Here is a 56,009-nt window from a genome sequence, read left to right as displayed (position 1 = left end):
TTGCCGGTGACGAAATTGAAAGCGACTTCTCCTCGGATTCGCGCGCTGATCCTCCGCCCGGACGCCCTTCTGCTGCGAAGGTCTCACGAATCCCATCCGGCGGTTGCGGTTTGTCCTGAGACACACCTTTGCCCCGCTCGGCGATGCTGCCGGAATCCGTCCGGGCGGCCGGGTCGAGCGTTGCCGGCCCGGATCTGGTGCGGCTCCGGCGGCGGTGGAACCATCTTGGCGGTCTGCGGCTTGCTGGGCTGGGTCCGGGAAGGATTTGCTCCTCTCACGGCTCCGAGGAAAACAACCGCCCTCGACGGCGGCATGAGAGGAAACATCCTTTGCGCACCACGCTCATCACCGCGGCCCTGCTCGCCGCCTTCGGCGCCGCCGTCGCGTCGCCCGCTTCCGCTGCCCCGCTCGCCCCCGCCGCCGTGGCCGCCCCGGCCGACATCGTCTCGACCGTCCAGATGGACCGCATGGAGCGCCGGATGGAGCGTCGCCACATGGAGCGCCGGATGATGCGGCGTCACATGGAGCGGCGCATGATGCACCGTGAGATGCGCCATCGCATGATGCGCCGCGAGATGATGCACCGCATGTGATCGGGTGGCTGCCTGGGCCTCGTCCCGGGCAGCGTCGTTTTCGGCCCGGCCGCGGATGACACCGCCGCCGGGCTTTTTGATGCGCGGCGGCTCATCGAACCATCTGGGCCGCAACGCGTTTCAAGCCTCCGATAGGAGACAGGTACGATGAAAGCGTTTTTGGCAGCGATCGCCGTCGGTTTCGGCGTGATGTCCGCCCTCGGGCCGGCTGTGGCGCAGCGCGGCCCCGATTACGGCTACGGCGATCGGGATTACGGTGGTCGGGATCGCGACGACGATTACCGGGGCCGCGACCGCGGCTATCGGGACCGCGGCTACGGCGAGCGCGCCTATGGCGGGTTCGACGAGCGCGAGTATCTGCGCTGCAACCCGGATGTCCGCCGTGCGATCGCGAACGGCCAGATGGAATCCGGTGCGGCCCATTACCGGACCTTCGGCCGCCGCGAGGGTCGTCGCCTGAGCTGCTGAGGCGCTTGGAGCCGTTCCCGATCGCATTGCAATCGGGAACGGCTCCAAATCCTTGATTGAACGCGCTCGCTTACGCCGAACCGGTATCCACTTCGGCGGCGAGCGCTTTAGCGCGACCGGGCGCGGTCGCGCAGCAGGTTGAGGATCAGCGCGGTCCAGCCGGTCTGATGCGAGGCGCCGAGGCCCCGGCCGGTATCGCCGTCGAAGAACTCGTGGAACAGCAGAGCCTCCTCGGCGCCGGGCGCCGGGGGGATCGGCGGCCGTGCTCCGAAGGCCGGCCGGCGCCCGTCCGCATCCTTGGCGAACAGGGCGATCAGCCGGTCCTCCAGGGCGTCGGCGATCGCGCGCAGCGTGCACATCGCGCCCGATCCCGTCGGGTATTCCACCAGGAATTCGTCGCCGTAATAGGTGTGGAACCGCCGCAAAGCCTCGACGATCAGGTAGTTCATCGGCATCCACACCGGCCCGCGCCAGTTCGAGTTGCCGCCGAACATGTTCGAGGTCGAGTCGGCCGGGTCGTACCGGACCGTGAACGAGGCCCCCAGCTCGTTGAGCACGTAGGGCGCGTCCCGGTGGACCTTCGACAGGGAGCGCACGCCGTAGGGCGAGAGGAACTCGGCCTCGTCGAGCATGCGCCGCAGCAGCGCCTTCATCCGGTGGCCGCGCAGCAGCGACAGCAGCTTGCGGTCCTTCACGCCGCCCTCGTTCCAGCGGGAGACCAAGCGGGCGAGGTTCGGCCGGTTCTCCAGCGCCCAGTTCAGGCGCCGGGCGAAGTCCGGCAGCCGCTGGAGCACGGAGGGCTCGATCACCTCCACGGCGAAGAGCGGCACCAGCCCGACCATCGAGCGGACCCGCAACGGGAGCATCCCGCCGCCGGGAATGTCGACCTCGTCGTAGTAGAATTCATCGACCTCGTCCCACAGGCCGAACCCTTCCCCGCCGCCTTGGCCGCCCCCCTGCCCGCCCATCTCGGTCATCGCCTCGGCGATGAGCAGAAAGTGCTCGAAGAACTTCGAGGCGGTGCTCTCGTAGACGTCGTTGTGGCGCGCCAGCTCGAGGGCGATGCGCATCATGTTGAGGGCGTACATCGCCATCCAGGCGGTGCCGTCGGCCTGGTGGACCACCCCGAAGCCCGGGGGCGGCCGGGACCGGTCGAACACCCCGACATTGTCGAGCCCCAGGAAGCCGCCCTGGAAGACGTTGCGTCCCTGCGCGTCCTTGCGGTTCACCCACCAGGTGAAGTTGATCAGCAGCTTGTGGAACACGCCCTCCAGGAAGGCGATGTCGCCGCGCCCGCCTCGGCGGTCCCGGTCGATCTCGAACACCCGGTAGGCCGCCCAGGCATGGACCGGCGGATTGGCGTCGCCGAACTCCCACTCGTAGGCCGGGAGTTGCCCGTTCGGGTGCATGTACCATTCGCGGGTGAGCAGCAGGAGCTGCTTCTTGGCGAAGTCCGGGTCGAGCAGGGCCAGGGGTAGGCAGTGGAAGGCGAGGTCCCAGGCGGCGAACCACGGGTATTCCCAGGTGTCGGGCATCGACAGCACGTCGGCCGCCGCGAAATGGCGCCACTGGCTGTTGCGGCCGCCCTCGCGCTCCCGGGGCGGCACCGGCTGGAGCGGATCGCCCTCGAGCCAGCGCCGCACGTCGTAGCAGTAGAGCTGCTTCGACCAGATCAGGCCGGCGGCGGCCTGCCGGAAGATCGTGCGGGCATCCGGGTCCGGGATGCCGTCCTGAAGCCCCTCGTAGAACGCGTCCGCCTCGGACACTCGGCGCCGGACGACGGCGCCCTCGGCGTCGACCGGGCGCACCCTTGAGCCGGCCGACAGGCGCAGCCGGATCCGGGCGGTGGCGCCCGGCTCCAGCCGCAGGGCGTAGTGCAGGCCGAGCTTCGTGCCCGCATCCCGGCGGATGGCGGCCGCATCGCCCCCGACGATCGCCGCGTGCAGGCCGTCCTTGAACGGGCCGGGCGCGTCCGGCTGCCCGCCGTGGAGCCGCAGGTTGGTGTCGTTCTCGCAGAACAGCAACTCCGGCGCGCCGTCATAGGCGAGGCGATAGGGGCCGAGCCGCGGATGCGTGCAGGTCGCGCCGCCCTCGGGATCGGCGGCGATCCGCGGTCGGTCCTGCCCGGCCTGCCAGGACCAGGTGTTGCGGAACCAGAGCTGCGGGATCAGGTGGAGCTCGGCGGTCTCCGGGCCGCGGTTGAGCGCGGTGACGACGGCGTGGATGTCGTCGGCATCCGCCTTGGCGTATTCCACGGTGATGTCGAAGAACCGGCTGTCGTCAAAGATCCCCGTCTCCTCGATCTCGTATTCCGGCTGGTCGCGCCCGCGCGCCAGGTTCTCGCGCACCAGCGCCTCGTAGGGGAACGCCGCCTGCGGGTAGCGGTAGAGCAGCTTGAGGTAGGCGTGGCTCGGGACCGCATCGAGGTAGTGGTAGACCTCCTTGACGTCCTCGCCGTGGTTGCCCTCCTGGTTGGTCAGGCCGAACAGGCGCTCCTTGAGGATGCGGTCGCGGCCGTTCCACAGGGCCAGCGCCAGGCAGAGGCCGCCGCGCTCGTCGCAGATCCCGGCCAGGCCGTCCTCGCCCCAGCGATAGGCGCGCGAGCGGGCCTCCTCGTGCGGCAGCGCGCGCCAGGCATTGCCGTCGGGGCTGTAATCCTCCCGCACCGTCCCCCATTGCCGCTCGCTGAGATACGGCCCCCATTGGGACCAGGCCCGGTCGCCCCTTCCCTGCTCGGCGATCCGGCGGCGCTCCGCCCAGTCGGCAGATTCGTCCCCGAGCGGACTCATCAGCCGCGCCCCGGATGCGGGGTGGCGGGTGGGCTATGGAGCGGCAGAGGGACGGTCATCGATCTCGATGGGCTGCGACGGGCGTCGCCTTCGGATGCATCATCGAAGCCACGCCACCTGAGGTCGGCGAAAGCCGCGACCCGTCCGGCCGGATCGGGATGGGGGCAGATCAATCCGGCGCCCATCATCCCTATGCTTGCGGCCTTGACTGCGTGGCGCGTTGAACTGAGGTTCAAGACCGCGTCGCGGCAGACCGATGCACGGCCGATGAGCCTGGCCGAAATGTTGCATGCGGGTTCAGGGGCGCATTAATCTTCGAACGCGGGGGCGGGCATGAAAAAAATACTGTCGATGGCCATTGCTGGTCTTCTGACGATCGGCGCTGTACAGGCCCAGGACAAGGGCGGCCCGGTGAAGATCGGTATCTCCGCCGGCGTGACCGGGCCGTATGCGGCTTTCGGCGTGCAGGTCAAGAACGGCGCCAGCCAGGCGATCGAGGACATCAACAAGGCCGGCGGGATCAAGGGCCGGCTGTTCGAGCCCGTCTACGGCGACGACGCGTCCGATCCGAAGCAGGGCGTCTCGGTGTCGAACAAGCTCGCGGCGGACGGCGTGACGATGGTGGTGGGCGCCTTCGCCTCCAGCGTCTCGATCCCGGCCTCCGACGTCTATTTCGATGCCGGCATCATCCAGGTCACCCCGTCGTCGACCAACGTGAAGTTCACCGAGCGCGGGCTCTGGAACACCTTCCGGACCTGTGGCCGCGACGACCAGCAGGGCGTGGTCGCCGGCGCCTATCTGGCCGATCACTTCAAGGGCAAGCGCATCGCCTTCGTCCATGACAAGTCGGCCTACGGCAAGGGCCTGGCCCAGGAGACGCAGCTGACGCTCAAGGCCAAGGGCGGCAAGGAGGTGCTGTTCGAGGGCGTCAACCCGGGCGAGAAGGACTACTCGGCCCTCGTCTCCAAGCTGAAATCGGCCAACGTCGATGTGGTCTATTACGGCGGCTTCCACACCGAGGCCGGGCTGATCCTGCGCCAGATGCGCGACCAGGGCCTGAAGGCGACCCTCGTCGGCGGCGACGGCCTCGCCCCGAAGGAGTTCGTGCAGATCGCCGGCGACGGCGCCGAGGGCACGCTGATGACCTTCTCGCCGGATGCCCGCAAGAACCCGAACGCCCAGGCGGTGGTCGCGGCGTTCAAGGCCAAGAACATCGATCCCGACGCCTACACGCTCTACGCCTACGCGGCCGTGCAGGTTCTGGCCAAGGCCGCAGCCGAGACCGGCTCCAGCGAGGGCAAGGTGCTGGCCGACTGGCTGCACCAGGGCAAGACGATCGACACCGTGGTCGGCCCGATCGCCTACGACAAGAAGGGCGACCTCACCCGGCCCGACTACGTCATCTACGCCTGGAAGAAGGGCGCCGACGGCCGGATCGACTACGCCGGCAACGAGCTGGTGCCGTAAGGGCGGCTCCGGGCCCTCGACGTGACCCGCGCGCCGCCGGCTCGGTGGCGCGCGCTCCGGGCGGAAGCCCCCGCACAGGCTTCGAGGCACCGTTTTCGATATGGGAGCGTATCGTGAGAGCAACTCTGGCGTTTTGTCTTCTCGGGCTCCTGACGGCGGGCGCCGCTCAGGCGCAGGACACGGGCGGGCCGGTGAAGATCGGCGTCGCCGCGCCCCTGACCGGACCCTACGCGGCCTTCGGCGCGCAGATCCGCAACGGCGCCAGCCAGGCGATCGAGGACCTCAACAAGGCCGGCGGCATCAAGGGCCGGCTCTTCGAGACCGTGGTCGGCGACGACGCCTCCGACCCGAAGCAGGGTGTCTCGCTGGCCAACAAGTTCGCCGGCACCGGCGTCAAGATGGTGGTCGGGACCTTCAATTCCGGCGTCTCGATCCCGGCCTCCGACGTCTACCTCGACGCCGGCATCATCCAGATCTCGCCGGCCTCCACCAACGTGAAGTTCACCGAGCGCGGGATGTGGAACACGTTCCGCACCTGCGGCCGGGACGACCAGCAGGGGGCCGTGGCGGGCGCGTATCTCGCCGCGCATTTCAAGGACAAGAAGATCGCTTTCGTCCATGACAAGACGACCTACGGCAAGGGCTTGGCCGAGGAGACCTTGACGGTGTTCAAGGCCAAGGGCGGCAAGGCAGCGCTGATCGAGGGCATCAACCCGGGCGAGAAGGACTATTCGGCGCTGGTCTCGAAGCTGAAATCGGCCACCATCGATGTCGTCTATTATGGCGGCTACCACACCGAAGCCGGGCTGATCCTGCGCCAGATGCGCGACCAGGGCCTTCAGGCCATCGTGGCGGGCGGCGACGGCATCACCGACAAGGAATTCGTGCAGATCGCCGGGCCGGCCGCCGAGGGCACGCTGATGACCTTCCCGCCCGACCCGCGCAAGAACCCGAACGCCCAGGCGGTGGTCGCCGCGTTCAAGGCCAAGGGCATCGATCCCGAGGCGTTCACCCTGTACGCCTACGCGGCCGTGCAGGTGCTGGCCAAGGCGGCGGCCGAGACCGGCTCCAGCGACGGCAAGGCGCTCGCGGACTGGCTGCACCAGGGCAAGCCGGTGGAGACCGTGCTGGGCCCGATCGCCTACGACAAGAAGGGCGACATCACCCGGCTCGACTACGTCATGCACGTCTGGACGAAAGGCCCCGACGGCAAGATCGACTATGCCGGCCACGAGCTGACGCCGTAAGGGCGCTGCCCTGCGAACTTCGGGGCTGCGCGCCCCGAACCCCGCCAAAGGGCCCGCGGCCCTTTGGGATCCCTGTTTCGCCTGTGTCAGCTCAAGGGCCTGATGGCGCGTCATACGGATCCGATGGCGGGCCCGTCATCCTCGTGAGGTTGAAGCACGCGATCGATCAGGCCCCAGTCCAGGGCTTCCTCGGCGGTCATGAAGTAGTCGCGGTCCATCGCACGCTCGAAATCCTCGTACGGACGGCCGCAATGCTCGGCATAGAGCCGGGTCATGCGGTGCTTCGTTTTGCGGGTTTCCTCGGCATGGATGAGGATGTCCGAGGCTTGCCCCTGGAACCCGCCCAAGGGCTGATGGATGTGGATGCTCGCGTTGGGGAGGGCCGCACGTCCGCCGGGCGCGCCGGCCATCAACAGGAACGAGCCCATGGAGCGGGCCGTGCCCATGCAGAGGGTGTGAACCGGTGCCCGGATGTGGCGCATGGTATCGTACATCGCCAATCCGCTGGTCACGACCCCGCCCGGGGAATTGATGTAGAGGTGGATCGGCTTCTTCGGGTTCTCGGCCTCCAGGAACAGGAGCTGCGCGCAGATCAGTGCAGCGACCGTGTCGTTGACCTCGCCGTTGAGGAAGATGATCCGCTCGCGCAGAAGGCGCGAATAGATGTCGAAGGACCGTTCGCCTCGGTTGGATTGTTCCACGACGATCGGGACAAGTTGCATCGCTTCGCGCATCGGCGACCCCTCAAGGCTTCGGACAACGACAGATCGATGCGCCGCGTCAGGCGGCGCGCATGAGCGGCTGCGTGTTGGTGTTCGAGGCGGCCCGTGTCATCCGGTCGAACCGTGGGTCGGTCAGCGCGTGGATCACCCGGAGACGCGTTCCGCCGGTTCGGTTCGGAGCGATCCGGAACGTCACGGTGCTTTCGAGAAACGGGGGCGCATCGTCCCGCATCCGAAACCGAAGCTCTTTCCCGGGGATGACGGTGATCGCGTCCGGCTCGGCCAAGGCGCTCCCCGGCAACCAGATCTCGCGAAGCTCGGGCGTATGGAGGGCGCGCCAGACCTTGTGCGGCGGCGCATCGAGCTCGTAATCGCCTGCGATGCCGGTCTCGGCCGCGTCGGGCTCCGCGTCGCTCATTGGTCCATATCCTTCAGCAGCGCCTTGAGAGCTTCGATGCGGGCGGGCCAGTAGGCGCGATACTTCGCCAGCCACTGGGCAATGTGCGTCAGCCCGTCCGGGTCGACCTCATAGTTCACGAAACGGCCCTGCCGTTCTTCCCGCACCAGTCCGGCGCTCCGAAGAACCGAGAGGTGCTGGGACATCGCCGGCTGGCTGATCCCCATCCCCTCCCGCAGGACGCTGGCGTTCATGCTGCCCGCAGCGAGCTTCTCGAAGATCGCGCGCCGGGTCGGATCGGCCAACGCCCGGAAGAGATCATCTTCGTTCATGTCGATACATAAGCAGTTACTTATGTGATTCGCAAGGCCCGACAATCCAACGGAAGCGGGCGCCCCCCTAAGCCGAACGGCCAAGGGTGACTGCCGCGACAGGGCGGCCGCCAAGGCTTTATGCTCCCCCATCGCGTCGCGGCGCCAGGGGAGGAGCGATGTTCGATTTCAGTCAGCTCCGGTGCTTCGCCGCCGTGGCGGAGGAGCTGCATTTCGGGCGCGCGGCCGCCCGGCTGAACATGACCCAGCCGCCCCTGTCGCGGCAGATCCAGGTGCTGGAGCGGATCCTCGATGTGCAGCTCCTGGAGCGCACCAGCCGCTCCGTCCGGCTGACCGCGGCCGGGCGCAGCTTCCTGCCGGAGGCGCAGCGCATCCTGCGGCTGGCCGAGACCGCGACCCACGTCACCCGCCAAGTGGCGGCCGGGCGCGCGGGGGTGCTGAAGCTCGGCTTCACGGCGGCCTCGGCCTACGACTTCCTGCCCCGCCTCGTCACGGAGCTTCGGCGGGCGCTGCCCGACATCACCCTCGCCTTGCGCGAGATGGTCAGCCGGGATCAGGTCGAGGAACTGCTCGCCGGCCGCATCGACGCCGCCCTGGTCCGCCCGCCGGTCACCCATCCGGACTTGATCGCCGTCCGGGCCCTGGCGGAGCCCCTCGTGGCGGCGCTTCCGGCCGGGAATGTTTTGGCTGTTCGGGAGCACCTCAAGCCGGGCGATCTCGCCGGAGAGCCGCTCATCGCCTACGCGCCGAACGAGGCCCGCTACTTCCACGACCTGGTTCAGGGCCTGCTCGCCGAGGCCGCGGTGGAGCCCCGGATCGTGCAGCGGCTGACCCAGATCCACTCGATCCTGGCCCTGGTCCGGGCCGCCCTCGGGATCGCCTTGGTGCCGGCGGCGGCCGAGCGCCTGCGCTTCGAAGGCGTGGTGTTCCGGCCGCTGGTGCTGCCGGCCCCGCGGCCCGCCGAGCTGGTCCTGGCCTGGCGGCGCGATGCGGACGAGCCGCTGATCGCCCGGCTGGTCGCGATCCTGGCGGAGCTGCCGCCCGCCTGATCCATGCGCGCGCCGCATCGATCGATCCAGCCTTTGGCTTTGACCTTCGACGGAAAGGCTGCGCCTGATAACCTGACGGCACGCAGATGCCGAGACGGCCCGGAGGAATCGCCATGGACAGCCTGACCAATCGCTTCAAGGCCGCCCTCGGCGAGGGGCGCCAGCAGATCGGCCTGTGGTGCAGCCTCGCCAGCCCGATCTCCACGGAGATCGTCGCCGGCGCCGGGTTCGACTGGTTGCTCCTCGACATGGAGCACTCGGCCAACGACCTGCGGGATATCTACTTCCAACTCCAGGCCATGATGGAGAACGCCACCAACCCGGTGGTGCGGGTGCCGAGCGACGATGCCATCACCATCAAGCGCATCCTCGATGCCGGCGCGCAATCGCTGATGATCCCCAATATCGACGATGCCGAGCAGGCCAGGCGGGTGGTCGCGGCGACGCGCTACGCGCCCCGCGGCGTGCGCGGCTTCTCGCAGGCGCCCCGGGCCGCCCGGTTCGGCCGGATCCCCGATTATCACACGCGCTGCGAGGCCGAGATCTATGTGATCGTGCAGGTCGAGTCGCGCCGCGCCCTGGACAATCTCGACGCGATCGCCGCCGTCGAGGGCGTGGACGGTGTCTTCATCGGGCCCGGCGACCTCTCCACCAGCCTCGGCTATGTCGGCCAGCAGGGCCATCCGGAGGTGGTCCGCACCATCGAGGACGCGGTCGGCCGGATCGTGAAGGCCGGCAAGCATGCCGGCATCCTCACGCCGAGCGAGGAGCTGGCCAAGCGCTACATCGCGGCCGGCACCCGGTTCACCGCGGTCGGCTCGGATCTGGGGCTTCTGGCCCGCAACGCCGAGGCGCTGGCCGGGCGATTCCGCACCGAAGGCTGAGCGAGGAGCATCCGATGCAGGCCGAGATGGACAGCGCCACCCAGGATCGCCCGACGCAGGTCCGCCCGAACCTCGAGCGGCCGGCCGGGGACGTGCCGCGCACGATCCGGCTGAGCGCGCACGACAACGTCGCGATCGTGGTCAACGCCTTCGGGCTGCCCGCCGGCACGACCTTCCCGGACGGGCTGCGGCTCACCGAGTTCGTGCCGCAGGGTCACAAGGTGGCGCTCAGTGACATCCCGGAGGGCGGGGCGGTGCGCCGCTACGGCGAGGTGGTCGGCATCGCCACCCAGGATATCCCGCGGGGCGCCTGGGTCGAGGAATCCCGGGTCGCGACCCCCACCGCCCCCGCCCTCGACGCGCTGGAGCTGGCCACCCGGGTGCCGGCCCCCTTAGCGCCGCTCGAAGGCTACACCTTCGAGGGCTACCGCAACCCGGACGGGTCGGTGGGCACCAAGAACATCCTGGCGATCTCGATCAGCGTGCAATGCGTCGCCGGCACCCTCGACGTGGCGATCCGTCGGATCAAGCAGGAGCTGCTGCCGCGCTTCCCCAACGTCGACGACGTGGTCGGCCTCACCCACGCTTACGGCTGCGGCGTCGCCATCAACGCCCCCGAGGCGGTGGTGCCGATCCGGACCCTCCAGAGCCTGGCCCAGAACCCCAATTTCGGCGGCGAGGTCATGGTCGTGGGGCTGGGCTGCGAGAAGCTCGTCTCGGAGCGGCTGCTGCCCGATGGCGGCGCGGCCGGGGACGGGGTCGTCCGCCTCCAGGACGAGCGCCACCAGGGCTTTTCCGCGATGCTCGACAGCATCCTGGCGATGGCGGAAGCCCGCCTTGAGGTGCTGAACCGGCGCACCCGCGAGACCTGCCCGGCCTCCGAGCTCGTGGTCGGCCTGCAATGCGGCGGCAGCGACGCCTTCTCGGGGGTCACCGCCAACCCGGCGCTCGGCTACTGCGCCGACCTGATCGTAGCCTGCGGCGGCACCGTCCTGTTCTCCGAAGTCACGGAGGTGCGCGACGCGATCCACCTCCTGACCCCCCGTGCCAAGACTCCGGAAATCGCCCAGGCCCTGATCCGCGAGATGGCCTGGTACGACGCCTATCTCGCCAAGGGCGAGGCCGACCGCCGGGCCAACCCGTCGCCCGGCAACAAGAAGGGCGGCCTCAACAACATCGTCGAGAAGTCCCTGGGCTCGGTCGCCAAGTCCGGCACCGGCGCCATTGCCGGGGTGCTGGCGCCGGGCGAGCGCGTGCGCGAGAAGGGCCTGATCTTCGCCGCGACCCCGGCCAGCGACTTCGTCTGCGGCACGCTTCAGCTCGCCTCGGGGATCACCCTGCAGGTGTTCTCCACCGGCCGCGGCACGCCCTACGGCCTCGCGCAGGCTCCGGTGATCAAGGTCGCGACCCGGACGGAGCTGGCCGAGCGCTGGTCCGACCTGATCGACCTCGATGCCGGCCGGATCGCCACCGGCGAGGCCACGATCGAGCAGGTCGGCTGGGAGCTGTTCCACCTGATCCTCGACGTGGCGAGCGGGCGCAAGCGGCCCTGGTCCGACCGCTGGGGCCTGTTCAACGACCTGACCCTGTTCAACCCGGCGCCGATCACCTGAATCCCGGGCATGCGCGGCGCGGCGTCGCGTGCGGGGCCGGACTCTGCTAGGCAGCCGGCATCGTGATGCCGCTGCCGATTCCCTCACCCCGGACCGTGCTCTTCCGCCTGCACTGGGCGCTTGGCCTCACCGCTGGTTTCGTGCTGGCCTTGATGGGCCTCACCGGGGCGCTGATGAGCTACGAGGAAGCGATCACCGCCTTCGCCAACCGCGACCGGACACGGGTCGAGGCGGGGGACCGGGTGCCGCTCGCGCCATCGGCCCTCGCCGCCCGGATCGACGGCCAGGCCGGCGGGCGCCGGGCGAATGTCCTCACCCTGTCGGACGACCCGCAGGCGAGCGTGTTCGTGCGCTTCGCCCGCGATCCCGAGACCCGGGAGCGGCCGCCCTCGGTTTATGCCGACCCCTATGACGGCGCGGTGCTCGGCCCGGTGCGGCTGGAGGCGGCGTTCACGACGGTGCGGGACCTGCACCGCTGGCTGCTGATCCCCGGCGGCTCCAAGGGCTGGGGCCGGACCATCACGGGCGCCTGCACCCTGGCGCTGGTCGCGTTCCTGGCCACCGGCCTCTACCTGCGCTGGCCCAAGATCCATCGCTGGCGGATCTGGCTGAAGCCGAGCCTGTCGCGGCCCGGCCGGCCGCGCTGGTGGTCGCTCCACGCCGTGGCCGGGACCTGGCTGACGCCGATCTACCTGGTCATCGCGCTCACCGGCCTGACCTGGTCCTACCCGTCGTTCAAGGACGGGGCCACCTGGCTGCTCGCCGGGACGCCGGAGCGGGCGAAGCCCGCGCGCCCAGCCGGTCGCCGGGAGCCTTCCCCACCGCCGGAGGCCGGGGCCGAACCCGCCCTCGATCGCGCCTGGGCGGCGTTCCGGGCCGGCGAGGGGCACGAGGCCGGCCTCGTGATCCTGACCCTGCCGGGGGCCGATACGAAGGCGATCCGCATCCGCTGGCTGCCCCGGGGCATCGACGCCCTGAGCGCCCGCAACGAGGCCCGCTACGACGCCGCCACGGGCGCCTTGCTCGCCACCGAGCACGCGGCCGACACGCCGCTCGGGCGGCGCATCGTCGAGAACATTTTGGAGGTGCATCGCGGCCGGTTCTTCGGCGACCTGTTCGCCCTGCTGTTCTGCCTGGCGGCGCTCTCCATGCCGGGCTTCGCCGCCACCGGCCTGACCCTCTACATCCTGCGCCGCCGGGCGGGCGCGCGGCGCAAGGGGACCGAGCGGAAGGCGGAGGCGGTCGCGACCGGAAAGAAGCCCCAGCGCGCGCTGACCTGATGCCGGCAGCCGCTCACTCGGCCGGGCGCGGTGTCCCGGCGGTCCAGTCGACGGCGGCGTCGAACAGGGCGAGCCCGGCGCCCGTCAGGCTGCCGAAGGTCTCGTTGTCGAGCAGAAACATCGTCCGCCGTGCCGGGGCGATCGACTCGTAGTCCATCGTCGCCCCCGCCTCGTAGCCGAAGACGACGGCGTGGTCGGGTTCGCCCGGCACCGTGGCGATGATCGCGGCGCCGAGGCCGGGCTTGCCCCAGTTCATCGGCGCGTCCTTGGCGTAGACCGCGTTGACCCCCGCGCGCAGGCCGGCCGCCAGGGCATGGGGGGCGTTGACCAGCCAGACGAAATGCTCGGCCGACGCCTTGCCGAAGTCGCGGTCGTGCTTCTTGCCGGTCATGCCCAGGTCGTCGAGCAGGTCGCTCTCCCAAGTCAGCACTGGCACCGGGACATCGCGATAGGCGCCGAGCAGGTCGCGGCTGCGGATGTTCGAGGACAGGATGACGAGGTCGTAGCCCCGCGCCACCGGCTCGTACTGGCTGCCCAGCGTGACCCGGTATCCGCGTCCCTCGAGATGGGCCGCGATCGCCTTGTCGGCGGCGATCCGCGGATTGTCCGGCTTGACCACGATCAGCACCGTGCGGGGCCGCTCGGCCGCCGACGCGGTCAGCGGCAGCGCCGCGAGGGCCGCGCCTAGAAGGACGCGGATCGATGCGGAGATCGGGATCCTCCTGCGAGCATGGGTCGGCGACACCGCCCGGCTCACAGCCGCGCGGTGATCGTGGCCAGCACCGAGAGCGGCGCGCCGGGGAGGTTGTTGAACTGGTTGAACGGCTGCTCGATGTAGCGCCGGTCGGTCAGGTTGCGCAGGTTGATCGAGAACCGGGCGTGCTCGTTGAAATCGTAGAACACCGCCGCGTCGAGCCGGGCATAGCCGCCGACCGTATAGCTGTTGTTGAGGTCGCCGGTGCGCCGGCCGACATAGGTGATCCCGGCCCCGACGTTCCAGCCCAGCAGGAAGCCCTCCTGGAACTGGTAGGTCGACCAGATGCTGCCGCTGAAGGCCGGTGCCCCCACCAGACGGTTGCCGACCGCGAAGGTGGTGTCCTTCGTGATCCGCGCGTCGAGGAAGCTGACCGCGCCGATGACCTTCCACCCCGGCAGGATCTGGCCGGCGAGGTCGGCCTCGACGCCCTCGGAGCGCTGCTGCCCGGTGATCACCGAGAAGCCGGTATTGACCGGATCGGTGGCCGAGACGTTGTTGCGGATGATCCGGAACGCCGCCGCCGACAGGGTCAGGTCGGGGGTGAGGTCGAGCCGGCTGCCGATTTCGTAGAGCTCACCGGTCTCGGGGGGCGGATTGGTGGCGTTCAGGACGTTGTCGATCTGCGGCTTGAACGAGGTCGCGTAGCTCGCATAGAGCGTGAGTGGTTCCACCGGTCGATAGACGAGGCCGACGCGCGGCGAGGTGCCGGACAGTTGCTGGTCGGGCGGCATCGTCCGTGAGGTCGGAACGCGGTTGAAATAATACTGTGTGCCGGTGTCGTATCGGACGCCGACTAGCAATTGCAGGCCGAGGCCGAGATCGATCTGGTCCTGGACGTAGAGTCCGTTCAGCTCGTTCTTCTGCTTGAGATCCGACTGGAACTGGAGGCCGACGAGGGCGGATCCAGGGACCGGGTTCAGGAAGCTCACCGACGGGTAGTTGGTGCTCTGCGTCGTATAGGAATGCCGGTAGCCGTTGCTGTACTCGACCCCGGCGAGCACGGTGTGCCGGAAGCCCAGCAGGTCGAACTTCGCCACCACCTCGGTCTGGCTGTCGACGGTGGCGTAGGTCGAGTAGCCCGCGGTCTCGCGCCGGGTCACCAGCGTGTTGCGGCTGGCGAAACCGGTCGCGCGTGTCGCCAGGAAGTTGAAGCCACCCCATTGCGCGTTGAGCACTTCGCGCAGGGTGATGTTCTCGTTGAGATCGTGCTCGACCTTCAGCAGGCCGAAATTCGCCGTGCCGTTGTAGCGGGAGAACGGCTCGCCGTAATAGCGCGCGATGTTGTCGAGCGGCACGCGGCCGTTCAGGGCGACCAGCCCCTCGTCGTATTGTGTATCCAGCCGGGTGAACTCGCCCAGGAACGAGACCCTGGTATCCGGGCTCGGGTTCCATGTGAACGCAGGGGCCACGAAGGTCCGGGAATTGTCCCGGCCGCCGAAGTTGCGGAAGGTCGGATCGGACTGGCCGGCGAAGCTGACGCGCCCGGCCAAGCCCTCCACGCCTTCGATCGCGCTCGATACCGAGCCCTGGACCCGGCGGAAGCCGAAGCTGCCGGCCTGCAGGTTGATGTCGCCGGACGGCACCAGGGTCGGCTGCCGGGAGACGATGTTGATCAGGCCGCCGGGGTCGCCACGGCCGTACAGCACCGAGGCCGGGCCTTTCAGCACCTCGATCCGCTCCACGTCGGCGAGATCGCGGGTGACCGTCGAGAAGGTGCCGGCCTGGTTCAGCAAGACGCCGTCGATCGCGTAGGTCTGGGTCCTGAACCCGCGGATGATGAAGGTGTCGCTCCGGCCCTGGATCGTACCGCCGGGCTGGACGCTGCTGACGTTCTGCAGGGCGTCGCTCAGGCGGATGTCCTGCTGATCGACCAGCACCTCGCGCGGCACCACCTGCACCGATTGCGGCGTGTCGCGCAGGGGCGTGTCGGTCCGGGTCGCGGTCGCCGAGCGCGTGGCGCGGTAGCCCACGACCGGCCCGTCCGCGCGCTCCACCGCGGGACCCGTGCCGGTGACGCTCAGTTCCGAGAGGACGACCTCGTCCTGAACCGGATTGGATTGTGCGTGAACGACAGTCGTCGAGGCCAGAAGCAGGGCGATCGCCAGTCCGGGCCGCGTATTGGTGCAGGAGGACCGATCGGTTGTCACAGATATAACGTGGTCTTGATGGTCCTGCCGCATAGTTTTTAGTCGTTCTCATGTAGATCGTCGCCACAAGGCGCTTCGATCCTTGAGTACGATGGCGAAGCCATTTCAATGCATGATTGTAATTGATGGGTTCAGAATCGCTGGAACTCACCGGACGTGTCCGGCACGTCACACATTGCGATTGGAATAATTTTAGATGGTACAGAATTTCCGACTTAAACGTGTGTGATTTTGAATATGTACGTCCGGACGTTGATCCGAGCCGAAGCCACGATCGGGATCACGGTCTGCATCTGCGGGACGGTTCGAATCAGGGGCGGGCTCGCGTTGCCTCTGTGGCGGGCAATCCCGAACCGCGTCGCTGAATGCGACCGGCCGGCCTGCGAGAGGGGGGGGATTGCAGGCCGGCCGGCCTATCACGCGCGGTTGCCCGACGCGCGATCGCGGGGAACTTTGGGTCGAGCCCGCTGGTGTCGCCAACGGGTTCGGGCGCTCACGCCAGCGTGGTGATCCGCGGCCCGACGCGGGCGGTGCGCGGCAGGCGGCCGTCGAGCCCGGTCTCCAGCAGGGCGTGGAGCTGGGCCACCGCGGGGCCAGGGTCGTAATCGGGCAGGATCGCGCGGCCGACCACGATCCCCTTCATCAGCGGGGCGAGCAGGGCGTAGAGGCGGTCCGGATCACAATCCGGGCTGGTCGCCAGCGCCGAGAAGGTCGCCACGAACCAGTCCCGGGTCTCCGCCTCGGTCCGCGCGGTCAGCGCGGCGATGGCCGGGTTGCGGGTCGCCTCCGACCAGATCTCCATGCGCAGAACCGCGGCCGCGCGGGTGATCGACACGAAGTACCGGGCGATGATGTCGAGCAAGGCGCCGCGCCGGTCGCCGCTGCGCTCCATCTCTTCGACGAGTTGGGCGCCGCGCTCCCGCTCGCGCTCCACCAGCCCGACGACCAGGGCCTCCTTGGACTCGAAGTAGCGATAGAAATTGCCCGGGCTCATCGCGGCCTCGCGGGCGAGGTCCTGCATGGTGGCGCGGTGGAAGCCGTTGCGCACGAAGCAAGCCTCGGCGGCATCGAGGATGTGCTCGCGCCGCGCGGCCGGCCCGGCGCTCGCCGGCACGCTCACGGGGCGAACTGCGCCACCGCGGCGACGCGGCTCTGGTCCTTGGCGGGGATGGTAGCCGTGCAGGCCTGGGCGGTCTGGCTGAGATCCGCGCAGATCCGCGCCTGCCAGCCCTTCGGGCCCGCCCCGGTCCAGCTGATCAGCGCCATCCAGGCGAGGACCAGCACGGCGGCGAAGGTGAGGTTCGATGGCGTGCAGAAAGCCCGAACCATGGCCAGGACCCGCGCCGGACCCGTTCCGGACGGATCGAAACTGTCCTGATCGAGATCGGACCAGCGGCCTTCGAGCGACAGAGCCATGGCTCACTCCTGCTTGCCCCTCCCTCGTAATGAACGTGCATTCTCATGTCAATGAACGTTCGTTCTCATAGGCGGGAAAGGGCGGCCCTTGGCGCGATATGGTTTCCAGATGATTGTTTCGTCGCCGTCCCGCGACGGCGCGTGCAGCGACGCAGCCCGATGGGGCGCCACACGCAACCGTGGCGCACCCTCCTGGTCACTTCGCTGCGCTGGTGATGACGGTGACGTTGATCGAGGTGGTCGACCGGAAACCCTGTGACGGGCCGCAGCCGGCTTAGGTCGGCGTCAAGGACGCTCTCGAGCTTATGTCGGCAAGCAGCCCGTATCCTGCCGGCGCAGAGCGCAGGCGCACGAGATTGGCCCCGCCCTCGCGCTCGGGGCTATCCGGCTGATTCAAAAAATAGACCGTTCTTCCGGGGCCGAGGGCGATGCCTCGGCCTCCGGAATCTGGCGGTCAGGCGTGGCCGGCCGGCTTGAGGGCGCCGGTCCGGTCGTGGAAATCCGGGCCGTTCACCGTCCGGGCGACGTGGCCGGCCCGGATCAGGTAGTCGCCGAAATGCTCGCCGGGCTTCCGGCCCTTGGCGAAGTCGGCGAACAGCGGATCCAGCGTGTCGCGGATGTCGGACGCCGCGACATCCTCCTTGTAGAGCTTGCCCAGCCGCGAGCCGTCGAAGGCGGCGCCGAGATAGAGATGGTAGCGCTCGGGGCCGCGGCCGACGAGGCCGATCTCTGCGATGAACGGGCGGGCGCAGCCGTTCGGGCAGCCGGTGGAGCGGATCGTGATCTCCTCCTCGGCGAGCCCGTGATGGGCCAGGCTCTCCTCCAGTTCGGTCATCAGGCTCGGCAGGTAGCGCTCGCTCTCGGCGAGCGCGAGGCCGCAGGTCGGCAGCGCCACGCAGGCGATGGAGTTGCGCCGCAACGCCCCCGCGCCCTTGGTGATGCCGTACTGGTCGACCAGAGCCTCGATCGCGGCACGCTTCTCCGCCGGCACGTTGGCGATGATCACGTTCTGGTTGGCGGTGAGGCGGAAATCGCCCTCGTGCACCTCGGCGATCTTGCGCAGGCCGGTGAGGAATTGCGGGCCGTCCTCGTAATCCTTGATCCGGCCGGAGGGGACGTAGAGCGTCAGGTGGTGGCGGCCGTCATCGCCCTCGGTCCAGCCGAAGCGATCGCCGTTGTTGGTGAAGGTGAAGGGCTTGGGCTCGCCGAGCTTCTTGCCGATCCGCGCCTCCACCTCGGCCCGGAACGCCGCCAGGCCGTAGCGCTCGATCGTGTACTTGAGCCGGGCGTTCTTGCGGTTCTTGCGGTTGCCCCAGTCGCGCTGGACGGTCATCACGGCCTCGGCGACCTTGATGGCGTCCTCGGGCTTCACGAAGCCCATCACGTCGGCGGTGCGTGGGAAGGTCTCGGGCTCGCCATGAGTCATGCCCATGCCGCCGCCCACCGTGACGTTCCAGCCGGTGACCTGATTCTTCTTGTCCAGGATGGCGATGAAGCCGAGATCGTGGGCGAAGATGTCGACCTCGTTCGAGGGCGGCACCGCCACGACGACCTTGAACTTCCGCGGCAGGTAGGTCCGGCCGTAGACCGGCTCGACCTCCGCCTCCTCCTCGCCGCCGACCACGCGTTCGCCGTCGAGCCAGATCTCCCGCCAGGCGCTGGTCTTCGGCAGCAGGCTGTCCGAGATATCCTTGGCAAGGGTGTGGGCGGCCTTGTGAGCGCCGACCTGGGCGGGGTTGGTCGCCGCCATGACGTTGCGGTTCACGTCGCCGCAGGCCGCGATCGTGTCGAGCAGGGCCGCGTCGATGGCCGACATCGTGCGCTTGAGGTTCGACTTGATCACGCCGTGGTACTGGAAGGTCTGGCGCGTGGTCGCCCGGAGGGCGCTGCCCGCATAGGTGACCGCGATGTCGTCCAGCGCCAGCCACTGCTTCGGGCTGATCACGCCGCCGGCGATGCGCAGGCGGATCATGAAGCTGTAGGCCTTGTCGAGCTTCTTCTTGGTCCGCTCCGGGCGCAGGTCGCGGTCGTCCTGCATGTACATCCCGTGGAACTTCACGAGCTGCCCGTCATCCTCGGAGATCGCCCCGGTGGCGTGCTTCAGCAGGCCGTCGGCAAGGCCGCCGCGGAGATAGCCGCTGGCGATCTTGATGTGCTCGTTGGCCGCGAGGTTGGCCGCGCGGGCCGCCTCGGCATCGGTGATCGGCCGATCCTTGGGCGGGGTCTCGTAGACGCGCGGCGCCGGGGTCGGAGCCAGGGCCTGGGCGTCGGCGTCGTCGCGGGGGCTGTGGTCGTCCATGAGATCACTTCCAAAGTCTCGACTACGGCCCCGCCCCCGATGCGGGCGGGATCGTCCCAAATTCCGGATTCAAAAGGTCCGAGACCTTTTGCGGGTGCAGGGCGGAGCCCTGCGGTGGGGCCAGGCCCCGCTCCGTCAGGGCTCTGCCCTGACAACCCGCCAAAGGACGACACGCCCTTTGGAAACCCAGACCTACCCGTGCTCCGGCGGCATACGCTCTAGTAGACGTCCTGCTGGTAGCGGTGGCTGCGCTCCAGGGCCGCAACCTGCGCCTCGGCGTCGGCCGGGCTCAGGGATTTGGCGATCTCGTAGGCCCGCACCACCGCGGCGCGCACGTCCTTGGCCATGCTCTTGGCATCGCCGCAGACGTAGAAATAGGCGCCGCCCTCCAGCCAGGAGACCAGCTCCTGCGCGTTGTGGGTGATGCGGTTCTGCACGTAGATCTTCTCCGGCTGGTCCCGGGAGAAGGCCACGTCGATCTTCGTCAGCGACTTGTCCTCCAGGGCCTCCTGCCATTCGAGCTGGTACAGGAAGTCGTGCAGGAAGTGCCGGTCGCCGAAGAACAGCCAGGAGCGGCCGGGGGCCTCGATCGCGCGGCGCTCCTGCACGAAGGCGCGGAACGGCGCGACGCCGGTGCCGGGGCCGACCATGATGATGTCGGTGGCCGGATCCTGCGGCAGGCGGAAATGCCGGTTCGGCTTCAGCCGCACCCGCAGCTTGGCGCCGTCCCGGATCCGGTCGGCGACATGGACCGAGGCGACCCCCGAGCGGGCGCGGCCGTGCGTCTCGTAGCGCACCGCCACGATGGCGAGGTGGACCTCGTCGCCCACCTCCTTGCGCGAGGACGCGATCGAGTAGGCCCGGGGCGGCAGCGGCCGGGTGATGGTGTTGAGGTGCTCGGCGGTCAGCGTCGCCGGGAAGGTCGCGAGCAGGTCGATCAGGTGCCGGCCCTCGATCCAGGCCTTGGCTTCGCCGCTCTCGATCAGCGTCTGCGCGTCCGCGTGGCCGGTCGCCTTGACGAAGCGCTCGATGGTGGCGGCCGAGAGGGTGGTGATGTCGCGCTCGGCGAGCAGCGCCTTGCACAGGCTCTGGTCGCCTGAGAGCCCCGCGGCGTTCAGGATCTCGTCTACGAGCTGCGGATCGTTCTCGGGAAAGATTTCCAGCGAATCGCCCGGCTCGTAGGCGGGCGCCCCGTCCTCGAAGGCCAGCGCCAGGTGGATCGTCTCCTTGTCCGAGCGCGAGGAGTTGAGGTTCACGTGCTCGATGACCTCGACCACGAGCGGCTCGCGGCTCGGCTCGGCCTCGTCGTCCTCGCCCGGGGCGGCGCGGGCGAAATCCACCGCCACGACGTTGTCCGGCGTCTCGGCCGGGGCGAGGGCCTTGAGGGTGTTCTTGATCCAGTCGGCGGCCGGCTTCTCGAAATCGAGATCGAGGTCGGCGCGCTCGGCCGCGCGCTTGCCACCCAGCGCCTCGAAGCGCGCGTCGAGCGCCTTCCCGATGGCGCAGAACTCCACGTAGGACGTGTCGCCCAGCGCCAGGACGGCGAAGTCCACGCCGTCGATGCGCGGGGCGCCCTCCCCCATCAGCTCGCCATAGGCCCGCACGGCCCGGGCCGGCGGCTCGCCCTCGCCCCAGGTCGCCGCGATGGCGATGAGCTTGCCGGCCTTGGGCAGGGTCGCGACGTCGAGATCGGAGAAATCCACGACCTTCGGCTTGAAGCCCTGCTTGCGCGCCAGCTTGGCGACGTTGCCGGCCAGCGCCTCGGAATTCCCCGATTCGCTGGCATAGACGATGGTCAGCGGCTCGGCGGCCTTGGGCGGAGCGGACGGAGCCGCAGCCGGCTGGCCGCCGGCGGCATCGAGGCCCGCCAGAAAGCCGGCCAGCCACGCGCGCTGCACGGGGGTCGCGCTGCCGAGCACCGCATCGAGGCTGGCGCGCTCGCCGTCGCCGAACGGGGCGGTGCGCGGAAGGAGATTCTGGCGTGCCATCAGGGGACCATGTCGGGGCCTACGGGGCCGGTGTCAATCGGAAACGTTCTTTTTGCAGAACGCGTCTGAACTAGGATATTGCATTCGTTGCGCCGCAATAAAAGAGAAGATCATTCCCCTACGACGGCGAGGATCGGCGCTGTTCCAGGGAGATGACGCCCGGTTTTCGGCGGCGCGGGCAGCGGCAGGGCGGTGGTGGATTTCACCTTCTCCATGGCAAATCGCGAGGTGACGTTCTTCAACGGCAGCACCGCGATAAGCTGCTTATAGAAACTGTCATAGGCCTGCATGTCGGCGACGACGACGCGCAGCATGTAATCCACATCCCCCGCCATCCGATAGAATTCCAGCACCTCGGGCATGGCCGAAATCGTCGCGGCGAAGCGCTGCAGCCACTCCTGGGAGTGGTCGGCGGTCTCGATGGAGACGAACACGGTGAGCCCGAGGCCGAGCTTGACCGGATCGAGCACCGCCACCCGCCGGTCGATCACCCCGTCGGCCTCCAGCTTCTGGATGCGCTTCCAGCACGGGGTCTGAGACAGGCCGACGCGCTCGCCGATCGCCGCGATGGAGAGGGTCGCGTCCGCCTGCAGCAAGGCGAGAATCTTCAGATCGATGGCGTCCAAAGTCGTCTCCGTGGGATCCTTCCACGCTGGGCCGCGCGCGGGGAGTTTAGGCGTTTCTAAGGGCCGCCGAGAAGAATCTTTTGTCGTGCGGGGTCTCGGGTGCGGAGGAACAGGGTGCGCCACCGCACGCCAGGCCGCCCGGATATGCTCGACAAGCAACCCGCGCCGCCTTGACTTCGTTCGTTATAGCGAACATTTCCACCCTTCGACAACTGGGTGCGGCGCGATCCGCGCCCTTTCCCACGATCCAACCTCAGGACATGTCGCGATGACCCGTCCGGACCGAACGCTGGCCGAATCCCTCGCCGGGCGGCTGCCGGGGCTCGACCTGCCAGGCCGCCTCCATCTGATCGCCGCCGAGATCCCGGGCCGCCTCGTGTTCACCACGAGCCTCGGCGTCGAGGACCAGGCGCTGACCCACGGGCTGGCGATGGCCGGGCTGGCGAAGGGCCGCGTTGAGATCGTCACCCTCGATACCGGCCGGCTGTTCCCGGAGGCCTACGACACCTGGGCCGAGACCGAATCGGCCTACGGCATCCGGATCGGGGCCTACGCGCCCGAGCGGGTGGCCGTGGAGGCGTTCGTGCGCGAGGAGGGCATCAACGGCTTCCGGCGCTCGGTGGCGGCCCGGCAGGCCTGCTGCGGATTCCGGAAGGTCGAGCCGCTCGGCCGCGCCCTCGACGGCGCCAGCGGCTGGCTCACCGGCCTGCGCGCCGGGCAGTCGGCCAACCGCGCCGAGACGCCGCTCGCCGTGTTCGACGCCGAGCGCGACCTGATCAAGCTCAACCCCCTGGCCGACTGGACCCGGGCGCAGGTCGACAGCTTCGTGCGCGAGAATTTCATCCCCTACAACGTGCTGCACGATCGCGGCTTCCCGTCGATCGGCTGCGCGCCCTGCACCCGCGCCGTGAAGCTCGGCGAGCCGGAGCGCGCCGGACGGTGGTGGTGGGAGCAGGAAGAGAAGAAGGAGTGCGGCCTGCATGTCGGGCAGCCCTCCGCGTCGGTTCAGCCGGGCCAGGAGCCCGCAATCTTCGAAAGCAACCCAGACGTGAAGACCCGCCAGCCGGAGTTCGCCCGATGAGCGCAGCCCTCGCCGCCGCCGTGACGCCGGACGCCCCCGCCTCCGCCGACCGACTCAGCCACCTGAAGCGGCTTGAGGCCGAGAGCATCCACATCTTCCGGGAGACGGTCGCCGAGGCCGAGAATCCGGTGATGCTCTACTCGATCGGCAAGGATTCCTCGGTGCTGCTGCACCTGGCCCTGAAGGCGTTCGCGCCCGGCACCCTGCCGTTCCCGCTGCTCCACGTCGACACCACGTGGAAGTTCCGCGAGATGATCGCCTTCCGCGACGCCCGGGTGAAGGAACTCGGCCTCGACCTCCTGGTCCACACCAACCCGGACGGGCTCGCCCGCGGCGTCGGGCCGGTGAGCCACGGCTCCGAGGTCCATACCGACGTGATGAAGACCCAGGCGCTCCGCCAAGCGCTCGACAAGTACAAGTTCGATGCGGCCTTCGGCGGCGCCCGCCGGGACGAGGAAGCGAGCCGGGCCAAGGAGCGGATCATCTCCTTGCGCACCGCGCAGCATCGCTGGGATCCCAAGCGCCAGCGCGCGGAGCCCTGGCACCTCTACAACCTCAAGAAGAAGCGCGGCGAGTCCCTGCGGGTGTTCCCGCTGTCCAACTGGACCGAGCTCGATATCTGGCTCTACATCGAGCAGGAAAAGATCCCGATCGTGCCGCTCTACTTCGCCGCCGAGCGCCCGGTGGTCGAGCGCGACGGCCAGCTGATCCTGGTCGACGACGACCGCCTGCCCCTGGAGCCGGGGGAGGTCCCGCAGCAGCGCCTCGTCCGCTTCCGGACGCTTGGCTGCTACCCGCTCACCGGGGCGGTGGAGAGCGATGCGGCGACCCTCCCGGAGATCGTCGGCGAGACGCTGGCGGCCCGCACCTCGGAGCGCCAGGGCCGGGTGATCGACAAGGACGGCGCGGGCTCCATGGAGCGCAAGAAGCAGGAAGGCTACTTCTGATGACGGTGCACCAGGATCCCACCGCGTTCAGCGACCGCGCCGCCACCTATCAGGCGTTCCTGGCCGCCCACCAGACCAAGGCCGTGCTGCGCTTCATCGCCTGCGGCTCCGTGGATGACGGCAAGTCGACCCTGATCGGCCGGCTGCTGCACGACACCAAGCAGATCTTCGACGACCAGATCTCGGCGCTCCAGCGCGATTCCCGCCGCCACGGCACCCAGGGTCAGGAGATCGACCTCGCGCTGCTGGTCGACGGCCTCCAGGCCGAGCGCGAGCAGGGCATCACCATCGACGTCGCCTACCGGTTCTTCTCGACCGACAAGCGCTCGTTCATCGTCGCCGACACCCCCGGCCACGAGCAGTACACCCGCAACATGGCCACCGGCGCCTCGACGGCCGACGTGGCGGTGATCCTGGTGGATGCCCGCCAGGGCCTGATCCGCCAGACCCGGCGCCACGCCCTGCTGGTCTCGATGCTCGGCATCCGCCGGGTGGTCCTGGCGGTGAACAAGATGGACCTGGTCGGCTGGTCGCAGGACAAGTTCGACGCGATCCGCGCCGGCTTCGCCGACTTCGCCCGGGAGCTGAACTTCGCCGAGGTCAAGGCGATCCCGCTCTCGGCCAAGAACGGCGACAACGTCGTGGAGCCGGGCATAGCCGCCCCCTGGTACACGGGCGGCACCCTGCTCGATTACCTGGAGACCGTGCCGGTGCACGCGGAGGCGCTCAACGCCCCGTTCCGCATGGCGATCCAGTGGGTCAACCGGCCGAATTCCGAGTTCCGCGGCTATAGCGGGCGGATCGCCAGCGGCCGGGTCCGCCCCGGCGACGCGATCACCATCCAGCCCTCCGGCCGGACCTCGACGGTGGCGCGGATCTACACCGCGGACGGCGACCTGCCCGAAGCCGGCGAGGACGAATCGGTGACCCTGGTGCTCGCCGACCAGATCGACGCCTCCCGCGGGCAGGTGATCGCGGCCTCCGGCGCGCCGCTGCGGATTACGGAGCAGTTCGAGGCTCGCCTGTTCTGGGCGGCCGAGACCGAGCTGGCGCCGGGGGCGAGCCTGCTCGCCAAGATCGGCACCGCCACGGTCAACGCCACGGTTGAGCGGATCGTCTCGCGGATCGATCCCGAGACCGGCAATCCGGGCCCGGCCGAGCGCCTCGCCGCCAACGACATCGCGGACGTGTCCCTGCGCCTCGACCGCCCGGTGGCGGTGGACGCCTATGCGGACAACCGCGAGACCGGCAGCCTGATCCTGATCGACCGCGAGACCACCGACACGGCGGCGCTCGGGCTGGTCCTGGCTCCGAAGGGCGAAGCCGCCCCGGCGGCCTCTGCCGCACCGTCTGACGAGAAGGCCCCCGGCCTGCTCGGTCGCCTCGGCCGCCTACTGGGCCGCTAAGGCTGGTTCAAAGTCCCGGATCCACAGGGTCCGGGACCTTGTGCGGGTCCAGGGCGGAGCCCTGGGGGCGGGCGAAGCCCGGCTGCATCGGGGCTCCGCCCCGATACCCCGCCAAAGGGCTGAGCCCTTTGGGATCCCTGACCGTCAGGCTGCGTCCGAGACGGCGCCGAGGCCCCAGGCCTGGGCCAGTTGCGTGTAGGAGTCATGCCGCGCCGCCTGGTCGGGGATCGCCGTGACGATCATCAACTCGTCGGCCTGTGTCCGCGCCACCAGGTCCGTGAGCCGCGCCCGCAGGGTCTCCGGCCCGCCGACATGCAGCTTGTCACGGCCACGCTCGATCTGGGCGCGCTCGGAATCGGAATACGGGTAAGCCAGCGCTTCTTCCAAGCTCGGCAGCGGGCGGTATTCGCCGCGCTCCCGCCGCAGGGTCGAGAGGCGCGCGCTCGCGGCCAGCCGCTCGGCCTCCGCGTCGGTGGCGGCGCAGATCGCTGCCACGGCCAGGATCGCGTGGGGCCGCTCGCCCAGGCGGGTCGGCCGGAACAGGCGGCGATAGGCCAGCATCGGCGCCTCGGCCGGCATCCCGGAGAAGTGCTGCGCGAAGCCGAAGCCGCATCCGATCTCGCCCGCGAGCTGGGCGCTATAATCGGACGAGCCGAGCAGGAAGATCGGCGGCAGGGGCACCCCGGCGGGACTCGCCTGGATCTTTCCGAACGGATGCCCTTCCGGGAAGCCGCCGTCCCAGAACAGCAATTCCTGCAGCCGGTCCAAGAAATCGTCGTTGCCACCCTCGCCCGGCGCCTCCCGGCGGCGCAGGGCCCGGGCAGTGAGCCCGTCGGTGCCGGGCGCGCGGCCGAGGCCGAGATCGATTCGGCCCGGAAACAGCGCCTCTAGCACCCGAAAGCGCTCGGCCACCATCAGCGGTGCGTGGTTCGGCAGCATGATCCCACCCGAGCCGACCCGGATCGTCCGGGTCGCGGCGGCGAGCTGGCCGATCATGATCTCGGGGGCCGGGCTCGCCACGTTGGGCAGGGCGTGATGCTCGGCCAGCCAGTAGCGGCGGTAGCCGAGACCATCGACGTGGCGCGCCAGCGCCAGCGTGTCGTGCAGCGCCTGCGCCGGGGTCGAATCGGCGCTGACGAAGGAGAGGTCGAGGACGGAGAGCGGTATCATCTCGGAGAGATGGGGAGGCGCGCGGACCGGTGCTATGGCTTTGCACGAGGCTGAAGCCTGTGCTGCACGCGGCGCGGGTCGATCTCAGTTCGTCCCACCCTCTTCATCTGATCTCTCGAACAGAGCCTCAAAGTTTCGGCCGCCGTAGAAGACGTTGACGATTTCCACCCGATCGCCGTCGATCCGATAGGCGATTACCGCCGAACGTTCGAACGATACCGTCCGCAACCCGGGCTCCAAATCATCGCGCGGGCGGCCGCCGTGGGGCGCGTCGCCGATGCGCTCACAGCGGCTGACGAGCCGGTCTAGGAATCGGTCGGCAACGTCCGGATCGCGGCTCGCCACGTAGACCCAACGGTAGATCTGCAGCAGATCGAACTCGGCTTCCGCGCGGAAGACGACCTCAAGGCGTCGCATTCCGATGAGCCTTCACGGTCTCGGCATGAAGGGCCTTGAGATGCGCTCGGACCTCCTCGACACTCAGCGGCGGGCTGGGGTCGTCCAGAGAACGGCGGATGCGGGCGCGGATCGCGTCGAGACGCTCAGCATCCTCCCGGCGCCGGCTCTGCCAAGCCTGCACCGCATCCTCCAAAACCTCGCCGAGCGAGGCGTATTCGCCGGCCTCCACGCGCTCGCGCAGGGTGCGGACCGTCTCGGGAGGCAGCGTGACGCTGATCGTCTCGGCGGGTGGCATGACTCAGCCTCTTCGGATCGGCACGATCTTAGCATGGAATCGGGCTGACCGCGCAGCCTTGTCCGCACCGCACCGTCGGCCTAGGGTCCCGGCCGCATCGCGGGCGCCCGAGACCGCCGCGCCCCTCACGGAGATCGAAACGCCATGGCTCTCCTCGCCGACGTCCTCTCGCGGGTGAAGCCGTCCGCGACCATCGTGATGACCCAGAAGGCCCGGGACCTGAAGGCCTCCGGCGTCGACGTCATCAGCCTGTCGGTGGGCGAGCCGGATTTCGACACGCCGGACCACATCAAGCAGGCGGCGATCGAGGCGATCCACCGCAACGAGACGCGCTACCCGCCGGTCTCGGGCATCGCGCCCCTGCGCGAGGCGATCGTGCGCAAGTTCAAGCGCGAGAACAGCCTCGACTACAAGGTCTCGCAGACCATCGTCGGCACCGGCGGCAAGCAGGTGCTCTACAACGCGTTCCTCGCCACCCTGAACCCCGGCGACGAGGTGGTGATCCCCCGCCCCTACTGGGTGTCCTACCCCGAGATGGTCGGGCTGTGCGGCGGCACGCCGGTCTTCGCCGACACCGACATGGCGCACGGCTTCAAGCTCCAGCCCGAGGAACTCGACCGGGTACTGACGCCGAAGACCAAGTGGATCGTGCTCAACTCGCCCTCGAACCCGTCCGGGGCCGCCTACACGCGCGACGAGATGAAGGCGCTCACCGACGTGCTGCTGCGCTATCCCGACGTGCACATCCTCACCGACGACATCTACGAGCACCTGACCTACGGCGACTTCGCCTTCGTCACCCCGGCCCAGGTCGAGCCTCAGCTGGTCGAGCGGACGCTGACCATGAACGGCGTCTCCAAGGGCTACGCCATGACCGGCTGGCGGATCGGCTACGCGGCCGGGCCGGAGAAGCTGATCAAGGCGATGGACTTCGTCCAGGGCCAGCAGACCTCCGGGGCGAGCACCATCGCGCAATGGGCGGCTGTCGCCGCCCTCGACGGCCCGCAGGACCACCTCGCCAAGTTCCGGGCGGCGTTCCAGGGCCGGCGCGACCTGGTCGTGTCGATGCTCAACCAGACCAACGGCCTGACCTGCCCGACGCCCGAGGGCGCCTTCTACGTCTACCCGTCCTGCGCGGCGCTGATCGGCAAGACAACCGAGGCCGGCAAGACCATCGAGACCGACGAGGATTTCGTCACCGAGCTGCTCCAGGCCGAGGGCGTGGCGGCCGTGCACGGCTCGGCCTTCGGGCTCGGACCGAACCTGCGCATCTCCTACGCGACCTCGAACGCCGTGCTGGAGGAAGCCTGCCGGCGCATCCAGCGGTTCTGCGGCTCGCTGCGGTAGGTCCCGCGCCTTCGGGGCTCATGGGAGCGGGTCAGTCCATGGGTTGAAGATTGGGACGCGGGTCTGCACGAAGTCCGAGGTGTTCCTCGTGGCCAGCGTCAGTCCCGCTTCCAGGGCCGTCGCGGCGATCAGCAGATCCGGCTGCGAGAACGTGTGTCCGCGTTGCCGGCCCTCTTCGACCAGAAACCGCCAGCGCACGATCACGTCCTCGTCTAGGGGCAGGATGCGTCGCTCGAACATCGGCCTCAGCTGGTTCGAGAGCCAATCGGCCAGTTCCATCCGCCGGGCTCCGTCGGGGAGCCGCTCGATCCCGAAGCGGAGTTCTGCGAGCGTTACGCAGCTCACGAAGAGGGCGTTCAGTGGTTGAGCGGCGACGAAGGCCAAGACCCCTTGCTCGGGGCGCGGACGTCGTAGCTCAGACAGGACATTGGTATCGAGCAGCCAGCGGGTCACAAGCCGACGTCGCGGACCGGCATCACCACGGATTCGGGTTCGAGATCGATATCCCGATGCGGTGAGGCCTGCAGCACATCGATCAGCGACTGGCCCGTCGCCGTCCCGGTAAGCCGGCGGAACTCCTCGGCGGAGATCACGACGACGGCTTCCTGCCCATGGACCGTTACATGCTGCGGGCCATCACTCCGGACCCGACGAACCAACTCGCCGAACCGGCTTCTGGCGTCCTGAAGGCGCCAATGCCCGGACTGCTCGGGTGGACTCACTGCGCGTTGGGCCATGCCCAGGAGATTATCGGCGCGCCGTTGGATCGTAAAGGCGATCTCCGATCGCGGAGCACGCTATGACTGCGTGAGCGCGCTGGCTACCATGGCCCCAGCAGCGCATTCTCGGAGCCTCCCATGCCCACCATCGCGGTGATCGCCCCCGGCGCCATGGGCAGCGCCATCGGGGCGCGGCTGGTCGAGCACGGCGCCACGGTGCTGACCTCCCTCGAAGGGCGCGGCGCGGCGAGCCGGGCGCGTGCCGCGGCGGCCGGCCTAGTCGATGCCGGCCTGGCCGACCTCGTGGCCGCCGACATCCTGCTGTCGATCGTGCCGCCCGCCGACGCGGAGGCCCTGGCTCGCCGCCTCGCCCCCGCGCTGGCCGCGGCGCCGCGCAAGCCGGTCTATGTGGACGCCAACGCCGTCAGCCCGGACACCCTCGCGCGGATCGCCGCGATCGTCGCTGAAACTGCGACGCCGTTCCTCGACGGGGCGATCCTGGGCCTGCCGCCGAAGCCCGGCAGCCAGGGGCCCCGCGTCTACGTCTCGGGGGCCGATACCGCCCCGGCCCTGGTCCTGCGCGAGCTGGGCCTCGACCTGCGGGTCTGTCCTGGCGCCGTCGGTGCGGCCTCCAGCCTCAAGATGAGCTATGCCGGCCTCAACAAGGGGCTGACCGCGCTCGCCGCGATCATGATCCTGGCCGCCGAGCGCGCCGGGGCCGGTACGGCGCTGCTCGACGAACTCGCCGAGAACGAGCCGGCGCTGCTCGCCCGGTTCGCCAAGGCCCTGCCCGACATGGCGCCGAAGGCCTATCGCTGGGCGCCCGAGATGGGCGAGATCGCCGATTTCCTCGGGCCGGACGCGGCCGGGCGGCAGGTTTTTTCCGGTTACGCCGATCTCTACGAGCGCCTCGCCGACGAGGCGGGAACCCCTGAGATCGCTGCGCTGATACGCTTCGCCGCGGCCGCCGCGGAGCGCTGATCGCCGCGGGGGCGCCGATTCGGCCGCCGCTCTGTTGCCGGCTCGGCTGCCACCCTCTACACGGACGGTCCCCGCGGCTGATGCGCCTGAAGGTTTCGCGAGCCCGCTCGGGCCTGCATGGTAGCGGGGCCGGCAGTGACGGGGTGGTCCGGACCAGTTCTCTGGGCCAATCCTGTGAGGCTCAGTGGGCCGAGTCGCTGCAGGCGTGTCGGGAGCGCGGGGAACAGGAACCGCGGGCTCGGCGCAAGGCCCACATAGAATTCCTCATCCGAGAGCCGAGGCCGGTTCGGCGCTTTTGCCCCGATCCGGGACAGCCCGATCCGGTCGGCTTGGAGCTTCGTTCACGCTCCGGCGCGATGATACGACGAGGCCGGGGATCCGGTCCGGCGTAACCGCGTTCTCTCGGGCCTGACGACCATGCGAGCCCTGCTCACCGGCGGCATCAAGGCGATCCTCGGGATTGCCGCCCTCTCCACCGCCGCCCATTGGACCTTGCGCGTGCAGCGCGAATCCGCCCCCGCGAGTCCGATCGCGGCCTTCGCCAGCCTTCCCGATCCGGCCGCGACCGGCTCCATCGAGCCGCGCCGGCCCGTGAGCGCGGCTGCCATCGCGCCGGCCCCTGCTATGCCGGCCCCGACCGCGGGCCTCGATCAGGGCCACCTCGCCGCCCTGATCGCCGGCGCGACGCCGGCCAAGGCGAAGGTCGCCAAGGCGGCGACCAAGACCGCTTCCGCCGAGAAGGTCGCGGCCAAGCGCTGAGCCGGATGCTGCGCCGGCGAACCGTGCCGGCTGCATACTTCCCCTGCGCCGCGACGGGTGCCGCCGCGGCGGCGGGCGTGGCAGGAATCCAGGCCTCCACCGAGATTTGGCAGGCATGAGCACGCAGGTCGCGACATCCGTCGCCAACGACAGGGTCCCCGCTCACGCGGCCCTGTCACCCGACCTCGCGCGCCGCCGGCGGATCGTCGGCATCGCCCTGATGTGCGGCGCCGTCGCGTTCTTCGCGAGCCTCGACGCCAGCGCCAAGACGCTGGCCCGGGCCGGGGTCGACCCGCTGGTCACCACCTTCATGCGCTACGCTGCCAGCGTCGCGATGATCTCGCTGTTCATCAACCCGGTGCGCACGCCCGGCGTGGTGAAGAGCCGGCGGCTGACGCTCCAGATCGTGCGCTCGCTGCTGCTGTTCGCCTCCACGGCCCTGAATTTTTTGGCGTTGCGCTACCTGCAACTCGCCGAGACGATCTCGATCCAGTTCGCCGCGCCGCTCACCGTCGCGCTGCTGGCCGGGCCGCTGCTCGGGGAATGGTCGTCCCGGGGCCGGATGGTGGCGATCGGCGTCGGCTTCATCGGCGTGCTGGTGATCGTGCGTCCCGGGTTCGGCGGGATGCACCCGGCCGCCCTGCTCTGCGTGGCCAACGTCGTGGTCTACGCCTTCTACGCGATCATCACGCGCAAGCTCGCGGCCTACGACTCAACCGCCACGACCATGTTCTATACCGGGCTCGCGGGCCTCGCGCTGATGGCCCCGCTCCTGCCGTGGATCTGGACCAGCCCGGCCAACCTCACCCATTGGGCCCTGCTGATCGGGGTCGCCTTGTTCGGGACGATCGGGCACTGGCTGCTGGTGCTGGCCCATGCCCGGGCGCCGGCCAACATCCTGGCGCCGTTCATCTACACCCAGCTGCTGTGGTCGGTGACCCTGGGCTTCCTGCTGTTCGGCGACGTGCCGAGCCGCTGGACGGTCGCCGGGGCCATGATCGTGGTCGGCTCCGGCCTCTATCTCCTGGCGCAGGAGACGATCCGCCGGGACAGGCCGGCCGCCTGAGGCGACCGGCCGGGTTCAGTGCGCGGCCGTGGGAATGATCCCGCACTGATGGTCAGCGGGAGCGCGCGGGTTCCGTTCGGAACGCCGCACGCGTGTGGTCCGGCTCAGCGGCCCATGCGCTCCTGCCGGTCCAGACGCTCCTCGCGCCGCTCTTCGCGCCGGTCCTCACGGGCGCGGCGGGCCGGATCGGTATCGGTGCCGAGGACGCCGCCCACCGTGCCGGTGGCCGCACCCACGGCGCCGCCGACGACACCGCCGATCGGGCCGCCGGCGGCCGAACCATCCTCGACGCCGCGCTGGGCGCCCCGGGCCGTGCCCTGGGCCTGGGCGGCGCTCGCGAAGGCGAGGGGTGCGAGGGCGAGGGTCGCGATCATCAGCTTCTTCATGGTCTGCTCCTGATGGGTGATTCGATGTGTTCCGCACCGCTTCGGGTTGCGGGGGTCGTACCCACCAACGGTTCAGGTGCCGAAAGGTCTCATACGAACGCCGGTCGATCCCGTTGGCAGGGGGGCGTTCCGCCTTGCCGGCCGTCTCGGCGCAGCGCCCGATCGCGGGATCGCCGCAGCCGCTGGCATCGGGCCGAGGCCGCTGATAGAGAACCGGCGATGCACGCTTCGCGTATCCTTCGCGGCCCGGGCCGCAGCGTTCGAATTACCGGCCCGGCCTCCGCTTGAGGGCCCGCTTCGGCGTGGCCGCGCGGAGGTCCGGGATCGTCTGCCGCCCGATTAGCCCGCCCATGCCGGCCCATTGCCGCCGGCCCGACCGCCGATGCGAGATCCGATGACCACCCCCGAGACCGCTTCTGCCCGCGACTATTCCAAGACCCTGTTCCTGCCGCGCACCGAATTCCCGATGCGCGCCGGCCTGCCGACCCGGGAGCCGCTGCTGCTCGAGCGCTGGGCCGCGATCGACCTCTACGGGAAGATCCGCGCCGCGGCGGCAGGCCGGCCGCGCTTCGTGCTGCATGACGGCCCGCCCTACGCCAACGGCAACATCCATATCGGCACGGCGCTCAACAAGATCCTGAAGGACGTGGTGGTGCGCTCGCAGGGCGCGCTCGGCCTCGACGCCAACTACGTCCCCGGTTGGGACTGCCACGGCCTGCCGATCGAGTGGAAGATCGAGGAACAGTACCGCGCCAAGGGCCGCAACAAGGACGACGTGCCGGTGATCGAGTTCCGGCAGGAATGCCGGACGTTCGCGGCCCACTGGCTCGACGTGCAGCGGGAGGAGTTCAAGCGCCTCGGCGTCACCGGCGACTGGGACCACCCCTACGCGACCATGGCCTTCCCGGCCGAGGCGGTGATCGCCGACGAGCTGATGAAGTTCTCGATGAGCGGCCAGCTCTATCGCGGCTCCAAGCCGGTGATGTGGTCGGTGGTCGAGAAGACCGCGCTGGCCGAAGCCGAGGTCGAGTACGAGGAGCATGTCAGCGACACCGTGTTCGTCGCCTTCCCGATCCGGCAAGGAGCCGATGAAGGGGCCGACGCGGCGCTGGCGGACGCTCGGGTGGTGATCTGGACCACCACCCCCTGGACCATGCCGGGCAACCGCGCCGTCGCGTATTCCAAAAAGATCGCCTACGGGCTCTACCGGGTGACGCAGGCTCCGGCCGAGAACTGGGCGACCCCCGGGCAGACCTACCTGCTGGCCGACAGCCTAGCCGCCACCGTGTTCAAGGCCGCCCGGGTCGAGGCATTCGAGCGCGTGGCCGACGTGCGCCCGGAGACGCTGGCCGGCCTCACCCTGGCGCACCCGCTCAACGGCCGCGGCTACGACTTCGCCGTGCCGATGCTCGACGGCGACCATGTCACCGACGAATCCGGTACCGGCTTTGTCCACACGGCGCCGAGCCACGGCCGCGAGGATTTCGATCTCTGGATGTCCAGCGGCCGGCTGCTGCAGGAGCGCGGCATCGACCCCGCGATCCCCTACACCGTGGATGCGGACGGCGCCCTGACCAAGGCCGCGCCGGGCTTCGAGGGCACCCGGGTGCTCACCGACAAGGGCGAGAAGGGCGACGCCAACAAGGCGGTCATCGCCGCCCTCACCGAGGCCAGGGCGCTGGTCGCACGCGGGGTGCTGCGCCACCAGTACCCGCATTCCTGGCGCTCCAAGAAGCCGGTGATCTTTCGCAACACCCCGCAATGGTTCATCGCCATGGACCGGCCGGTGGACAGCCTGGGCAACCGGTCCCTGCGGGAGGTCGCGCTCCAGAGCATCGACGAGACCCAGTGGGTGCCGCCCCAGGGCAAGAATCGCATCAACGGCATGGTCGGCAACCGGCCGGACTGGGTGGTCTCGCGCCAGCGCGCCTGGGGCGTGCCGATCACCGTGTTCGTCCACCGGGAAAGCGGTGAGATCCTCAAGGACGTTTCCGTCAACGCCCGGATCCGCGACGCCTTCAAGGAAGAGGGCGCCGATGCCTGGTTCCGGGACGATGCCGCCCAGCGCTTCCTGGCCCCGGACCACGACCCCGCCGCCTACGAGAAAGTCACGGACGTCCTCGACGTCTGGTTCGACTCCGGCTCCACCCACGCCTTCGTGCTGGACGATCCGCAGGCGTTCCCGGCGCTCGCCGGCGCGCGGCGCGTCCGCGACGGCGGCCAGGACCGGGTGATGTACCTCGAGGGCTCGGACCAGCACCGGGGCTGGTTCCAGTCCTCGCTGCTCGAATCCTCCGGCACCCGCGGCCGGGCGCCCTACGACATCGTCCTGACCCACGGCTTCGTGCTCGACGGCAAGGGCCTGAAGATGTCGAAGTCGAAGGGCAACGTCGTCGCGCCGCAGAGCATCATCAAGGATTCGGGCGCCGACATCCTGCGCCTGTGGGTCGCCGCCTCGGACTATACCGACGACCTGCGGATCGGCCCGGAGATCATCAAGACCTTTGCCGAGACCTACCGGAAGCTCCGGAACTCCCTGCGCTGGATGCTGGGATCCCTGGCGCATCGCGTTCCCGGCGACGACGTCGAGGTCCAAAAAATGCCGGAGCTGGAGCGGCTGATCCTGCACCGGCTGGCCGAGCTCGACGGCGAGATCCGCGAGGCCTACGCGACCTACGACACCAAGCGGGTCGTGGCCCTGCTCAACGGCTTCATGACCGGCGACCTGTCGTCGTTCTACTTCGACGTGCGCAAGGACGCGCTCTACTGCGATCCGATCTCGTCGGTGACCCGCCGGGCGGCCCTGCAGGTGATCGACGAGACCTTCCGCCGGGTGGTGGTCTGGCTGGCGCCGGTGCTCGCCTTCACGGCGGAGGAAGCCTGGCTCGACCGCTACCCGTCCGCCGACGGCTCGGTGCATCTCCAGACCCTGCCGGAGACCCCGGCCGAATGGCACAACGCCCCCCTCGCGGAGCGCTGGCAAAAAATCCGGAAGGTGCGCCGGGCCGTGACCGGCGCGCTGGAGATCGAGCGCGCGGCCAAGCGGATCGGCGCGAGCCTGGAGGCGGCCCCGACCGTCTACGTCGCGGATCCGGAGCTGCTCGCGGCCCTGGAGGGCTGCGACTTCGCCGATACCTGCATCACCTCCGCGATCACGGTGGTGGCGGGCGAGGGGCCCGCGGACGCGTTCCGGATCGACGAGGTGCGCGGCGTCGCCGTGGTGCCGACTCCGGCTGAGGGCCGCAAATGCGCCCGCTCCTGGCGGGTGAGCCCCGCGGTGGGCAGCGACCCGGAGTTTCCGGACGTGACCCCCCGCGACGCCCAGGCCCTGCGCGAGTGGGACGCGGCGCACCCGGAGGCCAGCGCGGCGTGAGTCTTTTGGGGGCCTACACCGCCGCCGTCTTCCCCTCTCCCCGCTTGCGGGGAGAGGCCCGCACGGACCTTGTCGTCCGTGCGGGAAGCGGAGGCGCAGCCGGAGCGGCGGTGAGGGGGCTTGAACGGATGAGGCTCATTCGGAATCGCCCCCTCACCTTCGGCTGCCGCCTCGCTCCGGCGACAACAAGGTCGCCGGAGCCCTCTCCCCGCATGCGGGGAGAGGGGGGATCAACCGGCCTCCCCCTGCCCCGCCCATGACCCCCACCCGCGCCGGCCTGCTGGCCCTGCTCGTCACCCTGGTCCTCGACCAGGCCTCCAAGCTCGGGCTCTATTTCGGCACCGACCTCGTGCTGACCCAGCCGTGGCGGCTGGCGCCGTTCGCCGACTTCGTGGTGGTCTGGAATCGCGGCGTCTCCTACGGGCTGTTCCAGCAGGAGAGCGGCGCCGGGCGCTGGTTCCTGGTGATCCTGTCGCTGGCCGCTGCCCTCGGCCTCGGCATCTGGATGACCCGGGCCGGCTCGCGGCTGCTGGCGGTGGCCCTCGGGCTGATCGTCGGTGGCGCGCTCGGCAACGCCATCGACCGGGCCGCCTACGGGGCGGTGTTCGACTTCGTCCACCTGCATGCCGGCGGCTGGTCCTGGTACGTGTTCAACGTGGCCGATGCGGCCATCGTCGCCGGGGTGATCGGCCTGATTCTCGACAGCCTGAGTCCAGCCGGACGCAGTACGCCGAACGACGCCGCCCGGAACGGATCGGCGCCGCACCCGTGATTCCTGCAACACATAGGCCCTGCCCGCCCCAAGCCACTGGTGCGATGCGGTCAAGGCGCCATACGATCGCCGGAAACCGGTCTCAGGCCGGGACCCGTCGGATCAGGCCGCGTGGCGGCCGTCCCCGCGCCGGATTCCCGGCCGGAACCCGTGAGGCAGCATGACCGGGCACCGCAGGCTTCGTCTCATCCTCCCCGCCGCGGTCGCGCTGGCGCCGCTGCTGACCTGCGGCGCGCAGGCGCAGGAGCGCGGCGAGTTCATGCGCGACGCGCTCTCCGGCATCGGCCTCCTGGAGAAGCGTCAGGACCCGATCGACTATCACGAGCGCCCGCCGCTGGTGATGCCGCCCAAGCTCGACGGCAAGGCCCTGCCCCAGCCCCGGGCCCGCTCCACCGGCACCGCCTGGCCGAAGGATCCCGAGATCGCCGAGCGCGAGCGCGCCGCCACCGAGCGGCGCCTGCCCAAGGGCAGCCAGGCTCAGGGGCGCTACGACGACAACAACGCCACCCTGTCGGTGGACGAGATCCGCAACGGCCGCCGCGCCGGCGCGAGCGTCACCACCGAGGCCGAGCGCAAGCCGGGCGACACCAACCGCGACGACAGCCTGCTCAGCCCGTTCGACCTGCTGAAGGGCAAGAGCGCCAATGCCGAGCCCTCCGATGTCGAGCCGGCCCGGGACATACTGACCGATCCGCCCACCGGCTACCGGCAATCCCCGAAGAAGCTGGCCCAGCCGCCGTCGCGGGACCCGATCAACAACGCCAGCCGCGAGCGCGACGAGGCCGACCCCCGGGCCTATCAGCGCCAGCGCGCCCAGCAGTAACCATCAAGCTGTGGCGCTGTTGCAACGGCGTCCCGGCATGGCAACATGACAACTCTGTCCCGGTACGGCTCTTGCCGGCCGGAGACGCGGACGGCCCCGATCCATCCTGGCGTCCCGCCAAGGCGGGCGTCGGGAACGGGGCCGGCAAAAGGAAAGCGGAATGCACCTGTTCAGGAAGGCGACGCCCACCCTCTTCCCGCTGCGTCCGGGCTCGCCGTACGGCGGCAGTGCCGGCCGGGGCGAGGCCGCGCCGTTCGGGCGCTCAGAGGCGGGCGGACCGGAGGTCACGGCCTTCACCCTCGACAACGGCCTCGACGTGGTGGTGGTGCCCGATCACCGGGCGCCGGTCGCGACCCACATGATCTGGTATCGCAACGGCTCGGCCGATGATCCGTTGGGCCAGTCGGGCATCGCCCACTTCCTCGAGCACCTGATGTTCAAGGGCACCGAGACGCACCCGGTGGGCGCCTTCTCCAAGGCCGTCTCGGGCCTCGGCGGCCAGGAGAACGCCTTCACCAGCTACGACTACACGGCCTATTTCCAGCGGGTCGCCCGCGACCATCTCGGCACCATGATGGCGTTCGAGGCCGACCGCATGAGCGGCCTCGTCCTCGACGACGCCGTGGTCGCGCCCGAGCGCGACGTGGTGCTGGAGGAGCGGCGCATGCGGGTCGAGACCGACCCCTCCGCCCAGCTCTCCGAGGCGATGGCCGCCTCGCTGTTCGTGCACCACCCCTACGGCATCCCGATCATCGGCTGGATGCACGAGATCGAGGGCCTGAACCGCGAGCACGCGCTGGCCTATTACAAGCGTTTCTACACCCCCGAGAACGCGATCCTGGTGGTGGCCGGCGACGTGACCCCGGACGAGGTCCGCCGTCTCGCCGACGAGACCTACGGCCGCGTCGCCCCCCAGGGCGCCCGGCCCGAGCGCCTGCGGGCGCGGGAGCCCGAGCCCAAGGCCCTGCGCCGGGTCGCGGTCGCCGACCCGAAGGTCGAGCAGCCGACCCTGCAGCGGCTCTACCTGACCCCCTCCTGCATCACCGCCCGCGACGGCGGCTGCCACGACCTCGAGCTGCTCGCCGAGGTGCTGGGCGGTGGCTCGACCTCCTACCTCTACCGCAAGCTGGTCATGGAGACCGGCCTCGCGGTGAATGCCGGCGCCTGGTACATGGGCTCGGCGATCGACGAGACCCGGTTCTCTGTCTACGCGGTGCCGGCCGAGGGCGTCTCCCTGGAGGCGCTGGAGGAGGCCGTGGACAAGATCCTGCGCCGCGCCCCCGCGGAGGCCTTGGGCGCCGAGGCGATCGAGCGCGCCAAGACCCGGCTCGTGGCCGAGACCGTCTACTCGTCCGACAGCCAGTCTTCGCTCGCCCGGATCTACGGCTCGGCGCTGGCGATTGGCGAGACCATCGAGGAGGTCCGCCGCTGGCCGACCGATATCGAGGCGGTCTCGCAGGAGCGCCTCAAGGCCGCCGCCGAGCGCTGGCTGACGCCGTCCCGCTCGGTCACCGGCTACCTGACCAAGGCTCAGGACCCCGACGCCCCGGTCGCGATGGCCGCGGAATAGTTCTTTCGGGCGCGTCCCGGCGGGCGGTTTTTTGGCCCCGCCGGGACCTGCATCAGGCCGTGAGCGTCGACTGGCTCCGCCGCCCGTGACACGATAAAAAAGAGGTTCCCATGAGCGTCGCCGAGCCCTTTGTCGACACCGCCGCCCCCGCCAATTCCCCCACCACGGCGCTGCCGGTGACCACCGCCGCCGGCGTCGAGGCGTGGCACGTCGAATCCCCCGTGGTGCCGATGATCGCCCTGGCCTTCACCTTCGAGGGCGGCGCCGCGCAGGACCCGGCCGGCAAGGCCGGCTGCGCCCAGATGCTGGCCCGGCTCCTCGACGAGGGCGCCGGCGACCTCACCTCCGACGCGTTCCAGGAGCGGCTCGCCGCCCGGGCGATCGAGCTGTCCTTCCATGCCGGCCCCGACGCGATCGGCGGCTCGCTCAAGATGCTGGTCAAGCATGCCGACGAGGGCATCGCGCTCCTCGCCCTGGCGCTCGCCAAGCCCCGCCTCGACCCGGACGCGATCGAGCGCGTCCGCGGCCAGGTGATCGCCGGCCTGCGCTACCAGCAGAACGATCCGGGCGTGCTGGCCTCGCGCCGGTTCTTCAAGGAGGCGTTCGCCGGCCACCCCTATGCCCGGCCCTCCTCGGGCACGGTCGAGAGCGTCGCCACGATCACCCGGGACGACCTGCTGGCGATGCATGCCCGCATCATCGGCCGCGGCCGGGTGAAGGTCGCGGCGGTGGGCGCCATCGGGGCCGAGCAGCTGGCCGAGGGCCTGAACCGCGCCTTCGGGGCCCTGCCCGAGGCCGGGGCGCTGGAGGCGGTGCCGCGCACGGAGGTGCAGGAACTCGGCCGGCGCATCGTGGTCGATCTCGATGTGCCGCAATCCGTGATCCGCTTCGGCATGGCCGGCGTGGCCTGGCGCGACCCGGACTTCATCCCGGCCTACGTGCTCAATCACATCCTCGGCGGCGGCGCCTTCACCTCGCGCCTGTTCCAGGAGGTGCGCGAGAAGCGCGGGCTGGCCTACTCGGTTGGCACGTCGCTGGTCAGCCACCGCTCCGCCGCGATGACCTGGGGCTACACCGCCACCAAGAACGAGCGCGTCGGCGAGGCGCTGTCGGTGATCGGCGACGAGATCGGCCGGCTGATCACGGATGGGCCCGACGACGACGAGCTGCAGAAGGCCAAGGACTACCTCACCGGCTCCTACGCGCTCGGCTTCGACACCTCGACCAAGATCGCGCACCAGTTGGTGCAGATCGCCTTCGAGGAGCTGGGCATGGATTACATCGCCCGCCGCAACGCCCTGGTCTCGGCCGTGACCCAGGCCGACATCCGCCGCGCCGCCGCCCGGACTTTTGCGGATGGCCGGATGCTGGTGGTCGCCGCCGGCCGCCCGGTCGGGCTCTGACGGTCGAGGCCGCTTTTTCCGGGCGGCGATCGGGTGCAGAATGCGGTCATGACCGAGCTTCTGGATCGCGCGGTGCAGACCGCCCGCGCCCTGTCCCCCGAGATGCAGGACGAGATCGCCCGCATGGTGCTCGCCTATGCGGGCCGGGACGATGCGGTGATCGCGCTGACACCGGACGAAGAGGCCGACCTGATCGAGGCGCAGGCCGAAAGGGCGCGCGGCGACTTTGCGACTGAGGCCGAGGTCGAAGCGGTCCTGTCTAAATACCGCCTTTGAAGCTGCGGTTTCAAAGGCGCGCTCTGCAGCAGATCGACTGCGCCTTGGCCTACATCGCGGCGCAATCCCCTCAGGGCGCGGCCAAGGTCGAGGCCCGGCTGACGGCGGTTCTGGCCGTCGTGCGGGATCATCCTCTCTCCGGAGAAAGACCGCAATCGCAATAGATTTACATTTATTCCTCAGCTCAATGATTTATGGTCGCGGCATATTTTATTCTATATTTGAATAAATACATAAATTATAATAATCACTGACTCGAAAACATCTGCCATTTATCGACTTGCAAATCGGTTCTGTTCCGTTGATCTTGGAGCTACGAGGCTTTTGCGTCTCTCGATCTGCTAGAGTTTAGGTGCGTCCGTATGACCGATGATCACGTCTTCAGTGCGGATCGGCGGACGTTCATGCGACATGCGCTTGCGGCGACGTCGCTTCCATTGGTTTCCCAGATTCGCGATGCTCAGGCGCAAGCACCGACCCGCGTTCAGGCGGAAACACAAGACGCGGCTGCCGGCACGCGCTTGGTCCTGCTCGGGACGAAGGGTGGCCCGACTCCTTCGACCTTACGGGCTGCCCCCGCCAATCTTTTGACGATCAATGGCCGACCCTATGTCGTCGATTGTGACAATGGTGTCGCGACGCAGCTTACAAAAGCTGGTGTAAAACTGTCGAGACTTCAAGCTATATTTCTGACGCATCACCACTCCGATCACAATGCCGATCTCGGCAATCTCGTCCTCCTGGCTTGGGCCTCCGGATTGACGACGCCGGTTCACATCTACGGGCCGCCGCCGATCAAGGACATGATTGCATCTTTCATGCGCATGAACGTGGTCGATATCGAAACGCGCATGCGTGAAGAAGGCCGGCCGCCATTCAAGGATTTGATCGTCGTACACGAGTTCGACGAGCCAGGATTGGTGCTCGAGAACGATCAGGTGCGCGTAAGCTGCGCTTTGGTCGACCATTACACACTCAAGCCGGCGTTGGCCTACCGCTTCGATACGCCGGGCCGGTCGGTCGTGTTCTCCGGCGACACCACGTACAGCGAGAATCTGATTCGGCTCGCACAAGGTGCCGACGTTCTGGTTCATGAGGTTATGTATCTGCCGGCTCTGGAAAAGCTGATGCGGACAGTCGACGGCGCGCCGACCCTCCTCGATCACCTCGTCAAATCGCACACCACAACCGAACAAGTCGGGCGCATCGCCGCTGCGGCGGGCGTGAAGACATTGGTACTGAGCCATTTTGTGCCGGGTGGTGATCCAGCGATCACCGACGAGATGTGGAGCAAGGAAGCGCGACAATATTTCCATGGCGACATCATCGTCGGCCGAGATTTGATGGCCCTCTGACTCACGCTTGCGTCACAAGCTACATCTTCGGGAGATGTCACGCGCTCGCAATTCCACCTCCGATCCCCACGTGAGGCACATCGGAGCAAAAACCCAAAAGCAAAACCATGCAGCTCACCGGCATTCATCACCTCACCGCGGTGACCGCCCGCGCCGCGGAGAACGTGGCGTTCTACACCGGCACGCTGGGCCTGCGGCTCGTGAAGAAGACCGTGAACCAGGACGACGTCTCGGCCTATCACCTGTTCTACGCCGACGGACTGGCGAGCCCCGGCAGCGACATCACCTTCTTCGACTGGCCGGCGCCCCGGGAGCGGCGCGGGTCGAACAGCATCACCCGCACCCATCTGCGGGTGCCCGGCGAAGGCGCAGTGATATGGTGGCACACGCGCCTGCGCGAGGCCGGATCCGTGGTGGCCGAACCCGCCCTGCGCGATGGCCGCCTCACCGTCGATTTCGAGGATCCCGAGGGCCAGCGCCTCGCCCTGGTCGATGACGGCGGCACCGGCCCGGAGCATCCCTGGGACGCTTCGCCGGTGCCCGCGGCCTACCAGATCCGCGGGCTGGGCCCGATCCGCCTGTCCGTGCCGGACCCGTCCCGGACGGCCGCCGTGCTGACCGATCTGCTCGGCATGCGCCGGGCGCGCAGTTTCGAGACCGGCGACGGCGCGGTCGATGTCTACGCCATGGGCCCCGGCGGCCCGGCCGCCGAGATCCAGCTCTTGGCCGATGCCTCGGCGCCGGCGCAGCAGGGTGCGGGCGCGGTCCACCATGTCGCCTTCCGCATCCCCGACGCGGAGTACGGAGCCTGGGCCGACCGGCTGAAGGTCGCCCGGGTGCCGAGCAGCGGGCCGGTGGACCGCTACTACTTCCGCAGCCTGTATTTCCGCGAGCCCAACGGCATCCTGTTCGAGATCGCCACCGACGGGCCGGGCTTCACCGCCGACGAGCCCCTGGAGAGCCTGGGCGCCCGCCTCGCCCTGCCGCCGTTCCTGGAGCCGCGCCGGGCCGCGATCGAGGCGGGGCTGAAGCCGCTCCGGCCGGTCACCGCCGGTTAAAATATTCGAACGATTCCAGGCGATTCACTTCTTCCGCAGGTGTGATCCTGACGCGCCTTGACGGGCGTGCTGCAACTGCGAAAGAAGCACCCAACATGTGTTTGACATCCGGATCCCGGCGCGCCGACGCGCGGGGTCCGACCCCGCGTCCGCGGGGCGGCGACGATTGCCGAACCTCATGCGCCCCGAATCGCCGGGGGCATGGGCCGAGCATCAGAGGATTCGAGGACTGATCCGTCGATGAGCAAGTTCTACGAGGAGCGCGTTCTGTCGGTGCATCACTGGACCGAGAACCTGTTCTCGTTCCGCACCACGCGGGACCCGGCGTTCCGGTTCCGCAACGGCGAGTTCACCATGATCGGCCTCGAGGTCGAGGGTCGGCCGCTGCTGCGCGCCTATTCGGTGGTCTCGGCCAACTACGAGGAGGAGCTCGAGTTCTTCTCGATCAAGGTCCAGGACGGGCCGCTGACCTCGAAGCTCCAGCACCTCAAGGTCGGTGACCCGATCATCGTCGGCAAGAAGCCCACCGGCACCCTGGTGCTCGACAACCTGCTGCCGGGCCGGAACCTCTACCTGCTCGGCACCGGCACGGGGCTGGCCCCGTTCCTGTCGATCATCAAGGACCCGGAGACCTACGACCGGTTCGAGAAGGTCGTGCTGGTCCATGGCTGCCGGCAGGTGCAGGAGCTGGCCTACGGCGAGACCATCACCGAGTCCCTGCCCAAGCACGAGTTCCTGGGCGAGATGATCTCGAACCAGCTGATCTACTACCCGACCGTGACCCGCGAGCCGTTCCGCAACCGCGGCCGGATCACCGACCTGATGGTCTCGGGCAAGCTGTTTGCCGATATCGGCTTGCCGGCGATGTCGGTCGAGGCCGACCGCTTCATGCTCTGCGGCAGCCCCGACATGATCCGCGACACCCGCGAGCTGCTCAGCACCGGCGGTTACGAGGAAGGCAACCACGGCGAAGGCGGCCACTACGTGATCGAGAAAGCCTTCGTCGAGAAGTAGGTTTTTCGGACTTTGCGTTCAGCCCGGTGCGGTCCGCTGCGCCGGGTTTTTTCGCGCCTTTGCGGCGGCGTTCATCTTCCCCCTTCGTCATTGCGAGCGCAGCGAAGCAACCCAGGGCAGCGCGCGATCGCAGAAGATGACGTTCCCCTGGGTTGCTTCGCTGCGCTCGCAATGACGGTGCAGGTCGAAAACGTGCCGCCGAACGAGATGAAGCTCACCGCTCGCCCTGCGGCACCGCCGGCACGCCGTCCGCGAAGGGGCCTCCGCCGGCGCTGAATAGCTTGCGCAGGAAGCCCGGGGCGATGGCCGAGAGCGGGTTCACACTCACGTCCGGGGAGGCGAGCTTGCCGGAGACGCGGAAATTGACCGCGAACAGGCCCTCGTTGTGCCCGCCCCCGAGCAGCGGCCCGAGCAGCGGCAGCTGCGAGGCGACGTTGTTGAGCCCGTAGAGCGGCACGAAGGTCCCGGTCATGTCGGTGCGCTCCCGGCCGGTATCGAGCCAGCCCGACAGGGTGAAGCCCATCGCGGCGTTGGAGATCGCCGCGTCGCTGAAATCGACCCGGCTGCCGCTGCGCACGAAATTCGCCCGCATCCGGTCGAAGGTGACGTCCCCGGCCGCCCGGCCCGGGGCGATCCGGCGGCCGCGGGCCGTGTCCGCCTCGGCCGGCTCCGGTCCCTGCGCCATGATGCTGGACAGCGCCGGCTCGTTGCGGAGCGAGAAGTCGCGGATCTGCACGACGCCGGATTGCGGGCCGTCGTTGAGGCCGATCCCGGCGGTGAGGCGCCCGCCATACATCCGCCGGTAGATGTCGACGAAGCGCAACGTCGCGCCGGCATCGGCTGAGTCCACGGCGAGCGTCGGCACGCCGCGCTCGCCGCGGGTGACGGTGGCCGCGAACGGGGCCGCGCGGAAGCGCCCGGTGATGGTGGCGGCTTTCAGGGTTCGGCCGTGCAGCGACAGCCGCAGGTTGGCGTTGGTCAGCGCCTCGTCGTTGAAGCCCGCCACGATCGGCACCTGGATGTCGGCGTCGATATCCTTCGGGTTCGCGTCCTTCGCCTCCTTGCCGCCCTTGGCATCCGGACCGCCGAGCGACTTGAGGAACGGCCGCGCATCGACCACCGCGCCGCGGACCAGGACCTTGTAGCCGGTGCCGGTGCGGTCGAGGCTCACCCGCAGGTCGTCGCCCGGGGACAGCTTGACGCTCGTCAGGTCGGCCCGCTCCAGGCCTCCCTCCGGGCTGATCGTGAGGCTGCCGCGCGCGGCCGCCGGGGCGGCGTCGAGGGCGAAATCGCGCAGCTCGTAGGTCTGGCCGCTATCGACCAGCGTGAAGCTGACGCGCCCCGGCTTGCCCGCCAGCTTGGTCAGGCCGGGCACCAGCCCATCGATGCCGGCCTTGGCGAGGTCCGCCTCGACCCGGATCGGCGGCTTGGCCGTTCCGGGCCGGCCGATCGGCACCACGGCGCGGACCGGGATCGTGCCCGAGAGCTGCGGCGCGGTCGGCAGGCCCTTCTTGCCGCGTAAGGCCTCGTCGAGGGCGAGGTTGACCACCGCCTCGCCGGGCTGGCCGACCTTGGGCTGGCGCAGGTCCACCGAGATGGGGGCGCCCGCGACCCGGCCGTCGCCCTTCAGCGTGAAGGCGCCGCGGTCGTACAGCAGGGAGAACTTGCCCGAATCCAGCCGGTCCTTGCCCATCACCTTGTCGACCGAGAGGTCGGAGAGCGTCCCCGACAGGGTCACGGGCAGGTTCGGCAGGTCGGGCACGTGCTTCAGGTCGAGGGGGAAGTCGACCCGCAGGTCGGCGTTGCCCTTGATCGTGGCCGGGTCGAGATCCACGCTCATCAGGCTCTTGAACAGCTTCGCCTGGAGCACGGACGCCATGCCGTCCGCGCCGCCGGAGAGCCGCATGCCGATCTGCGCCACCACCCGGTCCGGGGTGATCTGCGGGATCACGAAGCTGCCGTCCGAGATCGCCAGCCCGCGGCCGTCCGGTCCGCGCACCTCGGCGGTCACGTTGCGCACGGTGGTCGAGCGCCCGGTGATGGTCCCGGAGACGTTGCCCTTGACCACGGGCGGCGCGTCGGGAGTGACGTCCAGCGCCGCGTCGGAGACCCGGAAATCGATATGCACCGCGTCGTCGGGGGCCGGCTCGCCCTTGGTCGCGGCGGCCAGCACCGTGCCGGACATCTTCACGCGGATATCGACGGACTCGATCCGGCCGCGGCGCAGCTGGTCCACCAGGTAGGTGCGGGCCGGCGGCGCGATATGCTCCGGCCACAGGCGCAGGCCGGTCCGGACCTCGCCGTCATGGCCGAGGATACGCAGGGTCAGGCCGCCCTCGTCAGCCGTGGTGCCGATCGTGCCGGTGATCACCCCCTGCACGCCCGGGGCCGAAACATTGAGCGCGTCGATGGCGATGCCGCCGTCCCGGCCGGTGAGCTGCGCGTCGAGCGCGTCGATCTTCACCGGCGCATCCTTCGCGGTCGCCCCGCGCAAAGTCGCGTCGCGACCCGACAGCGTCGCGGTCCAGGCCGTGGCGGCGTCCGGCGCGCTCTCGGTCCAGGTGCCGGTTAGATGGACGGCGTTGCCGGCCCCCCGGTAGTCCAGCCCGGTCAGCGACATGACCCGGCCGGCCTCGTCCCAGTTCAGGGTCGCGTCCAGGCTCTCGACCGTGACCGGGTTGAAGTCCTTCTCCTCGATCAGGAAGGTACCGTCGCCGGTATGGACCTTGGCGTTCATGGTCGTGATCCGCCCGGCCACCAGGCTCACGTCGGCCCGGGCCGAGAGCTTGAGATCGGTGGTCAACGGCAGGCTCGATTGGCCGGAGAGCAGCAGCAGGTCGGGGACCGGCAGGTCGTCCAGGGTGATGACCCCGGAGCGCGCCAGCGGCTTGCCGTCTTGCCCCTGGCCCTCTTGCCCCTCGCCGACCTCGCGCAGGGCGCCGCCGAACCGCCACTCGCCATGGGGGCCATCGAGTCGCAACTCGAAGTTGCGGGTGCCGTTCACCGGATCGCGCCCGAACAGCCCGTTGACCCGGGCGAACACCGCGCGCTCGCGGCCGTCGTCGTCGATCAGCCGCAGCCGCGCGTCGGTGATGCGGGCGCGGTCGAGGGCGCCGACGACGCCGCTGGAATCCAGCACCACGCCGAAGATCGAGGCCAGGGTCGCCGAGAGCGGCGAGACCTTGCCGCGTGCCTCGTCCACGCTCGGCGGCGTGTGCGGCTCGATATCCACCGGGTGGTTGGCCTCGGAGGCCGCGAACGCGATCGAGCCGTCCCGGTGGACGAGGGCGGTGGTCTGGGTCTCGCGGAACTCGATCGAGCGCGGCTGCAGGTTGAGATGCAGGAGGCTCCAGGGGTCGAGGCTGACCAGAGCCAGCGGCGCCCGCACCACCAGATCACCCTGGGGATTGCGGATGTCGAGCCCGGAGAAGCGCAGGCTCAGGGCGTTCTCACGGTCGAGTTCGAGGCTGCTGCCGCGGATCCCGATGCTCCAGCCCGGCCCGATCCGCTCGGCCACCGCGGCGGCGACCCGACGCGACAGGGCGTCGATCTGCAGCGGTCCGTTGGACAGGCGCAGGACCGCCAGCCCGATCCCGCCGCCGACGAGCAGCACCAGGACGAGCGCGCCGACGAGGCAGAACCCGCCCCAACGTCGCGCCCTCCCCCGAGGCTTGCCTGCCAAGGTCGTCTCGTCCGCCATCGGGACCCTTGTTCCGGGGGCTTCGCACGCGGAACTCCGCGGCCGGTGGATCGAAGCGCGTCCGCGCTTTACAGCGGGCGTGACTCCGAGTTCTGGTCGGGCGGCGCGGCGCAACCTCATGGTGCTGCCGCGCATGGCGGGACTGCACACCATCAATCGGCCGAAAGGAAGGCACGATGCCATTGTCAGAGGGCGATCCGGCCCCCGATTTCGACCTTCCGGCCTCCGGTGGAGGACGGATCGCGCTGTCGGCGCTCCGCGGTCACAAGATCGTGCTCTACTTCTACCCGAAGGACGACACGAGCGGCTGCACCCTGGAGGCGCAGGACTTCAACGGCCTGCTGCCGGCCTTCGCTGAGGCCGACGCGAAGGTGATCGGCCTGTCACCGGACCCGGTGAAGAGCCACGACAAGTTCTGCGGCAAGTACGGCCTCGCCTTCCCCCTCGCCTCCGACGAGGACAAGGGCGTGCTGGAGGCCTACGGGGTCTGGGTCGAGAAGAGCATGTACGGGCGCACATACATGGGCGTGGAGCGCACCACCGTGCTGGTCGACCGCGAAGGGCGCATCGCCAAGGTCTGGCCGAAGGTGAAGGTGCCCGGTCATGCCGAGGCGGTGCTGGAGGCCGCCCGGGCGCTGCCCTGATCGGACGGGCTACTGCCGACACGGGTTTGGGGCGCTCTCGTTCTCGCAGGCCGCGACGCGCGCCCTCCCCCGCACGGGCTCGCGGATTCACACATCCCCGGATGTGGCGCGGGTCCCCTCTCCCGTGCGGGAGAGGGACAGGGTGAGGGATGCGCGCTTTCCGGACAGACCCGGTCCCTCACCCCAACCCTCTCCCGCACGGGAGAGGGGGCGCGTCGCGGCTTTCGCGAGCCGATGTGTAAACATCGTAGCCCGCACGGGAGTGGGGACCCGCGCCCGTCACGCGCAACGCCGTGGCCTGCTCGAAGACCGAAACCCATGTCCGCGGTAGCCGGTCGGGAGCGGGCGGCGCGACGGATCTTTAACCCTAATCGGGTCTGAATGGCGGCTCCTACGGGGCCGTCGTGATGCATCGCCCGCCGCTTCCCAAGATCCTCGCCGCCGGGCTCGCCCTCGCCCTCCTGTGGGCGCTCGGGGCCTCCTACCTGATCGTGTTCCACGACGACGTGCTCGCCGGCTTCGTCGCCCGTCAGGGGGCGATGCGGGACGCCTACGAGGCCCGGCTCACCGAGTTGCGGGACCGGCTCGACCGGGCGGGCCGCGACCGGGCCGGCGCGGAATCGAGCCTGGCCGAGCGGGTCGCGGCGGCTTTGGAGCGTCAGGCCGAGCTGGAGCGCCGGCAGGCGGCCCTGGCCGGCCTCGGAGCCCAGATCAACGACCCGCTCACCACCGGCGCGCTGCCCCGCCCGGACGAGGGCCCGGACGCGTTCGGCCTGCGCCCGGCCGAGGCGGGCGCCCCGCCCCGGCTCCCCGCTCTCCCCCGCCGGAGCGCCATCGACGCCGAAACCGGGCTGATCCGGCTGGAGGCGCGCCTCGACGGCCTGGGGACCGCGCAGGGTGAGCGCCTCGCGCGGGTGGTCGTGCGGGCCGGCGACACGGTCCGGCGCCTGCGCGGGCTGATCGGCCGCACCGGCCTCGACCCCGACCGCTTGGACCGCACGGCAGAGACCGGAACCGGCGGCCCGCTGGTCCCCCTCGACGCCCGCGCCCTGGACGGAACCAGCTTCGCAAGCGGCTTCGAAAGCAACCTGGACCTGGCCCGCCGGACGCTGGGTGACGGCGAGCGCCTGCACCGGCTCGCTGCAGCACTGCCGCTGGCCCGGCCGATCCGCGGCGAGCCGGTCGTGTCGAGCCCGTTCGGCACCCGGCTCGACCCGTTCACCCGGGGGTTGGCGCTCCATACCGGCCTCGACCTCAAGGCCGAGTCCGGCGAGCCCGCCCGCGCCACCGCCCCCGGCCGGGTGAGCGCCGCGGACTATGCCGGCGGCTACGGCAACATGGTCGAGATCGACCACGGCCACGGCGTGGTCACCCGATTCGGCCACCTCGCCCGCATCCTCGTCCGCCCGGGCCAGCGCGTCGCTGCGGGGGACGTGGTCGGCGCCGTCGGCTCGACCGGGCGCTCCACCGGGGCGCACCTGCATTACGAGACCCGGATCGACGGCGAGCCGGTCGACCCGCAGCGCTTCCTCGATGCCGGCGGTGACCTCGCGGCGGCACTCGCAACCGATTGAGTTGGCGCCGGATTTTTCGATCCGTGATATCGTCGTGCGTCCGATCGGAGGCCGCGATGCAGACTGGGCGCATGAGCGTCGCCGAGTACCGGCGCTGGGTCGAGCCGCGTCCGGACGAGGAGCGCTGGGAGTTGCTCGACGGCGAGCCGGTGCTGATGGCGCCCCCGAGCGCCCGGCACCAGCGCATCGTGACCAACCTGCTCACCCGTCTCGACGGGCTGGCCGAGCCTCGCGGCTGCGGCGCCTATCCCGGCCTCGCCATCCTCAGCGACGCGATGGACGATTACGCGCCCTATCCGGACGTGGTGGTCCATTGCGGGTCGATGCCGCCCAGCGGCTTCATCGACGATCCGCTGCTGATCGCCGAAGTGCTCTCGCCCGGCACCATGACCAACGACCGCGGCCGCAAGCTCGCCTTATACGCCACCGTCCCGAGCCTCCAGAGCCTGCTCATCGTCTATTCTGACGAGGCCCGGATCGAGGTCTGGCGCCGGGATGCCGGTTGGACGATGCGGGTCGCCGGGCCGGGCGAGGCCATCGCCCTGCCGGAACTCGGCGGTGCCCTGCCGGTGGGCGAGGCCTACGCCCGGGTGACCGTCTGAACCGGCGCTGTTGCGGGCGCCATCGCGGGTGCTACCATCGCGCCGGGATCGGAGGGCGGCGATGGCTGTGGCCGCAAGGCGCGACACGCGCATGGGATTTGCCGAGTTCAAGCGCTGGGCGGAGAACCGCCCGGATGCGGAGCGCTGGGAACTCCTCGACGGCGAGCCCGTGCTCATGTCGCCGCCGCGGGAGCGCCATCAGGCGATCGTCGCCAATCTGATCCGCCGGATCGGCGATCTCGCCGATGGCAAGGGCTGCCGCGCGATGCCGGGTCTCGGGATCGTCAGCGCCGCGCAGGACGATTTCGTGCCGATCCCGGACGTGGTGGTGCGCTGCGGGCCGCCGTTGCCCGACGGCTACGCGGAGGATCCGCTTCTGGTCGCGGAGGTGCTGTCGCCTTCGACGATGAGCCTGGACCGGGGCCGCAAGATCGATTTCTACCGCACGGTGCCGAGCCTCAAGGTTTTGCTGATCGTCTATTCCGACGAGGCCCGCGTCGAGGTCTGGCGTCGGGAGGCCGGCGACTGGACCGTGGCGGCGCTCGGACTCGACGGCAGCGTTGCACTTCCGGAACTCGACGGCAGCGTGCCGGTGCGCGACATCTACCGCGGCCTCGACGCCTGACGGCCCGGCCCGCGCAGCCTCCTGAACCGGCGCTGTTGCGGGTGGCATCACCGGTGCTACCATCGTCCGGTGACCGGAGGGCGGCGATGGCTGTGGCCGCGCGGCGCGACACGCGCATGGGATTTGCCGAGTTCAAGCGCTGGGCGGAGAACCGCCCGGATGCGGAGCGCTGGGAACTTCTCGACGGCGAGCCTGCGCTCATGTCGCCGCCGCGGGAGCGCCATCAGCGCATCGTCATGAACCTGGCCGGACGCCTGGATGCCCTGGCCGAGCCGCGGGGCTGCCGCGCCCTGCCCGGGCTCGGGATCGTCAGCGCCGCGCAGGACGATATTGTGCCGATCCCCGACGTGGTGGTGCGCTGCGGGCCGCCGCTGCCCGACGGCTACGCCGAGGATCCGCTTCTGGTCGCGGAGGTGCTGTCGCCCTCGACCATGAGCCTGGACCGGGGCCGCAAGATCGATTTCTACCGCACGGTGCCGAGCCTCAAGGTTTTGCTGATCGTCTATTCCGACGAGGCCCGCGTTGAAGTGTGGCGCCGGGAGGCCGATGACTGGACCGTGCAGGCGCTCGGCTTCGACGGCAGCCTTGCGCTGCCGGAACTCGACGGCACCGTGCCGGTGCGCGACATCTACCGCGGCCTCGCCGTCTGAGGCACCGCACCCGATCGCAACGCGCCGGTTCGTCCGGCCCAGCAGAGCTTCAAGGCGCCGACTTGCCCCACTTCGAAGATTTCTACGCGGCCAAGCTGCGCGGCGCCCTCGGCGTGACGGACGCGGAATCCGTGCTCGACCTGCGCGGCGCCAACCGGGCGACCGCGGAGGCGTCCCTCAAGGACATGCTGGAGCGCAGCCGCTTCGCCAAGGGCAAGACCGTGGCGATCCGCCTGGACCCGCCCCCGGAGGGCGGCGGCGAGACCCTGTTCCAGCCGGCCGGCCGCCTGCTCCTCGACGCGAAGCGTCGCGGCTTGATCGAGCGCCTGCATACCCTGCCGGCCCAGGACGGCCTCGGCTTCTACGTCGCCCTGGCCGGCCGCGCGGAGCGGACGCCCATGTGATCCGGTGTGATCCGGCCGCCGGTGTAGAGCTGGCAACGGATCGGGTCCGGGCGTCCGGACGTTGATCGGGCCCACGCCACCGGATCCTGCCCGTGCCGAACCCTGAACAACGCTCCGCCCGGTACCGTGCATGAATCCCCTCCCCGGTGGGCGCAACACGATCGAGCGCATCGCCCGCTTCGGCTACGGCGCCCGCGGGGTCGTCTATGGCGTGGTCGGCGCCCTGGCGCTGCTCGCCGCCATCGGCCAGGGCGGCCGGGCCGGCGACAGCAAGGATGCCCTGCGGGCCGTGCTGGGCGGACCGTTCGGCGCGGTCCTGGTCGGGTTGATCGCCCTGGGGCTCGCCGGCTTCGCACTCTGGCGCCTGGTCGAGGGCGTGACCGACGCCGACCGGCGGGGCAATTCGGCCAAGGGGCTGGCGGTGCGCGGCGCGCATCTCATCAGCGCGGCGATCTATTTCGGGCTCGCCGTCAGCGCCGCCTCGCTCAGCCTTGGCCTCGGCATGAGCGGCGGCGACGGCGTGCATGACGGCACCGCCTGGCTCCTGGCAAAACCCTTCGGGCGCTGGCTCGTGGCCCTCGTCGGCCTCGGTGTGATCGGCGGCGGCTTCGGGTTCCTGGGCAAGGGAGTCCTGAGTAAGGCCTGGCGGGGCGACGTCACCGAGCGGCTGTCCCTCGACGCCCAGGCCCGCGACCGCTGGGCCGGCCCGATCGGGCGCTTCGGCTACGCGGCCCGGGGCATCGCCTTCCTGATCATCGGCGGGTTCCTGGTGGCGGCGGCCTGGCACCAGCGCTCGTCGGACGCGAAGGGACTGACGGAGGCCTTCGCGCTGCTGCGCGCCCAGCCCTATGGCTGGATCCTGCTCGCCCTGGTCGGGGCCGGCCACGCCGCCTTCGGAGCCTTCGGGCTGATCCAGGCCCGCTACCGGCACATCGACGCCCCCAACATCGACCGGGTCGACGACGCGGCCGGAGCGGCCGTCCGGGCGCTCACCTGAAAGATAAGTCTTTGTAAATCGTCGCCCATGCCCCATGTAGAGTTCACCCTCCGCGCAATACCGTGCCCTGGGCGACGACGCGGAGACGATTATGGCCAGGACGCTGATCACGGGTAAGGCGCAGACTGTAACGACCGAAGACTTCAACGAGCGCGTCAAGACCTTGCTCGTCGACAAGGTCTACCCGCTCAAGGGCCGGACCTACCAGAAGAACTTCAAGACCGGCTTCTCCGGCGCGATCGTCAAGTAGGACGATCCCCCGGCTGGGCGCGCGCCTGAGGCGTCCGGCCCCGCGTTGACAGGGCGGATGCCGCGGCGGATACCGCGCGGCACCCCATCCGGCCCCCGATGCAGCAGCGCTTTTACAAGATCGCGGTGATGGTGGCCCACGACCTCGCGGCGACCGCCGCCGCCGTGGTGCTCACCTTCCTGTTCCGCTTCCAGGGCGGCATGCTGGACGAGCGCCTGCACGCCCTGCCGCTGCTGCTGCCGCCGTTCCTGCTGTTCGCCGGCTTGGTCTACGGCCGGTTCCGGCTGTACCGGACCAAGTGGCGCTTCGCCTCGCTGCAGGATCTCGCCGGGATCGTCCGGGCGTCGAGCGTCCTGGCCCTGACTCTCTTGGTGACCGACTGGGTCCTGGTCTCGGCCGACCTCTACGGCTTCTACTTCTTCGGCAAGATCGCGATTGTTTTGTACTGGGTCCTGCAGATCTTTCTGCTCGGGGGCGCGCGCCTTGCGTTCCGGTACCTCAAGGACACCCGCTCCCGGCAATCGAGCGCCCGGGCCGCCACCGTGCCGACGCTGCTGCTCGGGCGCGGCGGCGATCTCGACGTGCTGATCCGCGCCATCGAAACCGGCTCGGTCCGGAAGCTGGCGCCCCGCGGGATCCTGTCGCCCCGGGCGGACGAGACCGGGCAGTTCATGCGCGGCGTGCCCGTGCTCGGCGGTTTCCGGGATCTCGAACGGGTGGTGGCGGAGCTGGCGGCGGGCGGCGAGCCGGTGCGGCGGCTGGTGGCCGCCCCGAGCGCCCTGGTGCCGGAGGCCGCCCCCGACGACTTGATCGCCCGCGCCCGGCGGCTCGGCCTGCCGCTCGCCCGCGTGGTCGGGCTCGGCGAGGGCGCGCAGGGGCCCGAGCTGGCGCCCCTCGAGATCGAGGATCTGCTCCTGCGCCCCACCGTGGCGATCGACCGGCCGCGCCTGGAGGCGTTTTTGGCCGGCCGCCGGGTGGTGGTGACGGGGGGCGGCGGCTCGATCGGCTCGGAGATCTGCCTGCGGGCCGTGGCCTTCGGGGCCGCCGCGGTGCTGGTGCTCGAATCTTCGGAGCCGGCGCTCCACGGCATCCTCAGCCACCCGGCGATCCTGTCCGCGCAGGCCGCGGTGACCGGCGTGCTCGCCGACATCCGCGACCGGGAGCGGACCCATCAGGTCATCGCGGCGTTCCGGCCCGATTGCGTGGTCCACGCCGCCGCGCTCAAGCAGGTGCCCTACCTGGAGCGCGACTGGCAGGAGGGCATCAAGACCAACGTGTTCGGCTCGATCAACGTGGCCGAGGCCGCCGTCGCGGCGGGCGCCCGGGCCCTCGTGATGGTCTCCACCGACAAGGCGATCGAGCCGGTCTCGCAGCTCGGCGTCACCAAGCGCTTCGCCGAGATGGTCGCCCAGGCGCTGGACGCCGAGCAGTCGGCCAAGCCGGACCATCCGACCCGGCTGATCGCGGTGCGCTTCGGCAACGTGCTCGGCTCGGTCGGCTCGGTGGTGCCGGTGTTCAAGGGGCAGATCGCCCGGGGTGGCCCGGTCACGGTCACCGATCCCGACATGGTCCGCTATTTCATGACCGTCCGTGAGGCCTGCGACCTCGTGCTGACCGCGGCCTCTCACGCCGACGGCGAGGGCCGCACCACCCCGGAGGCGGAGCGCGCCGCGGTCTACGTGCTCAAGATGGGCCAGCCGGTGCGGATCGCCGAGCTCGCCGAGCGGATGATCCGGCTGGCCGGGTTCGAGCCGGGGGCGGAGATCGAGATCGCTTATACCGGCGCCCGGCCCGGCGAGCGGCTCAACGAGATCCTGTTCGCCCGGGAGGAGCCCCGAGTCACCCTGCCGGGCATCGACGGCGTGATGGCGGCCCGCCCGGTCTTCGCCGACCGCGCCCGGCTCGACGCCTGGGTGGCCCAGCTGCGGGCGGCCGTCGCGGCGGGCGACCGGGCGGCCGCTGAGGCCGTGTTCGAGGCGGCGGTGCCGCATTTCCGCGAGCGCCACGCGCAACGGCCGGCCGGGCGGGATTTTGTTTCCACGGGGGCGACGGCCGAGGCTGAGCCGCAGGTCGGTGCGGCGAGCGCTGCGATCGGCTGACGCGTTCGGCTCCCCGGGTCGACCTCGTGTTTCGTCCCACCCAACCCCCTCATCCTGAGGCGACGGAGCGCAGCGGAGGCCTCGAAGGAGCCCTCCAGCCAGCCGCGCGATTCCTGGAGGGCTCCTTCGAGGCCTCCGCTGAGCTTCGGCACCTTGTATTAGCGAATCATGTCAGATTGCCCCTGTCCCG

The 56,009-nt window shown here is 69.7% G+C and carries 51 protein-coding genes; 33 read left to right on the top strand and 18 right to left on the bottom strand.

The window, feature by feature from the left end; translation table 11 throughout:
• The first annotated feature begins 329 nt into the window (after positions 1-329).
• Positions 330-593 carry a hypothetical protein gene (locus MKK67_RS28935; protein WP_243972062.1) on the top strand — a complete coding sequence of 88 codons (264 nt, stop codon included), beginning with the start codon at positions 330-332 and terminating at the stop codon, positions 591-593.
• A gap of 147 nt (positions 594-740) precedes the next feature.
• Entirely contained in the window at positions 741-1,061 is a 321-nt protein-coding gene (locus tag MKK67_RS28930; protein ID WP_243972060.1) for a hypothetical protein, read from the top strand.
• A gap of 107 nt (positions 1,062-1,168) precedes the next feature.
• On the opposite strand, the gene MKK67_RS28925 is transcribed toward MKK67_RS28930, so the two are convergent.
• Entirely contained in the window at positions 1,169-3,850 is a 2,682-nt protein-coding gene (locus tag MKK67_RS28925) for an MGH1-like glycoside hydrolase domain-containing protein (protein ID WP_243972058.1), read from the bottom strand.
• 351 nt (positions 3,851-4,201) lie between these two features.
• Here MKK67_RS28925 and MKK67_RS28920 point away from each other — a divergent pair, with 351 nt between their 5' ends.
• Positions 4,202-5,317, top strand: coding sequence for a branched-chain amino acid ABC transporter substrate-binding protein (locus tag MKK67_RS28920; protein WP_243972056.1), 1,116 nt, complete (start codon positions 4,202-4,204; stop codon positions 5,315-5,317).
• Between the two features lie 113 nt (positions 5,318-5,430).
• A complete protein-coding gene (locus MKK67_RS28915; RefSeq protein ID WP_409568458.1) occupies positions 5,431-6,564 on the top strand; it encodes a branched-chain amino acid ABC transporter substrate-binding protein in 1,134 nt (377 codons plus the stop codon).
• Between the two features lie 110 nt (positions 6,565-6,674).
• Here the strand turns inward: MKK67_RS28915 and MKK67_RS28910 are convergent, their stop codons facing one another.
• Genes MKK67_RS28910 through MKK67_RS28900 form a run of 3 tightly spaced genes read right to left on the bottom strand, consistent with a single transcriptional unit; the run spans position 6,675 to position 8,015 of the window.
• Positions 6,675-7,298, bottom strand: a complete 624-nt coding sequence (locus MKK67_RS28910) for an ATP-dependent Clp protease proteolytic subunit (RefSeq protein ID WP_243972054.1) — start codon at positions 7,296-7,298, stop codon at positions 6,675-6,677.
• 46 nt (positions 7,299-7,344) lie between these two features.
• A complete protein-coding gene (locus tag MKK67_RS28905; protein WP_243972052.1) occupies positions 7,345-7,704 on the bottom strand; it encodes an SRPBCC family protein in 360 nt (119 codons plus the stop codon).
• Entirely contained in the window at positions 7,701-8,015 is a 315-nt protein-coding gene (locus tag MKK67_RS28900) for an ArsR/SmtB family transcription factor (protein ID WP_243972050.1), read from the bottom strand. The genes MKK67_RS28905 and MKK67_RS28900 overlap by 4 nt, the downstream gene beginning before the upstream one ends.
• 158 nt (positions 8,016-8,173) lie before the next feature.
• Here MKK67_RS28900 and MKK67_RS28895 point away from each other — a divergent pair, with 158 nt between their 5' ends.
• The 4 genes from MKK67_RS28895 (at position 8,174) to MKK67_RS28880 (ending at position 12,841) form a co-directional block, all read left to right on the top strand.
• Positions 8,174-9,064 carry a LysR family transcriptional regulator gene (locus tag MKK67_RS28895; protein ID WP_243972048.1) on the top strand — a complete coding sequence of 297 codons (891 nt, stop codon included), beginning with the start codon at positions 8,174-8,176 and terminating at the stop codon, positions 9,062-9,064.
• A 113-nt stretch (positions 9,065-9,177) separates the two neighbouring features.
• The gene (locus tag MKK67_RS28890; RefSeq protein ID WP_243972046.1) at positions 9,178-9,948 is read left to right on the top strand and encodes an HpcH/HpaI aldolase family protein; all 771 of its coding nucleotides are present in this window, start codon (positions 9,178-9,180) and stop codon (positions 9,946-9,948) included.
• Positions 9,949-9,974: 26 nt separating this feature from the next.
• Positions 9,975-11,561 carry a galactarate dehydratase gene (gene garD, locus MKK67_RS28885; RefSeq protein ID WP_243972098.1) on the top strand — a complete coding sequence of 529 codons (1,587 nt, stop codon included), beginning with the start codon at positions 9,975-9,977 and terminating at the stop codon, positions 11,559-11,561.
• Between the two features lie 65 nt (positions 11,562-11,626).
• Positions 11,627-12,841, top strand: coding sequence for a PepSY-associated TM helix domain-containing protein (locus tag MKK67_RS28880; RefSeq protein ID WP_243972044.1), 1,215 nt, complete (start codon positions 11,627-11,629; stop codon positions 12,839-12,841).
• 13 nt (positions 12,842-12,854) lie between these two features.
• Here MKK67_RS28880 and MKK67_RS28875 read toward each other — a convergent pair whose 3' ends face one another.
• From MKK67_RS28875 to MKK67_RS28845, 7 genes are all read right to left on the bottom strand, one after another.
• On the bottom strand, positions 12,855-13,586 hold the full coding sequence (locus MKK67_RS28875; RefSeq protein ID WP_243972043.1) for a hypothetical protein: 732 nt from the start codon (positions 13,584-13,586) through the stop codon (positions 12,855-12,857).
• 8 nt (positions 13,587-13,594) lie between these two features.
• Positions 13,595-15,745 (bottom strand): TonB-dependent siderophore receptor, encoded by a 2,151-nt coding sequence (locus MKK67_RS28870; protein WP_409568457.1) that lies wholly within the window; start codon positions 15,743-15,745, stop codon positions 13,595-13,597.
• 493 nt (positions 15,746-16,238) lie between these two features.
• Positions 16,239-16,865 carry a TetR/AcrR family transcriptional regulator gene (locus MKK67_RS28865; RefSeq protein WP_243972040.1) on the bottom strand — a complete coding sequence of 209 codons (627 nt, stop codon included), beginning with the start codon at positions 16,863-16,865 and terminating at the stop codon, positions 16,239-16,241.
• Complete coding sequence (locus MKK67_RS28860) at positions 16,862-17,161, bottom strand: hypothetical protein (RefSeq protein ID WP_243972038.1); 300 nt, start codon at positions 17,159-17,161, stop codon at positions 16,862-16,864. The genes MKK67_RS28865 and MKK67_RS28860 overlap by 4 nt, the downstream gene beginning before the upstream one ends.
• 454 nt (positions 17,162-17,615) lie before the next feature.
• Positions 17,616-19,460: an NADPH-dependent assimilatory sulfite reductase hemoprotein subunit gene (locus tag MKK67_RS28855; protein ID WP_243972036.1), complete on the bottom strand. Its 1,845-nt coding sequence runs from the start codon at positions 19,458-19,460 to the stop codon at positions 17,616-17,618.
• A 218-nt stretch (positions 19,461-19,678) separates the two neighbouring features.
• Positions 19,679-21,448: a sulfite reductase flavoprotein subunit alpha gene (locus tag MKK67_RS28850; RefSeq protein ID WP_243972034.1), complete on the bottom strand. Its 1,770-nt coding sequence runs from the start codon at positions 21,446-21,448 to the stop codon at positions 19,679-19,681.
• 110 nt (positions 21,449-21,558) lie between these two features.
• Positions 21,559-22,074, bottom strand: a complete 516-nt coding sequence (locus MKK67_RS28845) for an Lrp/AsnC family transcriptional regulator (RefSeq protein ID WP_243972032.1) — start codon at positions 22,072-22,074, stop codon at positions 21,559-21,561.
• A 268-nt stretch (positions 22,075-22,342) separates the two neighbouring features.
• Here MKK67_RS28845 and MKK67_RS28840 point away from each other — a divergent pair, with 268 nt between their 5' ends.
• The 3 genes from MKK67_RS28840 to cysN are packed head-to-tail and all read left to right on the top strand — an operon-like array spanning position 22,343 to position 25,508.
• Positions 22,343-23,155 carry a phosphoadenylyl-sulfate reductase gene (locus MKK67_RS28840; protein ID WP_243972031.1) on the top strand — a complete coding sequence of 271 codons (813 nt, stop codon included), beginning with the start codon at positions 22,343-22,345 and terminating at the stop codon, positions 23,153-23,155.
• Positions 23,152-24,102 (top strand): sulfate adenylyltransferase subunit CysD, encoded by a 951-nt coding sequence (gene cysD, locus MKK67_RS28835; protein ID WP_243972029.1) that lies wholly within the window; start codon positions 23,152-23,154, stop codon positions 24,100-24,102. The genes MKK67_RS28840 and cysD overlap by 4 nt, the downstream gene beginning before the upstream one ends.
• Positions 24,102-25,508 carry a sulfate adenylyltransferase subunit CysN gene (gene cysN / locus MKK67_RS28830; protein ID WP_243972026.1) on the top strand — a complete coding sequence of 469 codons (1,407 nt, stop codon included), beginning with the start codon at positions 24,102-24,104 and terminating at the stop codon, positions 25,506-25,508. The genes cysD and cysN overlap by 1 nt, the downstream gene beginning before the upstream one ends.
• A 144-nt stretch (positions 25,509-25,652) precedes the next feature.
• On the opposite strand, the gene MKK67_RS28825 is transcribed toward cysN, so the two are convergent.
• The 3 genes from MKK67_RS28825 to MKK67_RS28815 all read right to left on the bottom strand — a co-directional run bounded on the left by MKK67_RS28825 (position 25,653) and on the right by MKK67_RS28815 (position 27,372).
• Positions 25,653-26,678, bottom strand: coding sequence for an LLM class flavin-dependent oxidoreductase (locus tag MKK67_RS28825; RefSeq protein WP_243972024.1), 1,026 nt, complete (start codon positions 26,676-26,678; stop codon positions 25,653-25,655).
• 84 nt (positions 26,679-26,762) lie between these two features.
• Positions 26,763-27,095 (bottom strand): type II toxin-antitoxin system RelE/ParE family toxin, encoded by a 333-nt coding sequence (locus MKK67_RS28820; protein ID WP_243972022.1) that lies wholly within the window; start codon positions 27,093-27,095, stop codon positions 26,763-26,765.
• Positions 27,082-27,372 (bottom strand): type II toxin-antitoxin system ParD family antitoxin, encoded by a 291-nt coding sequence (locus MKK67_RS28815; protein WP_243972020.1) that lies wholly within the window; start codon positions 27,370-27,372, stop codon positions 27,082-27,084. Before MKK67_RS28815 ends, MKK67_RS28820 begins: the two co-directional genes overlap by 14 nt.
• 144 nt (positions 27,373-27,516) lie before the next feature.
• On the opposite strand from MKK67_RS28815, the gene MKK67_RS28810 reads away from it, so the two are divergent.
• Positions 27,517-28,719: a pyridoxal phosphate-dependent aminotransferase gene (locus tag MKK67_RS28810; protein WP_243972019.1), complete on the top strand. Its 1,203-nt coding sequence runs from the start codon at positions 27,517-27,519 to the stop codon at positions 28,717-28,719.
• A gap of 18 nt (positions 28,720-28,737) precedes the next feature.
• Here the strand turns inward: MKK67_RS28810 and MKK67_RS28805 are convergent, their stop codons facing one another.
• Together MKK67_RS28805 and MKK67_RS28800 are read right to left on the bottom strand one after the other, a co-directional pair.
• On the bottom strand, positions 28,738-29,172 hold the full coding sequence (locus tag MKK67_RS28805; protein ID WP_243972017.1) for a type II toxin-antitoxin system VapC family toxin: 435 nt from the start codon (positions 29,170-29,172) through the stop codon (positions 28,738-28,740).
• Positions 29,169-29,456 (bottom strand): type II toxin-antitoxin system Phd/YefM family antitoxin, encoded by a 288-nt coding sequence (locus tag MKK67_RS28800; protein ID WP_243972015.1) that lies wholly within the window; start codon positions 29,454-29,456, stop codon positions 29,169-29,171. The genes MKK67_RS28805 and MKK67_RS28800 overlap by 4 nt, the downstream gene beginning before the upstream one ends.
• Positions 29,457-29,576: 120 nt before the next feature.
• On the opposite strand from MKK67_RS28800, the gene MKK67_RS28795 reads away from it, so the two are divergent.
• The 3 genes from MKK67_RS28795 (at position 29,577) to MKK67_RS28785 (ending at position 32,244) form a co-directional block, all read left to right on the top strand.
• Positions 29,577-30,419 (top strand): NAD(P)-dependent oxidoreductase, encoded by an 843-nt coding sequence (locus tag MKK67_RS28795; protein WP_243972013.1) that lies wholly within the window; start codon positions 29,577-29,579, stop codon positions 30,417-30,419.
• 417 nt (positions 30,420-30,836) lie between these two features.
• A complete protein-coding gene (locus MKK67_RS28790) occupies positions 30,837-31,178 on the top strand; it encodes a hypothetical protein (RefSeq protein WP_243972011.1) in 342 nt (113 codons plus the stop codon).
• A 115-nt stretch (positions 31,179-31,293) separates the two neighbouring features.
• A complete protein-coding gene (locus tag MKK67_RS28785; RefSeq protein ID WP_243972009.1) occupies positions 31,294-32,244 on the top strand; it encodes a DMT family transporter in 951 nt (316 codons plus the stop codon).
• A 104-nt stretch (positions 32,245-32,348) separates the two neighbouring features.
• Here MKK67_RS28785 and MKK67_RS28780 read toward each other — a convergent pair whose 3' ends face one another.
• Entirely contained in the window at positions 32,349-32,630 is a 282-nt protein-coding gene (locus MKK67_RS28780) for a hypothetical protein (protein WP_243972007.1), read from the bottom strand.
• Positions 32,631-33,024: 394 nt separating this feature from the next.
• On the opposite strand from MKK67_RS28780, the gene ileS reads away from it, so the two are divergent.
• The 9 genes from ileS to MKK67_RS28735 all read left to right on the top strand — a co-directional run bounded on the left by ileS (position 33,025) and on the right by MKK67_RS28735 (position 44,274).
• Positions 33,025-36,003, top strand: a complete 2,979-nt coding sequence (gene ileS / locus MKK67_RS28775; protein WP_243972005.1) for an isoleucine--tRNA ligase — start codon at positions 33,025-33,027, stop codon at positions 36,001-36,003.
• 256 nt (positions 36,004-36,259) lie between these two features.
• Positions 36,260-36,775, top strand: a complete 516-nt coding sequence (gene lspA, locus MKK67_RS28770) for a signal peptidase II (protein WP_243972003.1) — start codon at positions 36,260-36,262, stop codon at positions 36,773-36,775.
• 160 nt (positions 36,776-36,935) lie between these two features.
• A complete protein-coding gene (locus tag MKK67_RS28765; RefSeq protein WP_243972000.1) occupies positions 36,936-37,598 on the top strand; it encodes a hypothetical protein in 663 nt (220 codons plus the stop codon).
• 160 nt (positions 37,599-37,758) lie between these two features.
• Positions 37,759-39,168: a M16 family metallopeptidase gene (locus tag MKK67_RS28760; protein WP_243971998.1), complete on the top strand. Its 1,410-nt coding sequence runs from the start codon at positions 37,759-37,761 to the stop codon at positions 39,166-39,168.
• A 110-nt stretch (positions 39,169-39,278) separates the two neighbouring features.
• Complete coding sequence (locus MKK67_RS28755) at positions 39,279-40,571, top strand: M16 family metallopeptidase (protein ID WP_243971997.1); 1,293 nt, start codon at positions 39,279-39,281, stop codon at positions 40,569-40,571.
• A 48-nt stretch (positions 40,572-40,619) separates the two neighbouring features.
• Positions 40,620-40,847 (top strand): hypothetical protein, encoded by a 228-nt coding sequence (locus tag MKK67_RS28750; protein WP_243971995.1) that lies wholly within the window; start codon positions 40,620-40,622, stop codon positions 40,845-40,847.
• A 362-nt stretch (positions 40,848-41,209) separates the two neighbouring features.
• Positions 41,210-42,202, top strand: coding sequence for an MBL fold metallo-hydrolase (locus tag MKK67_RS28745; RefSeq protein WP_243971993.1), 993 nt, complete (start codon positions 41,210-41,212; stop codon positions 42,200-42,202).
• 107 nt (positions 42,203-42,309) lie between these two features.
• Complete coding sequence (locus MKK67_RS28740) at positions 42,310-43,260, top strand: ring-cleaving dioxygenase (protein WP_243971990.1); 951 nt, start codon at positions 42,310-42,312, stop codon at positions 43,258-43,260.
• A 240-nt stretch (positions 43,261-43,500) separates the two neighbouring features.
• Entirely contained in the window at positions 43,501-44,274 is a 774-nt protein-coding gene (locus tag MKK67_RS28735; RefSeq protein ID WP_243971988.1) for a ferredoxin--NADP reductase, read from the top strand.
• Between the two features lie 214 nt (positions 44,275-44,488).
• Here MKK67_RS28735 and MKK67_RS28730 read toward each other — a convergent pair whose 3' ends face one another.
• Positions 44,489-47,974 (bottom strand): DUF3971 domain-containing protein, encoded by a 3,486-nt coding sequence (locus tag MKK67_RS28730; protein WP_243971986.1) that lies wholly within the window; start codon positions 47,972-47,974, stop codon positions 44,489-44,491.
• Positions 47,975-48,150: 176 nt separating this feature from the next.
• Between MKK67_RS28730 and MKK67_RS28725 the strand changes: the two genes are divergently transcribed.
• The 9 genes from MKK67_RS28725 to MKK67_RS28685 all read left to right on the top strand — a co-directional run bounded on the left by MKK67_RS28725 (position 48,151) and on the right by MKK67_RS28685 (position 55,819).
• Entirely contained in the window at positions 48,151-48,618 is a 468-nt protein-coding gene (locus tag MKK67_RS28725; protein WP_243971984.1) for a peroxiredoxin, read from the top strand.
• 407 nt (positions 48,619-49,025) lie between these two features.
• Complete coding sequence (locus MKK67_RS28720; protein ID WP_243971982.1) at positions 49,026-50,192, top strand: M23 family metallopeptidase; 1,167 nt, start codon at positions 49,026-49,028, stop codon at positions 50,190-50,192.
• Between the two features lie 56 nt (positions 50,193-50,248).
• Positions 50,249-50,794, top strand: a complete 546-nt coding sequence (locus MKK67_RS28715) for a Uma2 family endonuclease (protein ID WP_243971980.1) — start codon at positions 50,249-50,251, stop codon at positions 50,792-50,794.
• A gap of 61 nt (positions 50,795-50,855) precedes the next feature.
• Positions 50,856-51,419 (top strand): Uma2 family endonuclease, encoded by a 564-nt coding sequence (locus tag MKK67_RS28710; RefSeq protein ID WP_243971978.1) that lies wholly within the window; start codon positions 50,856-50,858, stop codon positions 51,417-51,419.
• Positions 51,420-51,505: 86 nt separating this feature from the next.
• Positions 51,506-52,069 (top strand): Uma2 family endonuclease, encoded by a 564-nt coding sequence (locus MKK67_RS28705; RefSeq protein WP_243971976.1) that lies wholly within the window; start codon positions 51,506-51,508, stop codon positions 52,067-52,069.
• A gap of 62 nt (positions 52,070-52,131) precedes the next feature.
• Positions 52,132-52,473, top strand: a complete 342-nt coding sequence (locus tag MKK67_RS28700; RefSeq protein WP_092036933.1) for a hypothetical protein — start codon at positions 52,132-52,134, stop codon at positions 52,471-52,473.
• 130 nt (positions 52,474-52,603) lie between these two features.
• A complete protein-coding gene (locus tag MKK67_RS28695) occupies positions 52,604-53,470 on the top strand; it encodes a DUF1206 domain-containing protein (RefSeq protein ID WP_243971974.1) in 867 nt (288 codons plus the stop codon).
• Between the two features lie 91 nt (positions 53,471-53,561).
• Entirely contained in the window at positions 53,562-53,720 is a 159-nt protein-coding gene (locus tag MKK67_RS28690) for a hypothetical protein (RefSeq protein ID WP_167367636.1), read from the top strand.
• A 98-nt stretch (positions 53,721-53,818) separates the two neighbouring features.
• Positions 53,819-55,819 carry an SDR family NAD(P)-dependent oxidoreductase gene (locus tag MKK67_RS28685; RefSeq protein ID WP_243971972.1) on the top strand — a complete coding sequence of 667 codons (2,001 nt, stop codon included), beginning with the start codon at positions 53,819-53,821 and terminating at the stop codon, positions 55,817-55,819.
• Positions 55,820-56,009: the final 190 nt, after the last annotated feature.

Origin of the sequence: Methylobacterium sp. J-072 (genome assembly GCF_022829425.1) — a bacterium.
GTDB lineage: Bacteria > Pseudomonadota > Alphaproteobacteria > Rhizobiales > Beijerinckiaceae > Methylobacterium.
This window is presented reverse-complemented; position numbering and strand designations above follow the sequence as displayed.

Excerpts from the sequence above, each read along its gene's own strand:
- MKK67_RS28780 (WP_243972007.1), bottom strand. The coding sequence starts at position 32,630 with ATGAAGAAGCTGATGATCGCGACCCTCGCCCTCGCACCCCTCGCCTTC.
- MKK67_RS28910 (WP_243972054.1), bottom strand. The coding sequence starts at position 7,298 with ATGCGCGAAGCGATGCAACTTGTCCCGATCGTCGTGGAACAATCCAAC.
- MKK67_RS28785 (WP_243972009.1), top strand. The coding sequence starts at position 31,294 with ATGAGCACGCAGGTCGCGACATCCGTCGCCAACGACAGGGTCCCCGCT.
- MKK67_RS28815 (WP_243972020.1), bottom strand. The coding sequence starts at position 27,372 with ATGCCACCCGCCGAGACGATCAGCGTCACGCTGCCTCCCGAGACGGTC.
- MKK67_RS28715 (WP_243971980.1), top strand. The coding sequence starts at position 50,249 with ATGCAGACTGGGCGCATGAGCGTCGCCGAGTACCGGCGCTGGGTCGAG.
- MKK67_RS28720 (WP_243971982.1), top strand. The coding sequence starts at position 49,026 with ATGCATCGCCCGCCGCTTCCCAAGATCCTCGCCGCCGGGCTCGCCCTC.
- cysN (WP_243972026.1), top strand. The coding sequence starts at position 24,102 with ATGACGGTGCACCAGGATCCCACCGCGTTCAGCGACCGCGCCGCCACC.
- MKK67_RS28755 (WP_243971997.1), top strand. The coding sequence starts at position 39,279 with ATGAGCGTCGCCGAGCCCTTTGTCGACACCGCCGCCCCCGCCAATTCC.
- MKK67_RS28890 (WP_243972046.1), top strand. The coding sequence starts at position 9,178 with ATGGACAGCCTGACCAATCGCTTCAAGGCCGCCCTCGGCGAGGGGCGC.
- MKK67_RS28750 (WP_243971995.1), top strand. The coding sequence starts at position 40,620 with ATGACCGAGCTTCTGGATCGCGCGGTGCAGACCGCCCGCGCCCTGTCC.
- MKK67_RS28685 (WP_243971972.1), top strand. The coding sequence starts at position 53,819 with ATGCAGCAGCGCTTTTACAAGATCGCGGTGATGGTGGCCCACGACCTC.
- MKK67_RS28730 (WP_243971986.1), bottom strand. The coding sequence starts at position 47,974 with ATGGCGGACGAGACGACCTTGGCAGGCAAGCCTCGGGGGAGGGCGCGA.
- MKK67_RS28840 (WP_243972031.1), top strand. The coding sequence starts at position 22,343 with ATGACCCGTCCGGACCGAACGCTGGCCGAATCCCTCGCCGGGCGGCTG.
- MKK67_RS28895 (WP_243972048.1), top strand. The coding sequence starts at position 8,174 with ATGTTCGATTTCAGTCAGCTCCGGTGCTTCGCCGCCGTGGCGGAGGAG.
- MKK67_RS28855 (WP_243972036.1), bottom strand. The coding sequence starts at position 19,460 with ATGGACGACCACAGCCCCCGCGACGACGCCGACGCCCAGGCCCTGGCT.
- MKK67_RS28725 (WP_243971984.1), top strand. The coding sequence starts at position 48,151 with ATGCCATTGTCAGAGGGCGATCCGGCCCCCGATTTCGACCTTCCGGCC.
- MKK67_RS28900 (WP_243972050.1), bottom strand. The coding sequence starts at position 8,015 with ATGAACGAAGATGATCTCTTCCGGGCGTTGGCCGATCCGACCCGGCGC.
- MKK67_RS28740 (WP_243971990.1), top strand. The coding sequence starts at position 42,310 with ATGCAGCTCACCGGCATTCATCACCTCACCGCGGTGACCGCCCGCGCC.
- MKK67_RS28695 (WP_243971974.1), top strand. The coding sequence starts at position 52,604 with ATGAATCCCCTCCCCGGTGGGCGCAACACGATCGAGCGCATCGCCCGC.
- ileS (WP_243972005.1), top strand. The coding sequence starts at position 33,025 with ATGACCACCCCCGAGACCGCTTCTGCCCGCGACTATTCCAAGACCCTG.
- MKK67_RS28795 (WP_243972013.1), top strand. The coding sequence starts at position 29,577 with ATGCCCACCATCGCGGTGATCGCCCCCGGCGCCATGGGCAGCGCCATC.
- MKK67_RS28735 (WP_243971988.1), top strand. The coding sequence starts at position 43,501 with ATGAGCAAGTTCTACGAGGAGCGCGTTCTGTCGGTGCATCACTGGACC.
- MKK67_RS28905 (WP_243972052.1), bottom strand. The coding sequence starts at position 7,704 with ATGAGCGACGCGGAGCCCGACGCGGCCGAGACCGGCATCGCAGGCGAT.
- MKK67_RS28790 (WP_243972011.1), top strand. The coding sequence starts at position 30,837 with ATGCGAGCCCTGCTCACCGGCGGCATCAAGGCGATCCTCGGGATTGCC.
- MKK67_RS28800 (WP_243972015.1), bottom strand. The coding sequence starts at position 29,456 with ATGGCCCAACGCGCAGTGAGTCCACCCGAGCAGTCCGGGCATTGGCGC.
- MKK67_RS28880 (WP_243972044.1), top strand. The coding sequence starts at position 11,627 with ATGCCGCTGCCGATTCCCTCACCCCGGACCGTGCTCTTCCGCCTGCAC.
- MKK67_RS28710 (WP_243971978.1), top strand. The coding sequence starts at position 50,856 with ATGGCTGTGGCCGCAAGGCGCGACACGCGCATGGGATTTGCCGAGTTC.
- MKK67_RS28690 (WP_167367636.1), top strand. The coding sequence starts at position 53,562 with ATGGCCAGGACGCTGATCACGGGTAAGGCGCAGACTGTAACGACCGAA.
- MKK67_RS28860 (WP_243972038.1), bottom strand. The coding sequence starts at position 17,161 with ATGGCTCTGTCGCTCGAAGGCCGCTGGTCCGATCTCGATCAGGACAGT.
- MKK67_RS28745 (WP_243971993.1), top strand. The coding sequence starts at position 41,210 with ATGACCGATGATCACGTCTTCAGTGCGGATCGGCGGACGTTCATGCGA.
- MKK67_RS28920 (WP_243972056.1), top strand. The coding sequence starts at position 4,202 with ATGGCCATTGCTGGTCTTCTGACGATCGGCGCTGTACAGGCCCAGGAC.
- MKK67_RS28765 (WP_243972000.1), top strand. The coding sequence starts at position 36,936 with ATGACCGGGCACCGCAGGCTTCGTCTCATCCTCCCCGCCGCGGTCGCG.
- MKK67_RS28850 (WP_243972034.1), bottom strand. The coding sequence starts at position 21,448 with ATGGCACGCCAGAATCTCCTTCCGCGCACCGCCCCGTTCGGCGACGGC.
- lspA (WP_243972003.1), top strand. The coding sequence starts at position 36,260 with ATGACCCCCACCCGCGCCGGCCTGCTGGCCCTGCTCGTCACCCTGGTC.
- MKK67_RS28760 (WP_243971998.1), top strand. The coding sequence starts at position 37,759 with ATGCACCTGTTCAGGAAGGCGACGCCCACCCTCTTCCCGCTGCGTCCG.
- MKK67_RS28930 (WP_243972060.1), top strand. The coding sequence starts at position 741 with ATGAAAGCGTTTTTGGCAGCGATCGCCGTCGGTTTCGGCGTGATGTCC.
- MKK67_RS28925 (WP_243972058.1), bottom strand. The coding sequence starts at position 3,850 with ATGAGTCCGCTCGGGGACGAATCTGCCGACTGGGCGGAGCGCCGCCGG.
- garD (WP_243972098.1), top strand. The coding sequence starts at position 9,975 with ATGGACAGCGCCACCCAGGATCGCCCGACGCAGGTCCGCCCGAACCTC.
- MKK67_RS28810 (WP_243972019.1), top strand. The coding sequence starts at position 27,517 with ATGGCTCTCCTCGCCGACGTCCTCTCGCGGGTGAAGCCGTCCGCGACC.
- cysD (WP_243972029.1), top strand. The coding sequence starts at position 23,152 with ATGAGCGCAGCCCTCGCCGCCGCCGTGACGCCGGACGCCCCCGCCTCC.
- MKK67_RS28705 (WP_243971976.1), top strand. The coding sequence starts at position 51,506 with ATGGCTGTGGCCGCGCGGCGCGACACGCGCATGGGATTTGCCGAGTTC.
- MKK67_RS28825 (WP_243972024.1), bottom strand. The coding sequence starts at position 26,678 with ATGATACCGCTCTCCGTCCTCGACCTCTCCTTCGTCAGCGCCGATTCG.
- MKK67_RS28820 (WP_243972022.1), bottom strand. The coding sequence starts at position 27,095 with ATGCGACGCCTTGAGGTCGTCTTCCGCGCGGAAGCCGAGTTCGATCTG.